At 65.2% G+C, this 57671-nt stretch carries 49 protein-coding genes (1 of these 49 running past the window's edge); 32 read left to right on the top strand and 17 right to left on the bottom strand.

Features of this window, described 5'->3' with window-relative positions:
- Together IP65_RS17565 and IP65_RS17560 are read left to right on the top strand one after the other, a co-directional pair.
- Positions 1 to 1301, top strand: partial view of a transglycosylase domain-containing protein gene (locus tag IP65_RS17565; protein ID WP_231627769.1) — the 3' portion only. The gene continues 859 nt to the left of window position 1, outside the view; 1301 of the gene's 2160 nt are visible here — the last part of the coding sequence; its start codon lies off the left edge, out of view; it ends in the stop codon at positions 1299 to 1301.
- A 109-nt stretch (positions 1302 to 1410) separates the two neighbouring features.
- On the top strand, positions 1411 to 1656 hold the full coding sequence (locus tag IP65_RS17560) for a hypothetical protein (RefSeq protein WP_022677497.1): 246 nt from the start codon (positions 1411 to 1413) through the stop codon (positions 1654 to 1656).
- A gap of 116 nt (positions 1657 to 1772) precedes the next feature.
- Here IP65_RS17560 and IP65_RS17555 read toward each other — a convergent pair whose 3' ends face one another.
- The 3 genes from IP65_RS17555 to hflK form a co-directional block, all read right to left on the bottom strand.
- The gene (locus IP65_RS17555; RefSeq protein WP_054132473.1) at positions 1773 to 3329 is read right to left on the bottom strand and encodes a Do family serine endopeptidase; all 1557 of its coding nucleotides are present in this window, start codon (positions 3327 to 3329) and stop codon (positions 1773 to 1775) included.
- A 117-nt stretch (positions 3330 to 3446) separates the two neighbouring features.
- The gene (gene hflC / locus IP65_RS17550; RefSeq protein ID WP_054132472.1) at positions 3447 to 4289 is read right to left on the bottom strand and encodes a protease modulator HflC; all 843 of its coding nucleotides are present in this window, start codon (positions 4287 to 4289) and stop codon (positions 3447 to 3449) included.
- Positions 4289 to 5521 carry a protease modulator HflK gene (hflK, locus tag IP65_RS17545; protein WP_054132471.1) on the bottom strand — a complete coding sequence of 411 codons (1233 nt, stop codon included), beginning with the start codon at positions 5519 to 5521 and terminating at the stop codon, positions 4289 to 4291. The genes hflC and hflK overlap by 1 nt, the downstream gene beginning before the upstream one ends.
- A gap of 206 nt (positions 5522 to 5727) precedes the next feature.
- Between hflK and IP65_RS17540 the strand changes: the two genes are divergently transcribed.
- From IP65_RS17540 to dnaA, 6 genes are all read left to right on the top strand, one after another.
- The gene (locus IP65_RS17540) at positions 5728 to 6696 is read left to right on the top strand and encodes an Mrp/NBP35 family ATP-binding protein (protein WP_054132470.1); all 969 of its coding nucleotides are present in this window, start codon (positions 5728 to 5730) and stop codon (positions 6694 to 6696) included.
- A 58-nt stretch (positions 6697 to 6754) separates the two neighbouring features.
- Complete coding sequence (locus IP65_RS17535; RefSeq protein ID WP_369801310.1) at positions 6755 to 9043, top strand: molybdopterin cofactor-binding domain-containing protein; 2289 nt, start codon at positions 6755 to 6757, stop codon at positions 9041 to 9043.
- Positions 9043 to 10095 (top strand): ferrochelatase, encoded by a 1053-nt coding sequence (hemH, locus tag IP65_RS17530; RefSeq protein WP_054132468.1) that lies wholly within the window; start codon positions 9043 to 9045, stop codon positions 10093 to 10095. Before IP65_RS17535 ends, hemH begins: the two co-directional genes overlap by 1 nt.
- Positions 10096 to 10265: 170 nt before the next feature.
- Positions 10266 to 11393 (top strand): cytochrome P450, encoded by a 1128-nt coding sequence (locus tag IP65_RS17525; protein ID WP_156306693.1) that lies wholly within the window; start codon positions 10266 to 10268, stop codon positions 11391 to 11393.
- Between the two features lie 260 nt (positions 11394 to 11653).
- Positions 11654 to 11914: a 30S ribosomal protein S20 gene (gene rpsT / locus IP65_RS17520; protein ID WP_022675888.1), complete on the top strand. Its 261-nt coding sequence runs from the start codon at positions 11654 to 11656 to the stop codon at positions 11912 to 11914.
- A gap of 721 nt (positions 11915 to 12635) precedes the next feature.
- Positions 12636 to 14078, top strand: a complete 1443-nt coding sequence (gene dnaA, locus IP65_RS17515) for a chromosomal replication initiator protein DnaA (protein WP_062788037.1) — start codon at positions 12636 to 12638, stop codon at positions 14076 to 14078.
- Positions 14079 to 14343: 265 nt separating this feature from the next.
- On the opposite strand, the gene IP65_RS21765 is transcribed toward dnaA, so the two are convergent.
- On the bottom strand, positions 14344 to 14505 hold the full coding sequence (locus IP65_RS21765) for a hypothetical protein (RefSeq protein WP_197279276.1): 162 nt from the start codon (positions 14503 to 14505) through the stop codon (positions 14344 to 14346).
- A gap of 82 nt (positions 14506 to 14587) precedes the next feature.
- Here IP65_RS21765 and IP65_RS17510 point away from each other — a divergent pair, with 82 nt between their 5' ends.
- Positions 14588 to 15376: a HesA/MoeB/ThiF family protein gene (locus IP65_RS17510; protein WP_197279275.1), complete on the top strand. Its 789-nt coding sequence runs from the start codon at positions 14588 to 14590 to the stop codon at positions 15374 to 15376.
- Positions 15377 to 15561: 185 nt separating this feature from the next.
- Here the strand turns inward: IP65_RS17510 and IP65_RS17505 are convergent, their stop codons facing one another.
- Positions 15562 to 16293 (bottom strand): NAD-dependent deacylase, encoded by a 732-nt coding sequence (locus IP65_RS17505; protein WP_022676090.1) that lies wholly within the window; start codon positions 16291 to 16293, stop codon positions 15562 to 15564.
- Positions 16294 to 16365: 72 nt separating this feature from the next.
- Positions 16366 to 17415 (bottom strand): NAD(P)-dependent alcohol dehydrogenase, encoded by a 1050-nt coding sequence (locus IP65_RS17500; protein ID WP_054132466.1) that lies wholly within the window; start codon positions 17413 to 17415, stop codon positions 16366 to 16368.
- A gap of 109 nt (positions 17416 to 17524) precedes the next feature.
- Between IP65_RS17500 and IP65_RS17495 the strand changes: the two genes are divergently transcribed.
- The 4 genes from IP65_RS17495 to IP65_RS21455 all read left to right on the top strand — a co-directional run bounded on the left by IP65_RS17495 (position 17525) and on the right by IP65_RS21455 (position 20397).
- On the top strand, positions 17525 to 18454 hold the full coding sequence (locus IP65_RS17495) for a LysR family transcriptional regulator (RefSeq protein WP_054132465.1): 930 nt from the start codon (positions 17525 to 17527) through the stop codon (positions 18452 to 18454).
- A gap of 34 nt (positions 18455 to 18488) precedes the next feature.
- The gene (gene dapB, locus IP65_RS17490; protein WP_054132493.1) at positions 18489 to 19223 is read left to right on the top strand and encodes a 4-hydroxy-tetrahydrodipicolinate reductase; all 735 of its coding nucleotides are present in this window, start codon (positions 18489 to 18491) and stop codon (positions 19221 to 19223) included.
- Between the two features lie 5 nt (positions 19224 to 19228).
- Positions 19229 to 19951, top strand: a complete 723-nt coding sequence (gene nth / locus IP65_RS17485; protein ID WP_054132464.1) for an endonuclease III — start codon at positions 19229 to 19231, stop codon at positions 19949 to 19951.
- Between the two features lie 218 nt (positions 19952 to 20169).
- Positions 20170 to 20397, top strand: a complete 228-nt coding sequence (locus tag IP65_RS21455; RefSeq protein ID WP_156306689.1) for a hypothetical protein — start codon at positions 20170 to 20172, stop codon at positions 20395 to 20397.
- Between the two features lie 12 nt (positions 20398 to 20409).
- Here IP65_RS21455 and IP65_RS17475 read toward each other — a convergent pair whose 3' ends face one another.
- Entirely contained in the window at positions 20410 to 21720 is a 1311-nt protein-coding gene (locus IP65_RS17475) for a dicarboxylate/amino acid:cation symporter (RefSeq protein ID WP_054132463.1), read from the bottom strand.
- A gap of 261 nt (positions 21721 to 21981) precedes the next feature.
- On the opposite strand from IP65_RS17475, the gene IP65_RS17470 reads away from it, so the two are divergent.
- Genes IP65_RS17470 through IP65_RS17460 form a run of 3 tightly spaced genes read left to right on the top strand, consistent with a single transcriptional unit; the run spans position 21982 to position 27925 of the window.
- The gene (locus IP65_RS17470) at positions 21982 to 23220 is read left to right on the top strand and encodes an efflux RND transporter periplasmic adaptor subunit (RefSeq protein ID WP_022676083.1); all 1239 of its coding nucleotides are present in this window, start codon (positions 21982 to 21984) and stop codon (positions 23218 to 23220) included.
- On the top strand, positions 23220 to 26405 hold the full coding sequence (locus IP65_RS17465; RefSeq protein WP_054132462.1) for an efflux RND transporter permease subunit: 3186 nt from the start codon (positions 23220 to 23222) through the stop codon (positions 26403 to 26405). Before IP65_RS17470 ends, IP65_RS17465 begins: the two co-directional genes overlap by 1 nt.
- Positions 26402 to 27925 (top strand): efflux transporter outer membrane subunit, encoded by a 1524-nt coding sequence (locus tag IP65_RS17460; RefSeq protein ID WP_231627768.1) that lies wholly within the window; start codon positions 26402 to 26404, stop codon positions 27923 to 27925. The genes IP65_RS17465 and IP65_RS17460 overlap by 4 nt, the downstream gene beginning before the upstream one ends.
- 73 nt (positions 27926 to 27998) lie before the next feature.
- Here IP65_RS17460 and IP65_RS17455 read toward each other — a convergent pair whose 3' ends face one another.
- Positions 27999 to 28793 carry a TorF family putative porin gene (locus IP65_RS17455; protein WP_054132461.1) on the bottom strand — a complete coding sequence of 265 codons (795 nt, stop codon included), beginning with the start codon at positions 28791 to 28793 and terminating at the stop codon, positions 27999 to 28001.
- Positions 28794 to 29046: 253 nt separating this feature from the next.
- Here IP65_RS17455 and IP65_RS17450 point away from each other — a divergent pair, with 253 nt between their 5' ends.
- The gene (locus tag IP65_RS17450) at positions 29047 to 29847 is read left to right on the top strand and encodes a metallophosphoesterase family protein (RefSeq protein ID WP_054132460.1); all 801 of its coding nucleotides are present in this window, start codon (positions 29047 to 29049) and stop codon (positions 29845 to 29847) included.
- Positions 29848 to 30259: 412 nt separating this feature from the next.
- Entirely contained in the window at positions 30260 to 32848 is a 2589-nt protein-coding gene (locus tag IP65_RS17445) for a TonB-dependent receptor (RefSeq protein WP_054132459.1), read from the top strand.
- 349 nt (positions 32849 to 33197) lie between these two features.
- On the opposite strand, the gene mtgA is transcribed toward IP65_RS17445, so the two are convergent.
- On the bottom strand, positions 33198 to 33911 hold the full coding sequence (mtgA, locus tag IP65_RS17440) for a monofunctional biosynthetic peptidoglycan transglycosylase (RefSeq protein WP_054132458.1): 714 nt from the start codon (positions 33909 to 33911) through the stop codon (positions 33198 to 33200).
- A gap of 153 nt (positions 33912 to 34064) precedes the next feature.
- Between mtgA and IP65_RS17435 the strand changes: the two genes are divergently transcribed.
- Positions 34065 to 34808, top strand: a complete 744-nt coding sequence (locus IP65_RS17435) for an SDR family oxidoreductase (protein ID WP_054132457.1) — start codon at positions 34065 to 34067, stop codon at positions 34806 to 34808.
- Positions 34809 to 34860: 52 nt separating this feature from the next.
- The gene (locus IP65_RS17430; RefSeq protein ID WP_054132491.1) at positions 34861 to 35289 is read left to right on the top strand and encodes a VOC family protein; all 429 of its coding nucleotides are present in this window, start codon (positions 34861 to 34863) and stop codon (positions 35287 to 35289) included.
- Positions 35290 to 35804: 515 nt separating this feature from the next.
- Here the strand turns inward: IP65_RS17430 and IP65_RS17425 are convergent.
- Entirely contained in the window at positions 35805 to 36194 is a 390-nt protein-coding gene (locus IP65_RS17425) for a DUF4440 domain-containing protein (RefSeq protein WP_054132456.1), read from the bottom strand.
- A 123-nt stretch (positions 36195 to 36317) separates the two neighbouring features.
- Here IP65_RS17425 and IP65_RS17420 point away from each other — a divergent pair, with 123 nt between their 5' ends.
- From IP65_RS17420 to IP65_RS17405, 4 genes are all read left to right on the top strand, one after another.
- Positions 36318 to 37601, top strand: coding sequence for an HD-GYP domain-containing protein (locus IP65_RS17420; RefSeq protein ID WP_168353043.1), 1284 nt, complete (start codon positions 36318 to 36320; stop codon positions 37599 to 37601).
- A 183-nt stretch (positions 37602 to 37784) separates the two neighbouring features.
- Positions 37785 to 39197 carry a betaine-aldehyde dehydrogenase gene (gene betB, locus IP65_RS17415; RefSeq protein ID WP_054132454.1) on the top strand — a complete coding sequence of 471 codons (1413 nt, stop codon included), beginning with the start codon at positions 37785 to 37787 and terminating at the stop codon, positions 39195 to 39197.
- A complete protein-coding gene (gene betA, locus IP65_RS17410; RefSeq protein WP_054132453.1) occupies positions 39184 to 40863 on the top strand; it encodes a choline dehydrogenase in 1680 nt (559 codons plus the stop codon). The genes betB and betA overlap by 14 nt, the downstream gene beginning before the upstream one ends.
- The gene (locus IP65_RS17405) at positions 40860 to 42539 is read left to right on the top strand and encodes an APC family permease (protein WP_054132452.1); all 1680 of its coding nucleotides are present in this window, start codon (positions 40860 to 40862) and stop codon (positions 42537 to 42539) included. The genes betA and IP65_RS17405 overlap by 4 nt, the downstream gene beginning before the upstream one ends.
- Positions 42540 to 42580: 41 nt before the next feature.
- Here the strand turns inward: IP65_RS17405 and IP65_RS17400 are convergent, their stop codons facing one another.
- The 4 genes from IP65_RS17400 to IP65_RS17385 form a co-directional block, all read right to left on the bottom strand.
- A complete protein-coding gene (locus tag IP65_RS17400) occupies positions 42581 to 43372 on the bottom strand; it encodes an NTP transferase domain-containing protein (protein ID WP_054132451.1) in 792 nt (263 codons plus the stop codon).
- Between the two features lie 2 nt (positions 43373 to 43374).
- A complete protein-coding gene (locus IP65_RS17395; protein WP_054132450.1) occupies positions 43375 to 44475 on the bottom strand; it encodes an inositol-3-phosphate synthase in 1101 nt (366 codons plus the stop codon).
- Between the two features lie 297 nt (positions 44476 to 44772).
- Positions 44773 to 45651, bottom strand: a complete 879-nt coding sequence (locus tag IP65_RS17390) for a CDP-alcohol phosphatidyltransferase family protein (RefSeq protein WP_054132449.1) — start codon at positions 45649 to 45651, stop codon at positions 44773 to 44775.
- Between the two features lie 141 nt (positions 45652 to 45792).
- Positions 45793 to 46071 carry a metal/formaldehyde-sensitive transcriptional repressor gene (locus IP65_RS17385; protein ID WP_022676028.1) on the bottom strand — a complete coding sequence of 93 codons (279 nt, stop codon included), beginning with the start codon at positions 46069 to 46071 and terminating at the stop codon, positions 45793 to 45795.
- 438 nt (positions 46072 to 46509) lie between these two features.
- Here IP65_RS17385 and IP65_RS17380 point away from each other — a divergent pair, with 438 nt between their 5' ends.
- The 4 genes from IP65_RS17380 to IP65_RS21005 all read left to right on the top strand — a co-directional run bounded on the left by IP65_RS17380 (position 46510) and on the right by IP65_RS21005 (position 52107).
- Positions 46510 to 47853, top strand: coding sequence for a carbohydrate porin (locus tag IP65_RS17380; RefSeq protein ID WP_054132490.1), 1344 nt, complete (start codon positions 46510 to 46512; stop codon positions 47851 to 47853).
- Between the two features lie 13 nt (positions 47854 to 47866).
- On the top strand, positions 47867 to 49594 hold the full coding sequence (locus IP65_RS17375; RefSeq protein ID WP_054132448.1) for an ABC transporter permease subunit: 1728 nt from the start codon (positions 47867 to 47869) through the stop codon (positions 49592 to 49594).
- 49 nt (positions 49595 to 49643) lie between these two features.
- Entirely contained in the window at positions 49644 to 50951 is a 1308-nt protein-coding gene (locus tag IP65_RS17370; protein ID WP_054132447.1) for an AAA-associated domain-containing protein, read from the top strand.
- Positions 50952 to 51340: 389 nt separating this feature from the next.
- Positions 51341 to 52107, top strand: a protein-coding gene (locus IP65_RS21005; protein WP_156306687.1) for an IS5 family transposase whose coding sequence is annotated in 2 segments (ribosomal slippage) — positions 51341 to 51653 and positions 51653 to 52107 — 768 coding nt in all. Because the reading frame shifts where the segments join, the coding sequence is not laid out codon by codon here.
- A gap of 454 nt (positions 52108 to 52561) precedes the next feature.
- Here IP65_RS21005 and IP65_RS17355 read toward each other — a convergent pair.
- Positions 52562 to 53044, bottom strand: coding sequence for an Lrp/AsnC family transcriptional regulator (locus IP65_RS17355; RefSeq protein ID WP_054132444.1), 483 nt, complete (start codon positions 53042 to 53044; stop codon positions 52562 to 52564).
- Positions 53045 to 53127: 83 nt separating this feature from the next.
- Between IP65_RS17355 and IP65_RS17350 the strand changes: the two genes are divergently transcribed.
- A complete protein-coding gene (locus tag IP65_RS17350) occupies positions 53128 to 54015 on the top strand; it encodes a DMT family transporter (protein ID WP_054132443.1) in 888 nt (295 codons plus the stop codon).
- 67 nt (positions 54016 to 54082) lie between these two features.
- Here the strand turns inward: IP65_RS17350 and IP65_RS17345 are convergent, their stop codons facing one another.
- A complete protein-coding gene (locus tag IP65_RS17345; protein ID WP_054132442.1) occupies positions 54083 to 54802 on the bottom strand; it encodes a carbon-nitrogen hydrolase family protein in 720 nt (239 codons plus the stop codon).
- A gap of 153 nt (positions 54803 to 54955) precedes the next feature.
- Here IP65_RS17345 and IP65_RS17340 point away from each other — a divergent pair, with 153 nt between their 5' ends.
- Both IP65_RS17340 and IP65_RS21450 read left to right on the top strand, forming a co-directional pair.
- A complete protein-coding gene (locus IP65_RS17340; RefSeq protein WP_054132441.1) occupies positions 54956 to 55867 on the top strand; it encodes a hypothetical protein in 912 nt (303 codons plus the stop codon).
- A gap of 245 nt (positions 55868 to 56112) precedes the next feature.
- The gene (locus IP65_RS21450) at positions 56113 to 56472 is read left to right on the top strand and encodes a hypothetical protein (protein ID WP_156306686.1); all 360 of its coding nucleotides are present in this window, start codon (positions 56113 to 56115) and stop codon (positions 56470 to 56472) included.
- Between the two features lie 316 nt (positions 56473 to 56788).
- Here IP65_RS21450 and IP65_RS17335 read toward each other — a convergent pair whose 3' ends face one another.
- Complete coding sequence (locus tag IP65_RS17335; protein WP_156306684.1) at positions 56789 to 57262, bottom strand: hypothetical protein; 474 nt, start codon at positions 57260 to 57262, stop codon at positions 56789 to 56791.
- Between the two features lie 48 nt (positions 57263 to 57310).
- On the opposite strand from IP65_RS17335, the gene IP65_RS22025 reads away from it, so the two are divergent.
- The coding region (locus IP65_RS22025) for a hypothetical protein (RefSeq protein WP_231627766.1) at positions 57311 to 57671 on the top strand (361 nt) is incomplete at its 3' end.

The following is a 57671-nucleotide window of genomic DNA, read 5'->3' as shown; positions in this document are numbered from 1 at the left end:
CCACGCTCGATCCTGTGGCGCAGCGCGCCGCCACCGATGCCATCAGCTCGCAAGTGCCCAAGGGCGCGCAGGGCGCGATGGTCAGCGTCGACCGCGATGGCGCGGTCCTGGCGATGGTGGGCGGCACTGACTATGTTACCTCGAACTACAACCGTGCCACCAATGCCGTGCGCCAGCCCGGTTCGGCGTGGAAGCTGTTCGTTTATCTCGCGGCGCTGGAGCGGGGCTATCGCCCTGAAGACCGCGTGGTGGACGAGCCGGTGACGATCGACGGATGGAGCCCGCGCAATTCGGGCGGCAGCTATGCCGGCCAGATCGACGTGCGCACCGCCTTTGCCTATTCCAAGAACACCGTGGCGGCGCAGCTGGGCAACGAAGTGGGCTTCAGCGCCGTGGCCAACATGGCCCGCCGCTTTGGCATCACCACGCCGATCAACACGATGCCTTCGATGGTGCTGGGCACCAGCGACGTGCGCGTGATCGACATGGTGCGCGCCTTCGCCTCGGTCGAGGCGAAGGGCCGGCTGGTGACGCCCTATGGCATCCGCAAGGTGACCACCACCGACGGCGAAGTGCTCTACAGCCACCGTCCCGATGCGCAGCAGCAGCTGGTGCCCGATTACGTGGCGGCAGAGATCACCGATCTGTTGCAGACAGCGGTGAACATCGGCACGGGCCGCGCGGCGCAGATCGGCCGCCCCGTGGCCGGCAAGACCGGCACCACCAGTTCCAACAAGGATGGCTGGTTCCTGGGCTTTTCCAGTGGGATCACCACGGGCGTGTGGATGGGCCGCGACGATGCCCATCCCGTTCCCGGCCTGCAGGGTGGCACTGCCCCGGCGCGCGCCTTTGCTGCCTATATGCGCGTGGCCACGGCCAAGCGCCCGGTCGAGCAGTTCGACAACCAGCTCAAGCTGCCCGAATGGCAGCTGGAGCCCGATGACGAGGCGATGCTCAACAACCCCAACGACTATTACTATACCGACGAGAACGGCAACACCGTCAACGGCCAGCAGGGCGATGGGCTGGAAGGCGGCCAGAGCGGCGCTCCCAACGGCGGGCCGCAGGGCCGCACGCCCGACGATGCGATTCCGGTGGACCAGGATGGCCTGGGCACCGGTCCGGCAGCGCCGGCGCGCCAGGGCCCGCGCAATGCGCCAGCGGCGGCAAGTGACGATCTGCTCGATCGCGCCACTGGCCGCACCCGCCAGACGCCCAGGCCAGCCCAGCCGGCAGTGCCCCGGCCGCCGGCCACCAAGCCGCCGCCAGACCGTCGGGCGCAGGATTGGCAGGGCTATTGAAACCTGTGACAGCATGAAAATGCCACCGGGGCGCGAACCATTCGCGCCCCGGTTCGTTTGTGCCCCATGATCGGCGGCCTTGCTGGCTGCCGCAGATGGAGGTTGAGCGATGAGCATATTCCATTGGGCCGCCGCCGCAGTGGCGGGCTACGTCATCTATCGCAGCGTCCGCAACAAGGACGGCGAGAGCGCCGCGCCGGCCGCGTTTGCCCATGGCGAAACGCCGGGCGACAATTTTGCCAAGGTGCGCTCTGCCGGGGTGGAGGGCATGCGCTCTGATCCGCCTAAGTGGGACAAGCAGGACCAGGTGGTGGACGAAAGCTTCCCGGCCAGCGACCCGGCAGCCAACTATTGATGGCTTGCTGACGGCAGGGTGAGGGCGCTGCGTGCGCCCCACTCTTCACAAACAAAAAGGCCGGCATCCCGCGTGGGGATGCCGGCCTTTCTATGCTTGGCTAAGCGGTCTGGCGATCAGCGCAGGCGGATCGGCAGATAGATCGCCGGCTGGCCGGCGCGCTGCACGCGCAAGAGCACGGCCTCGCGGTTTTCGGCCTTGGCCTGGCGCACCACGGCTTCCAGATCGGCCACCGTGGCGAGCATGCGATAGTTGGCCGAGAGGATGATGTCGCGGCGCTGCAGGCCCTTGGCCCCAGCGTCAGACGAGCTGTCCACCCCGGTGACGACGACGCCGCGCGTATCCTCGCTCACGCCCAGCTGACGGGCGATCTGCGGGGTGAGCGGCACGGCACCGATACCCAGCGACTTTTGCAGCGCGCCCGTTGCCTGGGCCTGCTTCTGCTGCTGCTGGCCATCGCTGTTGTCGCCCAGGCCGTTGTCGTCCTGCTGGTCTTGGTCGAAGCTCTGGTTGGCGAGCTCTTCCTCGGTCGGGCGCTTGCCGACCACGGCATTGACGGTCATCGGCTTGCCGTTGCGCACCAGGTCGATGGCCACGGTCTTGCCCGGGGCGGTGTTGGCAACGATGAACGAGAGCGTCTGGTCGGGCTTGACGTCCTTGCCATCGACGCGGGTGACCACGTCGCCCGCCTGGATGCCGGCCTTGGCCGCGCCAGCGCCCGGTTCGACCGACTGGATGAATTCGCCACGGTTCTTGGGCAGGCCCAGCGAGGCGGCAAGATCATCGTTGATCGGCTGGATGCGCACGCCGAGATAGCCACGCTCGATCGCCTGGCCGTTCTTGAGCTTTTCCACGATCGGCGCGGCGATTTCGGCGGGAATGGCAAAGCCGATGCCGACGCTGCCGCCAGTGGGCGAATAGATCGCGTTGTTGATGCCGATCACGTTGCCGGCCATGTCGAACATCGGACCGCCCGAGTTGCCGCGGTTGATCGAGGCGTCGGTCTGGAGATAGCGGTCATAGGCGCTGCCCGAGCCGGTGGCGCGGTAGACGGCCGAGATGATCCCCTGCGTCACCGTGCCGCCCAAGCCAAAGGGGTTACCGATGGCGATGACCCAGTCGCCCACGCGGGCCTTGCGCGAATCCCCGAACTTGACGAACGGGAACGGCTTGTTGCCGGTGATCTTGAGCACGGCGAGATCGGATGCGGCATCCTTGCCAACCAGCTTGGCGGGATATTCGGTGCCATCGGGCGTGGTGACCGAGATCGATTCCACCTCACCCTGGCCATCGGCGGTGATCACGTGGTTGTTGGTGACCACATAGCCATCGGCCGAAATGATGAAGCCCGAGCCGAGCGACTGCGCCTCGCGCGTGCTGCCGCCACCCTGGCCGCCCTGGCCACCGCCGAACAGATCGCCAAACGGCGTGCCGGCAAAGGGGTTGTTGTTCTGGACCTTGACCCGCTGGCGCGTGGAGATGTTGACCACGGCGGGCTGGAGCTGGGCCGTCAGATCGGCGAAGCTGGACGGCGCACCCTGGCGGGGGGTGATCGCCTGAATCTGCGAACTGTCATTCTGCGCTACCTGGGCGCCGGCCGGAAAGCCCGTTGCCAGCGTGAGCGCGCTGCCGGCGAGAAGCAGTGCCGTAGTCACTCCATAAGCGTATCGCACGAGGGTTGATCCTTTATTCGCTTGTTGCTTGACGCGGCGTGAGGGAAAACCGCGCCCGATCCGGGAGCCGTTTCACGCTTCGTCGCATGAACGGACTTTGAATGGAACAGGTTCCGATCAGTCGCCCTTGAAACGCTTCAGATAGCGGTTGTCGGGCGAAAGGATGATGCTGGTATTGCTGCCTTTCTGGGTGAAGGTGTAGTCATAGCTCTGCATGGCACGGTAAAAGTCATAGAATTCAGGATCCTTGCCAAAGCTGGCCGCATAAATACGGGCTGCTTCCGCTTCGGCCTGGGCGCGAATGATCTGCGCATTCTTTTGCCCTTGGGCGGCAATCGTGGCCGCTTCCTGGGCGCGGGCGGTGGCCATGCGGGCAAAGGCGGATTCCAGCGGCGTGCCATCGGGCAGGTCGGCGCGCTTGATCCGCACGTCGATCACCTGGGCGCCGTATTCGCGCGCCTCGCGATCGAGCCCTTCGCGGATGCGGGCCATGGCCTGGCCGCGTTCGGGGGTGAGCAGCGAGGCAAAGGTGCGCTTGCCCAGTTCCTGGCGCAGCACCGAATTGAGGATCGGCTGCAGCTGCTGTGCCACGCGGTCGATCGTGCCGGCGGTCTCGTACATCTTGATCGGATCGATCACGCGAAAGCGGGCATAGGCATCCACTTCCAGGCGGCGCTGGTCGAGCGAGGTGACCTGCTGGCGTTCCATATCGACATCGAGCACGCGGCGATCGATGCGCACTGCCTGTTCAAGGAACGGAATGCGCCAGACCAGGCCCGCGCCGGTGCGGCCGAAATCGGCATTGGGGGCATAGCGGTTGATCACGCGCACCGGCTGGCCGAGCCGCACGATCACCACCTGTTCGGTTTCGGGCACGGCGATCACGCACATCATGACCAGCACCGCCAGCGCGACCAGCCCGGCGATGATGCGCTGGTTGAGCGAGATGAACGGCTGCATCAGCGTTGCCCCCCCTGGCGGTTGTCATCCGGCGCGGGCGGCGGCGATTGGCGCAAGGCGGGCAGCGGCAGATAGGGCACCGTACCTGGTGCTTCCACGATCACCTTGTCGGTCTGGCCCAGAACGCGCTCCATCGTTTCATAATACATGCGCCGCTTGGTCACTTCCGGGGCCAGCTTGTACTGTTCATAAACCTTGTCGAAAGCGGCGGCTTCACCCTGGGCGGCCGCCAGCTTCTTTTGCGCCCAGCCTTGCGCCTCGTTCACATCCCCCTGCGCCTTTTGCTGCGCGGCGAGCACTTCCTTGAACGCGTCGACGACCTTGGCCGGCGGATCGATCTTGGTGATTTCCACGCCCTGGATCTTGACCCCGGAACGATAGGCATCGAGCACGCGCTGCATCTTGTCGCGAACGCTCTGCTCGATCGTGGCGCGGCCGGTGCCCATGGCATCGTTGAAGTTCACTTCGGCGATGGCGGCGCGCATCGATGCTTCGGCCACTTCGCGCACGGTCTGGTCAGGGTCGGCCAGCTGGAAGGTGTAGAGCTTGAGATCCTTGATGTTCCAGCGCACCAGATAGTTGAGGTTGACCAGGTTCTGGTCCCCGGTGAGCATCAGGCGCTCGCCATCGCCTTCGGGAATGGTCTCGCGCTGGATCGAGGTGACATCGCGCGTATCGACCGACTGGATCGGCCAGGGCAGGGTGAACGAGACGCCAGGGCCAAGCGTGCGCGAATAGGAGCCGAACGTGGTGACCACGCCCTGTTCCTGCGGAGCAAGGCGGTGCATGCTCGATCCGCCCAGCCAGAGCAGGACGACGGCGGCAATGCCGATCGGCCACCACGATTTGCCATCGGGCCGCTGCGGCAGGCGCAGGTTGGGGCCACGGCCGCCGAGCAGCGGGCCAGTGGGGCCGCCATTGCCGCCACGGCCGCCCCCGTTTCTCCCGCCGTTGCCGCCACCTTTGCCGGCGCGGGCCCGAAAGATGTCTTCGATGCTGGGCGGACGGCGCGGGTCTCCGGCTGGTGGCAGCCAGGGATTGCGCGGGGCATCTCCGCCAGGGGCCTTGCTGCCTGTGCCCTTTGCCGGCTTGGCCTTGTCATCGTTGGGCGTGTCGCTGCTGGCGCCTGGCGAGCCGGGTTCTGCGTTGCTGTCCGCAGCGCCCGGTTCCTGGCCGGGCTCGCTGCCGCCGGGTTCGTTGCCCGCGCCCCATGGGCTTTTGCGGTCCGTCATGACCGGGATTCCGAAAAGGGCGCGAGGGGGCGCAAGGCCAGTCCACGAAAAGCAGTCATGACCAGTCTTATAGGAAGGGATCGCGTGAAAAACAGTGTCTCGTTCCCAAAATTCGTCTGCTAGGGGGCAATAACACGCCCCCGGGTTGCCGGGACAGATGTGCCAAGGGACGGCCCGGGAAACGGGCGAGCAACAGGAACCAAGCAGTGACGATCGATGAAGCGGCCGTGCGCCAGGCCATTGCCGATGCCGTGGGTGGCGAAAGGCTTCATGTGGTGCGGGTGACCGGCACGAGCGCGACGGCGGTGATCGATGCCGGCGGGCTGGACAGCTCTGCGCGGGCTGCGCTGGAACAGGCGGCCAAGGCTGCGGGCGTGGCGGCCGGGCTGGACGAGCTGCGCGTGGCGCTGACCGCTGAAAAGCGCAGCCGGCGCATTCTCGCGGTGGGTTCGGGCAAGGGTGGCGTGGGCAAGTCCACGCTGTCGGCCAACCTGGCCGTGGCGCTTGCGCGGCTGGGGCGCAAGGTCGGCCTGGTCGATGCCGATATCTATGGCCCCTCGCAGCCACGCCTGCTCGGCACCGAAGGGCGCAAGCCCGAGGCGCGCGACAAGACGATGATCCCGATCCCCAGCCCGTGGGGCGTGCCGATGCTGTCGATGGGGCATCTGGTGCAGCCAGGGCAGGCGATCGCCTGGCGCGGGCCGATGGCCGGCAGCGCGCTGGGCCAGCTGATCGAGGCCGATTGGGGCGATACCGAAATCCTGGTGGTCGACCTGCCGCCGGGCACGGGCGATATCCAGTTGACCATGCTGCAGAAATACAAGCCGGCGGGGGCGGTGATCGTGTCCACCCCGCAAGACCTGGCCTTGATCGACGCTACCCGCGCGATCGGGCTGTTCGACCAGGGCAAAGTGCCGGTGCTGGGCCTGGTCGAGAACATGGCCGGATACCTGTGCCCGCATTGCGGCCAGGTGAGCGATCCGTTTGGCCATGGCGGCGCGGAAGTGACCGCGCGCGAACTGGGCCTGCCGTTCCTGGGCCGGGTGCCGCTCGATATCGCGATCCGCCAGAAGAGCGACGCGGGCGAGCCGCCGGCCGCTGGCGAAGGGCCGCAGGCGCAGGCGTTCATGGGGCTGGCGCGCGCCGTCCTGGCGGCGCTGGACCAGACGGCCTGATCGGCCCGCAATGGCCCTGCCACCAGCCCTTAACAGGCTGAAACCGACGCGACGCGGCGTGTTGATCGGTGCCGGGGCAGGGGGCGCCTTGATTGCCGCCTTTGCCCTGGTGCCGCGCCACTATGCCGCGCCGCTGGTGGCCGGCAAGGGCGAGCGGGTGGCCAATGCGTTCCTCAAGCTGGCGCGCGATGGTACGCTGACCGTGGCCGTGCCAGCCTGCGAGATGGGCCAGGGCGTGACCACGCTGCTGGCACAGATCGTGGCGGTGGAACTGGGCGCCGATTGGGCGCAGGTGGCGGTAGAACCGGCGCCACTCAGCCCCGCCTATGCCGATGCCGTGCTGGCGGCGCACTGGGCGCCGCTGTGGCTGCCTACCTGGCTGCCGATCCTGCCCGATATGATGGCCGATCCCGCCAATGGCCTGACCCGCCTCAAGGCCGAGCGCGGGCCGATGATGCTGACTGTGGCGGGCACCGGCTTGGCCATGTTCGAACAACCCCTGCGCGAGGCGGCGGCGGCGCTGCGCGCGCAGCTGATCGCGGCGGCGGCGGCCCAGTGGGGCGTGGCTGCCGATAGCCTCGATACGCGCGGCCATGCCGTGATCGAGCGGCGTGCCGACCAGCAGGGCCGGCGCCTGCCCTTTGCCCGGCTGATCGATGCCGCGCTCGATCGCGACCCACCCCGCGATGCGCCGTTGCGTGCCAGCCCGGCACAAGAGGCGCCGGCGCGGTTTCCCGCTGGCAGCCGCCCGGCCTTTCCCCGGCTCGACCTGCCGGCCAAGGTGGATGGCAGCTTTGTCTTTGCCGCCGACGTGCGCCTGCCTGGCATGGTCCACGCCGCCATCGCGCACGGGCCGCAGGGCGATTGCGTGCTGTCTTCGTGGGATGCCCAGGCCGCCGCGCGGGTGCCGGGATGCCTGGGCGTGGTTCATGCCAAGGGCTGGCTGGCGGCGATCGGGGTGACCTGGCATGCCGCCGACCGCGCCGTGGCGGCGATGGAGCCGCGGTTTCGGCCGCGCGGACCGGTCGCCGACAGCAATGCCATCGATACAGCGCTCGATACCGCGCTCACCAAGGGCAAACCGGTGCGCCTGTGGGGGCAGGGCGATCCCACCGCTCTGCTGGAAAAGCCCAGCCTGTCGGCCCGCTATGACATCGAAGTGGCGCTCCATGCGCCGCTGGAGCCGGCCACCTGCACGGCGCGGCTGGAGCATGGCCGGCTGGAGCTGTGGCTGGCGACCCAGGCACCCGAGGCGGCGCGGCGCGAAGGGGCGCGGGCAGCGGGCCTGTCCGAGGCAGACGTGGTGGTCTATCCCATGGCGGCCGGTGGCAGCTTTGACACGCGGCTCGATGGCCGAATCGCCGGCGAGGCGGCCGCCCTGGCGCGGGCCACGGGCAAGCCGGTGCAACTGACCTGGTCACGCTGGCAAGAATCGCTCGCCGGGCTGCCCCGCGCGCCGGTTGCGGCGCTGATGGAAGCGGGGATGAGCCCCGACAAGCAACAGTTGCTGGGCTGGCGCAGCCGCATTGCCGCGCCAGCCTTCATGCGCGAGACGGCAGCGCGCGTGCTCGACGGCGAAGGTCCGCAAAGCGCGCGGCGTTGGCAGGGCAGCGCCGATCCGCTGGCCCTGGAAGGGGCTATGCCGCCTTATGCCATTCCCGAATGCGCGGTGCAGCATGTGCCGGTGGCGCTGCCGCTGGCCACAGCGCGGATGCGTGGCGGCGGCGCGGCCATTACCGCGTTCCTGACCGAAAGCTTCATCGACGAATGCGCCCATTTTGGCGGTAGCGAGCCGCTGGCTTTCCGCATGGCCATGCTGGGCGGGCAGCCGCGCCTGGCCGCCTGCCTGCAGGGCGTGGCGCATCTGGCGATGTGGGGTGGCGGGGCCGATGCCTCGGGCCAGGGCATTGCCTGCCATGCAATGTCGCTGGCCGGAGCGGATGGGCCGCGCCACGGCTATATCGCCGTGGTCGCCACCGCGCGGCAGGTGGATGGCGCCATCCGCGTCGAGGCCTTGAGCGCGTGCGTCGATATCGGCCGGGTGATCAATACCGACCTGGCCCGCCAGCAGATCGAGGGCGGGCTGTTCTTTGGCCTGGGGCTGGCGGTGGGTGGCAGCACCGGCTATGCCGCCGGACGGCCGCTGGCAGGGCATTTCAGCCAGCTGGGCTTGCCGCTGCTGGCCGATTGCCCCAAGGTCGAGATTGTCTTTGTCGAGAGCAGCGCCCAGCCGTTCGATCCCGGCGAACTGGGGGTGGTGGCGGTGGCGCCGGCCATCGCCAATGCGCTGTTTTCCGCAACCGGGCTGCGGTTGCGCCGCCTCCCCCTCCTGTCTGAAGGCGTTTGATGACCTCTGCTGCCCCAATCCATGCCTGCCCCGCCCATCTGCCGGCCGATCATCCGCCGGTGGCAACCGGGCGTATCGGGGTTCTGCTGGTGAACCTGGGCACGCCCGATGCGCCCGATATCGCCTCGGTGCGGCGCTATCTCAAGGAATTCCTGTCGGACAAGCGCGTGGTGGAAATCCCCGCGCTGCTGTGGCAGCCGATCCTGCGCGGCATCATCCTGCGCACCCGGCCCAAGAAATCGGCCCATGCCTATGCCCAGGTATGGGGCCCGGAAGGATCGCCTCTGGCCGCGATCACCGCTGGCCAGGCGCGCGCGCTGCAGGCGCGGCTGGGCGATGGTGTGATCGTGCGCCATGCCATGCGCTATCAAAGCCCGGCGATGGCGGTGGAACTCGATGCGCTGCTCGCCGCTGGATGCGAACGCATCCTGGTGGCGCCGCTCTATCCGCACTATTCCGGCGCCACCACGGCCAGCGCGCTCGACGCCCTGGCCGACTGGATCAAGCAGCGCCGCCGCCTGCCGGCGCTGCGCACGCTGCCGCCCTACCATGACGATGATGTAGCGATTGCCGCGCTGCATGCCGACATGGCACGCCAGATCGCCACGTTGGCGTTCGTGCCCGATGTGCTGCTGCTGAGCTATCACGGCATGCCCGAGCGCACGCTGCACCTGGGCGATCCCTATCACTGTCATTGCCGCAAGACCTCGCGCCTGCTGGCGGCCGCGTTTGCCCAGAGCCATCCGGGGATGGCGCTGATGACCAGCTTCCAGTCGCGCTTTGGCCGGGCCAAGTGGCTGGAGCCGGCCACCGATACCACGCTGGTGGAACTGGCCCAGGGCGGCACCCGCAAGGTGGCCATCGCCGCGCCAGGTTTTTCCGCCGACTGCCTGGAAACACTGGAAGAACTGGCGCTGCGCGGGAAAGAGGATTTTCTGGCTGCCGGCGGCACCGACTTTGCCGCGCTGGACTGCCTCAACACCTCGCAACACGGCATGGACCTGCTCGAAGCCCTGGTGCGGCGCGAACTGGCCGGCTGGATCGCCGCCTGAGCGCCACGCCCTGGGCGCCACAGGAGCGCCGCCTGCGCGGGCGATTTGACTCGCCCGCCAGACATGGCATGTTGCCATCCAGCCGTGCTGCAGCGCCGAAACGGGGGTTTCGGGGGCAGCGCGGATGAACGGGCCAGAACCGGCAACAGGTTCGGCCCGATGGAGAGAGCATGCTGACATCGGCGATTCCTGCACAAGCCCATGATTCCCCTGCCGTGCCGCTACCCGTGGCCGGCGCTGATCCGACACTGGCCGCGCCACCGCTTGAGCCTGACATTCCGGTAAGCCGCGTGACGGCCTGGCAAGATGACGCGGCCCTGCTGCTGCGCGAACGTGCCAACCTGGGGCCGGTGTTTCGCCGGGGCGAGCGGGTGATCCTGCTCGATGCGGCGCATAATCACCTGGTGCTTGCCGATGATGGCACGCGGTTCGTGCCGCTGGCGCGCCAAGCCGATCTGCCAGTTGACTTGGCAGTGCTGGAGCGCGCGCTGGGGGCGGAGCTGGGCCGCTGGCGCGCTGGCACGGTGCGGTTTCAGTCGGCCATGGCGATGACCCTGGCGCGCGCACTGGTGCCGGCGGTCACGGGCCTGGCCTATGGTTCCGGCCCGGCCGAGCGGCTGGCCAACGCGCTGAGCACGCTCGACGATGGGCGCAGCCTGCTGCGCCGGGCCATGCCGCGCGGCCTGCCGTCCTCGCCCATGGGCGCGCGCAAGGCACTGGCCCAGGGCTTGCACCAGGCCGGCTGCACCGCGCCCGGGCTGCTCGATGCCGTGCAGGCCAGCCATGCCACGGCGCTGCGCGTGCTGGGCACCCTGGTGCGCCATCTGGCCGACACGCCGGACTGGCAGGACACCCTGCGCGCCGAAGTGCGCAGCGCCTATCGCCCCGCAGCGGGCACCGGCGCAGCGCCCGAAACGCTGGAACTGGTGGACATGGCCACGAACGAGGCGCTGCGCCTGATGCCCGGATCACTGCTGGTGGAGCGCCGGGTGGCAGCAGATGTCATGGTAGGCGAGCACCGGCTGGAGGCCGGCACGCTGGTGGCGATCAGCCCGGCGCTGACCCACGCCGATCCGGCGCTGTGGCCCGAGCCGCAGCGATTCGATCCGCTGCGCTTTGCCGCACCCCGCGCGGTGGCGCGTGCCCCCGGTGCCTGGATTGCGCAAGATACGCTGCCTGGCGGCGCCGGGCCGGCGGTGCTGGCGGCGGCGCGGCTGGGCATTGCCCATCTGCTCGATCGCTTTGTTCTGGCTCCGGCGGGCGAAGGCGGCAAGGTCTTGCTGCGCCATGCGGATTGAGGTGGAGGGGCTTGCCCGCTATGGCGGGCGGGCGAATCGCAAGTACGCATGGCCGGGGCCGGGCGTTTGACTGCCACGGGGCGGCCGGACGCATGGCAAAGGCGCAACGCGCGCCTTGACGATTCGTCCACAGCCCGGTAAGGGCGCCGCTTTCCGGCGGGCTTGCCCGCCTTGTCGAACGACTACGTCGAGCAAGCTACCAGGACATTTCCCGGTCTGCCCCATCGGGGTGGCCCGCCAGAGGACGAAACAGGACAGACATGGCCAATACGCCGCAAGCCCGCAAGCGCATCCGTCGCAACGAACGCCGCGCCGAAATCAACGGCAACCGTCTTTCGCGCATCCGCACCTTCGTGAAGAAGGTGGAATCCGCGATCGCTGGCGGCGACAAGGCCGTGGCGGCAGAAGCCCTGCAGGCTGCCCAGCCGGAACTGGCCCGTGGCGTTGCCCGTGGCGTGGTCCACAAGAACACCGCAGCCCGCAAGCTGTCGCGTCTGAGCAAGCGAGTCGCTGCGCTCTGATTCGGCGCTGGGGTATTCCTTTTTCCTGAAGGAATACGCTGCGTACAAATACGGCTTTGGCCGGCGTGATGAACGCCGGCCATTTTCGTCTGCGGCTTATGCGACGGTTCGATGACACGGCCATTTCGGCAAGTGTCGGATTCGTGGCGATTCGCACGTTCTCTGATTTGCTAATAGCTATAAATTCAATGACTTGGCGATTTGTCGCGTAGTTGTTGAGTCAAGGCTAATTATTTCAGAAATTTTGCGCTCCATGGGCTTGCACAGCCCCCGCAGTGGCTCATAGACAGAGACCACGCCGCGCGCTGGCCGCTTTGCTGTGATGCAGAACGACCGGTGTGTGGTGTCACGGAACATCGCTCAAAACGGCATCCGCCGTGCCCATTGCGGCATCGGCGGACGGGTAAGCTGTGTCTGCGGGCGTGGTTGGTCGGTCTTTGTCCGAAAAGCCGCGTTGGGCGGACACGCTCGCCTTTGTCGGGCGTCCGCAATTCGGGGGTATCTGGCCGCAGGCCTGGAAATTTAGGTGGGACGGCGAAGCGTGAAGATGGATCATTTCGGCGGTGCGAGCGGCGGTGCAGGTGGCACGGCCGCGCTCGGTTCCCAAGGTGGCAATTCCCGAGGGTTGGCAGGTTCCCAGGCTGGAACCGCTGCCCTTGCAACAACCAATGGGCGCGGGGCCGGTCAGGCCGCGGCGCTTCGGAAAGGACGTGACGGGGGAATGGAGGACCAGGAAGCTCTCGACCTGGCGGCCGATTGGGCCGACATCAGCCAGGGGCTGAAGAAGGATCTGGGTCCGCAACTGCACACGCAATGGATCAAGCCGATCCAGCTGGGCAGCTTCTGCAAGGAAACCGGCACGCTGGACCTGTTTCTGCCCACCGAATTTTCGGCCAACTGGGTGGCGGATCGCTTTGCCGATCGCCTGTCGCTTGCCTGGAAGATCGCGCGGGCCGAAGTGCGCCAGGTGCGCATCACCGTGCACCCGCGCCGCCGGGCCATGCCCGAGCTGCGCGTGGGCGGCCGTGCTGCGCCCGAACTGCGCGTGCCGGCTGCCAACGAAAGCGCGCCGACGCTGGCCCCGGCCAGCCGTCCGGTTGCCGCCCCGGCGCCGCAGACCGTGGCTGGCTTCGATGTGTCGGCCTCGGGCATCGATCCGTCGCTGACGTTTGGCGATTTCGTGACCGGCAGTGCCAATGTGCTGGCGCTCAATGCCGCGCAGCGCATGGCGGCGGCCGAAAAGCCGCAGTTCTCGCCGCTCTATCTCAAGGGCTCCACCGGGCAGGGCAAGACGCATCTGCTCCACGCCATTGCCAACGGCTTTATGGCCGCGCGGCCGGGCGCACGGGTGTTCTACTGCTCGGCCGAGCGGTTCATGATCGAATTCGTTCAGGCCATGCGCCAGAACGAGATGATCGAGTTCAAGAGCCGCCTGCGCAGCTTCGACATGCTGCTGGTGGACGATATCCAGTTCATCATCGGCAAGGCCAGCACCCAGGAGGAATTCCTCCACACCATCGATGCCCTGCTGAGCGCCGGCAAGCGCCTGGTAGTCGCGGCCGATCGCGCGCCCCAGGCGCTCGACGGGGTCGAACAGCGCCTGCTCTCACGCCTCTCGATGGGGCTCGTCGCCGATATACAGGCTGCTGACATCGAGCTGCGGCGCCAGATCCTGGAGCACCGCCTGTCGCGCTTCACCAGCGCCCAGGTGCCGCAAGACGTGGTCGAATTCCTCGCCCGCACGATCAACCGCAACGTGCGCGAACTGGTCGGTGGCCTCAACAAGCTGATCGCCTTTGCCCAGCTGACCGGCCAGCAGGTGAGCCTGCAACTGGCCGAGGAGCAGTTGACCGATATCCTGTCGGCCAACCGCCGCCGCATCACCATCGACGAGATCCAGCGCACCGTGTGCCAGTTCTATCGCGTCGATCGCTCGGAAATGGCGTCAAAGCGCCGCGCCCGCGCCGTGGTGCGTCCGCGCCAGGTGGCGATGTACCTGGCCAAGGTGCTCACCCCGCGGTCCTATCCCGAAATCGGCCGCAAGTTTGGCGGTCGCGATCACTCGACGGTGATTCACGCCGTGCGCCTGATCGAGGATCTGCGTAGCCGCGATGCCGACATGGACGGTGACGTGCGTACCCTGCTGCGCCAGTTGGAAGACTGACCCACACCGTTGTGATGCCCGGCCCCGTGTGACGGGGCCGGGTTTCCACCACCGCTCCACCGCGCGTGCACAGGATTGTGCCCGGCTTGCGCACAGGTTTGCCACAGGGTTGTGCGCAATCCTGTCCCTAGGCCTGTCCCCAGCCCTGTCCCCATGGTTGTGCGCAGCTTTTCCGCAGGATCATACCCGGCTTTTGCCGGGGTTATCCTGCTGTCATGCACAGGGTTTTGCACCGGGTTATCGGCCGGTGATGCACAGTTTGTGATCAGGTTTTTGCGCTGACTTTTCCACAGGCGCTGGCGGTATCGTACCACGTGCCGCCGCTGGCCTGGCATGCGTGTTCGGCCCAGCGGCCCTTGCCCCACCAGCCGACTACCACGCCCAGCAGCAGGGCGAGGATCAGCACGATCCAGATCCGGTCTTTCATGGCCGGCAGTGTGGGCGCGCGGCAGCGGCTTTGCAAACGGCGCCTCTCGCCTTTTTGCGCGCGGGCGCCTACCTCCACGGCCATGACGCCCGCCATTATGCCAGACCGCCTGAACCGCTTTGCCCGCCATATCGTCCTGCCCGAGGTGGGCGGCGCGGGCCAGGCGCGGATCATGGGCGCGCATGTGGTCTTGGTGGGCGTGGGCGGGATCGGCGCGCCGGCCTTGCAATACCTGGCGGGCGCGGGCGTGGGGCGGCTGACCCTGATCGACGATGATGTGATCGAGCCATCCAATCTTCAGCGCCAGACGATCTTTGCCCTGGCCGATGTGGGCCATGCCAAGGCCGAGGCTGCGGCGCAGTGGGTGGCGCGCTTTGATCCCGACCTGGTGGTGCAGGCCCATCGTACCCGCATCGGGCATGACAACGCCGCCGCGCTGATCGCCGGGGCTGATGTGGTGCTGGACGGATCGGACAACTTTGCCACGCGCCTGGCGGTATCTGATGCCTGCGTGGCAGCCGGCGTGCCGCTGACCAGTGCGGCGCTTGGCCGGTTCCAGGGCCAGGTGGCCAACTTTGCCGGGCATCGGCCGGGCGAGGCCTGCTATCGCTGCTTTGTGGGCGACGCATTCGATGCCGACGATTGCGACACGTGCGCGGCGCAAGGCGTGCTGGGGGCGATGGTCGGCATGGTCGGCACATTCGGCGCCATGGCGGCGCTGCGCGTGTTGTTGGAAGGCGTGGCCAGCCTGGGCGATCCGCAGTGGGGCCAGTTGCACGTGATCGATGGATTGAAGCCCGGCCTGCGCACGATGCGGATTGCGCACGATCCAGCCTGCACCACCTGTGGCACCGACCGACCCGCCGCCTGAACGCCGACGTGGGGTGTGAAAAAAAGCGTAACCATACCGCGTTCAGGGGATGGCGGTAGCGCCACGCGCGCGTAGACAACAAGTGCGACCCGACAGGCGCGTGGTGCGAGCCACGATCCTGGGACTTGGCCCGGACCGAGGCTCCCTGGAGACCTTGTCCGGGCTCTTTCGCGCTCCTTTGAAAATCACGGTGTCTTGAGCAGTTCATCCACCCAATCGGGCACGATCTGCGTGGCGGGGCCCAGGCGGGTATCGTGGAACCAGGCCGAACCCTGGCTGCGGTCGAGATTGAGCTCGAGCGTTTCGGCGCCGATTTCCCGCGCCAGCCGCACGAAGCCGGCGGCCGGATAGACCGCCCCCGAGGTGCCGATCGACACGAACAGGTCTGCCCGGGCCATGGCATCGTGGATATCGTCCATGCGATAGGGCACTTCACCGAACCAGACGATATCCGGCCGTAGCGCTGCGGTGCCGCAGCTGGGGCAGGGTGGCCGGTCGATCAGCGGGCCGGTCCAGGCATGGCGGCTGTCGCACGCGGTGCACCAGGCCGAAAGGTGCTGGCCGTGCATGGGGATGAGATTGTCCGATCCGGCGCGGCGGTGCAGGTCATCGACGTTTTGCGTCACCAGCGTGACGCTGCCGCCCGGCACCTTGGCCGGCCAGGCGTGCTCAAGCCGGGCCAGCGCGCGGTGCGCCGCGTTGGGCAGCTTTTCCTGAATGGCGGCGCGGCGCATGTCGTAAAAGCGCAGCACGAGATCGGGATCGCGGACAAAGGCCTCGGGCGTGGCGACGTCTTCCACGCGGTGTTGCTCCCACAGGCTGGGGCCGCCATTGGCGCCGCTGCGGAAAGTGTCGATTCCGCTTTCGGCCGAAACGCCGGCGCCGGTGAGGATCACGATATGCTTGGGCAGGCTCATGCCGCGATCATGCCGGATCGGCACGGGTGTGCCAATCCGGCATGAGGGCCAGGGATGGCCAGCGCGGAAGGATCAGGCGAACGTGCTCGAATCGATCACGAAGCGATAGCGCACGTCACCCTTTTCCATGCGGTCCCAGGCCTGGTTGATATCCTGCATGGCGATGGTTTCGATTTCCGAGACGATACCATGCTCGGCACAGAAATCGAGCATTTCCTGGGTTTCGGCGATGCCGCCGATCAGCGAGCCGGCGATCGAGCGGCGGCCGAAGATCAGGTTGAACACGGTCGGGCTGGGATGCGGATGTTCGGGCGCACCGACCAGGCACAGCGTGCCGTCACGCTTGAGCAGGGTGACGAAGGCATCGAGGTTGTGGCTGGCGGCCACGGTATCGAGGATGAAATCGAGGCTGCCGGCATGGGCGGCCATCTCATCGTCGTTGCGCGAGACGACGACCTCGTGTGCGCCGAGCGCCAGGGCTTCTTCGCGCTTGGCCGGGCTGGTGGTGAAAGCCACGACGTGGGCACCAAGCGCGCGGGCAAGCTTGACGCCCATGTGGCCCAGGCCACCAATGCCGACGATGCCGACCTTCTTGCCCGGCCCCACGTTCCAGTGGCGCAGCGGCGACCACGTGGTGATCCCGGCGCAGAGCAGCGGCGCAACCGCAGCGAGCTGGTCGGGCGCATGGCGGACATGCAGGACAAAGCCCTGATCGACCACGATTGCCTGGCTATAGCCACCCAGCGTATGGCCGGGGGCATCGCTGCTGGGCGAGTTGTAGGTCTGCGTCATGCCTTCTTCGCAGAACTGTTCCAGCCCATCGTGGCACGATCCACAGTGGCCGCACGAATCGACCATGCAGCCAACGCCGACGGTGTCACCCACCTTGAACTTGGTGACATCGGCGCCAACGGCCGTGACGTGTCCGACGATCTCGTGCCCTGGCACCACCGGATAGACCGCGTTGTTCCATTCGTTGCGGGCGGTGTGCAGGTCAGAGTGGCACACGCCGCACCAGGCGATAGAAATGGCGACATCGTTGGGGCCGGGTTCGCGGCGGGTGATGGCAAGGGGGCCAAGCGGCTGATCGGCCGCAGGCGCGGCATAGGCCATGACGGTCATGCAGCAGGTCCTTTCAAACAGGGGGAGAGGGATGGCGGCCTCTCTAGGCTATCGCCATTAAGCTGATAATGGGGCAATTAGGGCATGGACTGATATCAGGAATGCATCAATGATCCGCCCCGACCATGATGACCTGCGCGCGCTTCTGGCCGTGGTGCGCGAGCGCAGCTTTACCCGCGCCGCCGCACAACTTGGCACTTCGCAATCGGCACTGAGCCGCACGATCGCCGGGCTGGAAGCGCAGATCGGGGTGCGCCTGCTCAACCGCACGACCCGCGCCGTGGCGCCCACGCCCGAGGGTGAGCGGCTGGCTCAAGGGGTGGCGCCGCATTTCGCCGCGATCGATGCGGCGGTCGATGCCCTGGGCGAAAGCCTGGCGCGGCCATCGGGCCTGGTGCGGCTGACGGTGGACGAGGGATCGGCCGAAACCGTGGTATGGCCGGGCCTGCGCCGCATCCTGCGCGCCTGGCCCGAAATTTCGGTCGAAGTGCTGGTCGACAATGGCCTGGTCGATATCGTGGCGGCCGGGCTGGATGCCGGTGTGCGATCGGGCGATATCCTGGCGCGCGACATGGTGGCGGTGCCGATCGGGCCGGATCTGCGCATGGTGGTGGTGGCAACGCCGGCATTCTGCGCCGGGCGCGATCTGCCGCGCCATCCGCGCGACCTGGCAGCGCATCCGTGCATCAACTTTCGCCTGCCCACGCGCGGCGGCATCTATGCCTGGGAATTTTCGCGCGGGCGGGAGGCGCTGCGCATGCGGGTGGAAGGGCCGCTTACCGTCAACACGCTGGCCCTGGCCGCGCAGGCGATGCGCGATGATCTGGGCTTTGCCTTCCTGCCCGAAAGCAGCGTGACGGCCGATATTGCCGCCGGGCGGCTGATCCAGGTGCTCGACGATTGGTGCGAGCCCTATCCCGGCTATCACCTCTATTATCCCAGTCGCGCGCATGTTTCGCCCGCGCTGCGCGTGGTGATCGATGGCTTGCGCTGGCGGCCGGCGCATTCTGTCTCGACCGCGGGTGGGCGAACGCCGTAAGGGGGGCGCGGCAGAGCAGAAGGACGCAACGGACATGGCACGCATCGGCATCATCGGCAGCGCGGGGCGCATGGGGCAGGCGTTGCAAGCCGCCGTGACGGCGGCCGGGCACGACCTGGCGGGCGGGATCGACCGCGATGGCGATGTCATGGCGCTGGCCCAGGCCAGCGATGTGCTGGTCGATTTTTCCGCCCCGGCCGCGCTGGAGTTCAACCTCGATGCCGCGATCGCCACCGGCACGCCGATCGTGGTGGGCACGACGGGCCTGGAAGAACGGCACCATTGGCTGATCGATGCGGCGGCGGTTTCGATTGCCGTGCTGCAGACCGGCAATACCTCGCTCGGCGTGACGCTGCTCGCGCACCTGGTGCAGGAGGCTGCGGCGCGGCTGGGCACGGATTGGGACATCGAGATCGTCGAGACGCACCACCGCATGAAGGTGGATGCGCCATCGGGCACGGCGCTGCTGCTGGGCGAAGCGGCGGCGCGCGGCCGCCAGGTGGGCCTCAAGGACGTGGCCGTGCGCGGGCGCGATGGCATGACCGGCAAGCGCGAGACCGGCACGATCGGCTTTGCCGCGTTGCGCGGTGGCAGCGTGGCAGGCGATCACACGGTGCATTTCCTGGCCGATAACGAGCGCCTGAGCCTGTCGCACCTGGCGGAAAACCGCGGCATCTTTGCCAAGGGTGCGATCCGCGCCGGCGAATGGTTGCTGGCCCAGGGGCCGGGCCGCTATACCATGCCACAGGTGCTGGGGCTGGGAGACTGACCGCCTTGAAGAAGGACCAGATCTTCGAATTCTTTCGCCGCCTGGCCGAGGCCAACCCCGCGCCCGAAACCGAGCTGGCCTATGGCAACACCTATCAGTTGCTGGTGGCGGTGACGATTTCGGCGCAGGCCACCGACGTGGGCGTCAACAAGGCGACGCGGCGCCTGTTCCAAGAGGTGAAGACGCCGGCGCAGATGGTTGCCCTGGGCGAGGAAGGCCTGAAGGAACGCATCAAGTCGATCGGCCTGTTCAACACCAAGGCCAAGAACGTGATCGCGCTGTCGGAAATCCTGGTGCGCGACCATGGCGGCGAGGTGCCGGCAGACCGCGATGCCTTGACCGCGCTGCCCGGCGTGGGGCGCAAGACGGCCAATGTCGTGCTCAATACCGCGTTCGGCATGGAAACCTTTGCGGTGGACACGCACATCTTCCGCGTTGGCAACCGCACCGGCCTTGCCAAGGGCAAGACCCCCGAAGCGGTGGAAGCCCAGTTGGACAAGAAGGTGCCGGGGCCGTTTCGCCTGGGCGCGCACCATTGGCTGATCCTGCATGGGCGCTATATCTGCAAGGCGCGCACGCCCGAATGCTGGCGCTGCCCGGTGGTGGACCTGTGCGGCTTCAAGCCCAAGGTGCTGGAACAGGGGGCCAAGCCGCCGGTTGCGAAGAAGAAAGTGGTTACGAAGAAAAAGGTCGCCAAGAAACAGGCGGTTGCCACAAAAACGGCGTGATCCACGCGCCATGCCAAGGAGAGAGTGCCATGGTTCGTTCGATCCCGGTTGCCGCCTTGCTGCCGGTTTTCGCCTTGCTTATGCCGCTGGCGGCCTGAACGCCCGGTGATGGGCCGCGCAGCGCTGGCGCCGATGGCCATTCGCCCAAGACCCCTGCCGCCACCCCGATCGGCCGGGCGGAAAGCTGCATTCCGCTCAGTCAGATCAGCGAAAGCCGGGTGCGCGACGACTGGACGATCGATTTCCGCGTCGGCAATCGCTGGTATCGCAACACGCTGCCCCAGCGCTGCTATGGCCTGGGGTTCCAGCAGACCTTCGGCTATGCCACCAGCCAGGCGCAACTGTGCAGCGTGGACGTGATCACCGTGTTGCAGACCGGGCCGGGCGGCGGCCCGCGCGGTTCCTGCGGGCTGGGCCAGTTTCAGCCGGTGACGCTGGCCAAATAACCTTTTTCGCCGTTACTGCCCCTGGTCGAGATGCAGGCCGCGCCGGCCGTGTTCCGGCGTATCGTGCGGTGGCACCGGGGCCGGGGCATCGGGATCGAGCGGCACCTGCAGCATGCCTTCCCAGCGGGTGATGACCGCGGTTGCCACGGCGTTGCCCACCACGTTGGTGGCGGTGCGGCCCATGTCGAGGAAAGTATCGACGCCCAGCAGCAGGGCTATGCCTTCGACCGGCAGGCCGAACTGGGTCAGCGTGGCGGCGATCACCACCAGGCTGGCGCGCGGCACGCCGGCGATGCCCTTGGACGTGACCATGAGGGTAAGGAGCATGGCGATCTGCTGCTGCCAGGATAGCGGGATGTTGTAGGCCTGCGCGATGAACATCGTGGCAAAGCTGGTGTACATCATCGAGCCATCGAGATTGAACGAATAGCCCAGCGGCAGCACGAAGCCCGAGATGCGGCGCGGCACGCCGAACCGATCGAGCTGTTCGAACAGGCGCGGCAGCGCGCTTTCCGAACTGGCCGTGGAAAAGGCCAGCAGCACCGGCTCGCGAATATAGCGCGCCAGCAGAAGCACGCGCTTGCCCAGGAAGATGCCGCCCAGGCCGAGCAGCAGGCCCCACAGCAGCAGCAGCGCGAAATAGAATTCCGACACGAACACGCCATAGGTGACGATGATGCCCAGGCCCTTGGTGGCGACCACCGCCGCCAGCGCGCCGAACACGGCCAGCGGCGCGGCCTTCATCACATAGTCGGTCATCGTCAGCATCAGGCTGGCCAGCGCCTCTGCCCCGCGCAGCAGCGGCGCGCCCTTTTCGCCGATGGCAGACAGCGCCAGGCCGGCAAACAGCGAGAACACCAGGATCTGCAGCACGTTGTTCTGCGCCATGGCATCGAGCAGGCTGGTCGGCACGATCTGCAGCACGAAATGGTGCACGGTGAAATCGGCGGTGGCGAGATCGCCGACCTTTGCCGAGGCGGCGAACTGCAGGCCGTGGCCGGGGCGGAACAGATTGACCAGCAAGAGGCCCAGGCTGATCGACACCAGGCTGGCAGTGATGAACCAGCCCAGCGCCCGCCCGCCGATGCGACCCAGCGCCGCACTGTCCCCCATGCCGGCGATGCCCGACACCAGCGTGGCCAGGATCAGCGGCGCAATGATCATCTTGATCAGGCGCAGGAACACATCAGGCAGCAGCTTGAGCGTTTCGGCGGCCGTCGCCAGCGTTGGGCTGTCGGCCGGCAGCGCGCGGTTGAGGGAATAGCCCGTGGCGATCCCCAGGATCATGGCGATGACGATGTAAAGCGTAAGGCGCCGGGCCAAGGGATGCTCCGCAAATTGTTTCAGGTGTGACGGTCTGGTGGCAGACCCTAGGCGGCGTGGACAGATTGCACAACGCCGCGGTGGGATGCGCGGGCGATCGGCGGGCCGGGCACGCCGGATGGCCTGCATTACGGTAATTTAACGAGACCGCTAGTGGCGCGGACAGGCGGCGTGGGCCAGAGGGCAGCATCGGCCTGTCTCTCGCCTGCAACGGTTGATAGACAAGCTGCCATCTTTGGACCGAAGAGAAGACCGCGCGCCATGAATTTCGAACACGCCGTGCCGCAGATGTCCCGTGCCAAGCAGATCAGGGTTCTGGCCCTGTCGGTTGCCGCCGTGGCCCTGGTGGCGACAGGAGCCACTGCCCTGCGTTCCTGGATGCACCAGCCCGAGCCGGTGGCGGCCCCGCTGCCGGCCGGCGAAGTGCAACTGACCGACAGCCAGGTGGCCAGCCTCAAGATCGAAACGGCCGGCGCGGACGATGGCTATGCCCGCACGGGCGCCAGCGGCCAGATCACGGTGGACGAAACGCGCTCGACCCCGGTGTTCCTGCCTTATTCGGGCCAGGTGCAGCAGGTCTTCGTGCAGAACGGCGATCGCGTGCAGGCTGGCAGCCCGCTGCTGTCGGTGCACACCACCGACATCGCCGATGCGCGCAACGCCCTGGCTGCCGCCCTGGCGCAGCGCACCAGCGCATCGGCGCAAGTGCGCGTGGCGACCGAAAACGCCCAGCGTGCCGAGGAAATCTATCGCACCGCCGGTGGCGCGCTGAAGGATCTGCAGCAGGCGCGCAGCGACCTGGTGGCCGCGCAATCGCAACTGGGCATTGCCAATGCCGCGGTGACCGCCGCCCAGGCCAAGCTGGGCGTGTTCGGCGCCGGCACGGGTGCTGGCAGCAATGCGGTGCTGCGCGCGCCGATCGGTGGCGTGGTGGTAACCCGCTCAATCGCGCAGGGGCAGTACGTGGCCGGTGGTGCCAATGCCGCCGGCAGCCAGCCGGCGTTCCTGATCGCCGATCTGTCGCGCGTGTGGCTGGTGGCGCAGGTGGCCGAAAGCGACGCATCGCGCGTGCACCTGGGTGACAAGGTGGTGGTGACCGCCACGGCATTCCCCGGCCGCACGTTTGACGCAACAATCGACAACGTCGGCGCACAGATCGATCCGGTGTCGCATCGCCTGCAAGTGCGCGCCACGATTCCCAATGCCGATGGCGCGTTGAAGCCGCAGATGTTTGCCAACTTCACTATTGAAACGCCCGAGAAGGAAGTTTCGACGGCCCCGGTGACCCCGCACCTGCTCAGCCTGCCGGCCGAGGCGGTGATCCACGAGGGCGACAGCGCCCGCGTGTGGGTGTGGCTGGGCCACGGCCGCGTCAAGGCGCGCGACGTGGTGACCGGCGAAAGCCACGATGGCCGCGTAACGATCATTTCCGGCCTCAACCCGGGTGAAAAGGTCGTGACCCAGGGCGCCATCTTCGTGAACGAAGCGGGGCTCGACTGATGGTCAAGCTGGTACGCTATGCGCTGGGCCAGCGCCTGACGATTGTCGCCTTCTTCGTGCTGATGCTCGTGGCGGGCGGCATCGCGTTCTACAATCTCAACATCGAAGCCTATCCCGACCCCGTGCCACCGATGGTGGAAATCGTGACCCAGTCTTCGGGCCTTTCGGCCGAGGAAATGGAACGCAACGTCACGATTCCGATCGAAGTGCAGATGTCAGGCCTGCCGCACATGACGGCGATCCGCGCGATCTCGCTGTTCGGCCTGTCGGACGTGAAGATCCAGTTCACCTATGATTTCAATTACGAACAAGCCCAGCAGCAGGTGATCAACCGCCTGGCGCAGCTGCCCCAGCTGCCGGGCGGCGCGGTGCCGACGATTTCGCCGACGAGCCCCGTGGGCGAAATCTATCGCTATCGCATCGCCGCGCCCAAGGGTTATTCGGTTGAAGACTTGAAGACGCTGCAGGACTGGGTGCTGCAACGCCGCTTCCGCGCCATTCCCGGCGTGGTCGACGTGACTGGCTGGGGCGGCAAGCTGCGCAGCTATGACGTGGTGGTCGACAACAACCGCCTCCAAGCCCACCACCTGACCGTGGCGCAGGTGATCGCCGCGCTGGGCAAGGCCAATGCCAACGTCGGCGGCCAGACCATCAACTTTGGCGCGCAGAGCGCGATCGTGCGCGGCATCGGCCTGATCCAGTCGGTCGATGCGCTGGAAACCACCCCGGTGGGCCGCGATGGCACCGCCCCGGTGCTGGTGCGCGACGTGGCGACGGTGAAGATCGGCAACATGCCGCGCAACGGCATCGCCGGCCTCAACGGCGATGACGACATCGTCCAGGGCATCGTGCTGATGCGCCGCGGCGCGCAGTCGATGCCGACGATCCAGGCGGTGGAAGCCGAAGTCCAGAAGATCAACAGCACGGGCGTGCTGCCGCCGGGCGTCCATCTCGAACGCATCTATGACCGGTCTGAACTGATCGGCGTGACGACGCGCACCGTGATGGAAAACCTGGTCGCGGGCGTCCTGCTGATCTTCTTCCTGCAGTGGGCGTTCCTCGGCAATCTGCGCAGCGCGCTGATCGTGGCGGCCACGATTCCCTTTGCCCTGGCCTTTGCCGTGCTGATCCTGACGGTGCAGGGGGAAAGCGCCAACCTGCTTTCGGTGGGGGCGCTGGACTTTGGCCTGGTGGTGGATGCCACCGTCATCATGGTGGAGAACATATTCCGCCACATGGCCGAGCGATCGCACCATGTGGAAACGCATGAGGGCGGGCGCTATACCTTTGCCAGCCGCATCGGCTCGGTCCTGGCGGCCAGCAACGAAGTAAGCCGCGGCATCTTCTTTGCCGCAGCGATCATCATCACCAGCTTCCTGCCGCTGTTCACGCTGACCGGCGTGGAAGGGCACATCTTTGGCCCGATGGCCAAGACTTATGCCTATGCCATCATCGGCGGGTTGATCGCCACGTTCACCGTGGCGCCGGTGCTTTCGGCGATGATGCTGCCCGACAAGCTGGACGAGGCCGAGACCTGGCTGGTGTCGCGCATTCGCCGGGTTTACGAACCGGCGGCGGCGTTCTGCTTCCGCAACCAGCTGCTGGCGATCGGTGCGGCCGCGATCATGGTGATCGGCGCCTTTGTCGGCGTGCGCTCGCTGGGGGTGGAGTTCCTGCCCCACCTCGAAGAAGGCAACATGTATATCCGCGCCACGCTGCCGGCGGCGATCTCGCTCGATGCGGGTGAGCCGGTGGCCCGCGCGATCCGCCGTGACATCATGCAATACCCCGAAGTGACCGCGGTGCTTTCCGCCCACGGCCGCCCGGACGACGGCACCGATGCCACCGGCTTCTTCAACGTGGAATACTTCGTGCCGCTCAAGCCGTTCGATGAATGGCCCAAGGGCATGGACAAGGAAAAGCTGGTCGCCGATCTCTCGGCCAAGCTGCAATCGCGCTATCCCGGCGTCGACTTCTCGTTCTCGCAGATCATCGAGGACAACGTGGAAGAGGCCGCATCGGGGGTGAAGGGCGCCAACTCGGTCAAGCTGTTCGGCCCCGACCTGGTGACGCTGGAGAAGATTGCCGGCCAGCTGCGTGACCAGATGGCCAAGGTGCGCGGTATTACCGACCTGGGGATCTTCCAGTCGCTGGGCCAGCCGACCGTGCGCATCGACGTGGATCGCGAAAAGGCCGCGCGCTATGGCCTGAGTGTGGACGACGTGAACCAGACGGTTCAGGCGGCCATCGGCGGCACGTCGCCGGGCGACCTCTACGAGCCGCATACCGATCGCCACTTCCCGATCATGGTGCGGCTGGAAGCGGACCAGCGCGACAGCTTGGAAGCGGTCAAGCGCATCACCGTGGGGGCGACCGCGCCCGATGGCACGGCAATCTCTGTGCCGCTGTCGGAACTGGCGGATATCCGCCTCACCACCGGCGCCAGCTTCATCTATCGCGAACACCAGGAACGCTACATCCCGATCAAGTTCTCGGTGCGTGATCGCGACCTGGGCAGCGCGGTGGAGGAAGCGCAGGCCCGCATTGCCAAGAATGTGGTGCTGCCTGCAGGCTATAGCCTGGAATGGGCGGGCGAGATGAGCAACCTCAAGAACGCGGTGGCGCGTCTGGAAATCGTCGTGCCGCTGAGCCTGCTGCTCATGCTCGGCCTGCTCTATGCCAACTTCCGCTCGCTGCGCGATACGCTGCTGGCCTTCTCGGTCATTCCGATGGCCGTGGTGGGCGGCGTGCTGGGGCTGATGCTCACCGGCACGGCGTTCTCGATCTCGGCAGCGATCGGTTTCGTGGCGCTGTTCGGGATCGCGGTGATGGATGGCATCCTGCTGGTGACCAGCTTCAACCAGGCGATGGACGAAGGCATGGCACGGCTTGATGCGTTGCGCCACGCCACCACCAATTCGCTGCGGCCCGTGCTGATGACCTGCCTGGTGGCGGCGATCGGCCTCGCGCCGGCGGCAGTGGCCACTGGCATCGGCAGCCAGGTGCAAAAGCCCTTGGCCCTGGTGGTCGTGGGCGGCATGACGCTGGCCCCGGTGCTGATCCTGCTGATCCTGCCCCTGCTCATCAACCGTTTCTCCAGCCGGGTCGCCGGGCCGCGCAAGCGCGCCGGGGCCGATACCGATGCTGGTGATACCGCAATGCCGCATGAAGGAGAGCCGGCATGATCCGTTTCCCGATGCGCCGTTCGCTGGGCACCCTGGCCAGTGGCATGCTGCTGGCCTCCACCATGCTGGCTACGGCCGGCGCCGCCAAGGCGCCGCCGGTGGTCAATACCGTAGCCGTGCCGATGCCGCCCACCCCGGCGGGCAGCGCGCCGCCCGATCTGCTCAACCAGCCGATCACCGGCGATGGGCAATCGCAGGTGGTTCACCCCGGCACGGCAGTGGCCAAGGATTGGTGGCAGGCGTTCCGCAGCCCGGCCGTCAACACCCTGGTCGATCGCGCGCTGACGGCCAATGCCGATCTGGCTGCTGCCCAAGCCCGCGTGGCCCAGGCGCAGTCGCTGATCGGCGTGGCGCGCGGCGCGCTGTTGCCGCAGCTTGATGCGGGGCTGACCAGCGAGCGGCAGCGCCTGTCGCGCAGCCTCTCCACCCCGATCGCCGATCCCAATCCGCAGGTCTTCTCGCTGCATACCGCGCAGGTCAGCGTCAGCTATTCCCCCGACCTGTTCGGCGGCGGCGCGGCGCGGGTGCGATCGGCCAAGGCGGCTGCCGCCGTGGCCCAGGCCCAGGCCGATGCCATGCGCTCGATGGTGGCGGCCAACGTGGTGCTGGCAGTGATCCAGAACGCCGCGCTCGATGCCGAGATCGCCGCCAACAGCGATGCGATCGCCAGCGGTCGCCAGGTCTTGGACCTGCTGCGCCAGCGCGAAAAGCTGGGCGCGGTGGGCCATGCCGACGTGGCGGCACAGGAAGCCGCGCTGGCCGCGGTGGAAGGCACGCTGCCGCCGCTGGTGCGCGCCAGTGCCGCCAACCAGGCCGCGTTGCTGATCCTGATCGGCAAGGCGCCGGGCATGCCGGTGTTCGACAACGGCGCGGCCATGCCGGCGCTGGAAGACCTGACGCTGCCGGCAGACCTGCCAATGGCCTTGCCGGCCGAGTTGCTCAAGACCCGGCCCGACGTGGCGGCGGCAGCGGCCACGCTGGAAGGCGCGGCGGCCGACGTGAAGGTGGCCATGGCTGCGCGCCTGCCGCAGCTCACGCTGTCGGCTACGGCGGGCGGCACGGCGGAAGACTTCGGCCGGATGTTTGCCGATGGCAATCCGTTCTGGCAGTTGCTGGGCGCCCTGGCCGCGCCGATCTTCCATGGTGGCTCGCTCAAGCGGCAGCAGCAGGCGGCCGAGCATGCCCTGGATGCGGCCAAGGCCGGTTATCGCGGCACGGCGCTGCAGGCCTTTGCGGATGTCAGCAATGCGCTGACCGCGCTGTCGGCCGACGCCACCGCGCTGTCGATCGCGCAGCGTGGCGATTCGGCGGCTTCGGCCAGCCTGGGCTTCGTCAAGCGGCAGTTGCAGCTGGGCGGGGTGGGCACGCTGCAGGTGCTCAACGCCAGCGCCGTGGCGCAGACCGCGCGGGCGCAATACGTGGCAGCCAAGGCAGCGCGCCTGTCAGACACCGTTGGCCTGTTCGTGGCGCTGGGTGGCGGCCTGCAGACGCCGCAAGGCGCAGCGGCAACCGGGCACTGAAACGGTAAAAGCCCGCGTCGGTGATCCGACGCGGGCTTTCCCCTGTTGCCCTTGGGCGAACGACGTTACGCGATCAGAACGAGGCCATCAGCGAGACCACGCCAACCGTCTTGCCGGCGCGATACATCTGCTCGCCCGAAACCCCGGCGAAGGGATTGTTGGCGGCATCCTGGCGGCTGACGTTGGTGCCGACGACCGAGAAATCGAGCGTCAGATTCTTCCACGCGGTGCTGACACCGGCGGTGTAGTCGATGTATTCCTTGGTATAGTTGAACGAACCGCCGGTGTGGCCCAGGTGGGTGTGGATCGTGAACGGCGTGTTCGGAATGGCGCCCGACAGTTCACCATAGACATAGGTGTCGGTGCGCGTGGCATAGACATCCAGGTTCTTCTGGTGCGGGGCGAAATTGATACCGGCCTTGGCGTTGATCGGGCCGAGCGCCTTGGACAGCGAGCCATAGACTTCATAGAAGTTGAGGCCCGGCGCACCCGGATAGATGTAGCCATAGAGGCCCACGTCGACGGTCACGCCGCTGTTGCTGAGGCCGTGGGTGAAACCACCATAGACGTCGATTTCGGTGCCGCCGATGTTGACCGCCGGGCTGGGCGAAGCGCTCGAACCCCAGGTCGACACGTAGAAGCCCGAGCTGTGCGACAGGGTCAGCGTGCCCTGGACGGCCGGCAGGTTGTTGGACTGCGAGATGCCGCGGAACCGGTACTGGCTGATGACGCCGGCGGCGCCAGTCACCTTGAAATCGCTCGGGGGCGCGGTCTCGTCGGCCATGGCAGGCACGGCATAGCCGGCAAGCACGGCAAGGCTGAACGCCGTGGCGACCTTGGCCACGCGCGACTTGATGGACGTACGCATGAAATACCTCTTTAATTTTGTCTTTGACGCGTCGCCCCGCCTGCACAAATCGCCCCGGCCTCTTTCTTGCGCGGGCTGGTTGACGACTTGCACTTATCTGGATGCCGCCGCCTGCTGCGTTGCACAAGACCATTCCGCCGACCGTGGCATTCTCGTTCTGGAATGTGTCTTTTGTGCATCATAGTGTTTCTGGCGCTTGTCTCGGCCGTGGCAGCGCCCATATAGTTTGGCGAATGATCGTTACGGCCGGTGCATGCTGAAGTTGCTAAAGTCACTCGTTTCCGGGGCGCGGGCAGAACCGCCTGCGCCGCCCACGCTGGTTCCTTCGGGCCAACGCGTCTATGCGGTGGGTGACATTCACGGCCGGCTCGACCTGTTCGAGCAGATGATCGGCCTCATTGAAGCCGACGATGCGGCACGCAGCGGGCAAGGCGTGGTGAAAACCACGGTTATCCTGCTGGGCGACCTGATCGATCGTGGGCCCGATAGCGCGGGCGTGATCGACCGGGCCAGAAGCTGGGCGCAGCGCCGCCGCGTGCGCATCCTGGCCGGCAATCACGAGGAAATGTTCCTGGGCGCGTTCGAGCGCGATGAAACCCTGCGCCATTTCCTGCGCCATGGTGGCCGGGAAACGCTGTTGAGCTATCCGATTGATCCCGAAGACTATGCGCGGATGACGCTGGAAGAACTGCGTGCCGCGATGCCCGATTTCGTGCCGCAGGCCGACATCGCATTCCTGCGCGGGTTGGAAGACCAGATTCGCATCGGAGACTATGTCTTCGTGCATGCCGGGATTCGCCCCGGCGTGGCGCTGGACGAACAAGTGCCCGGCGACATGCGCTGGATTCGCGGGGAGTTCATCGCCGACCGCACCCCGCGCGATTTCGCCGTGGTGCATGGCCATACCATCGTCGACGAGCCGGAGCTTTCGCCGCTGCGTGTCGGCATTGATACCGGCGCCTATGCCTCGGGTCGGTTGACTGCCGTCGGGCTGGAAGGCGCGGAGCGCTGGCTGCTGGTGGCGCAGGACGAATCGGCAGAGGCTGCGGCCTGACGGGCGCGGCCGCCGGACCGTAACGCCAGGCGGATTTCACCGCAAACTGCGGCTGGTCTTGGCACAAGCGTTTGCTTTGGTGCCAAATGTTTCGCACTTGCGCAAATTCTTTGCTGTTGTTGCGAAGCCGCCACAATCTGCACCATCATTGCGCCTGACTGCTTTCACTTGAAATGATTGGCAAGACTGCGCGCTTGATCCTGAAGCATTTTGTCGCGAACGCCAAAATCAAGTAAAAATTGCAGAAATTTTGTCATTTTCGTGTCACAAGAAACCGGTCAGGGAGGCCTGCCGGCGCGTGGAAGATTTGTGCCGGCGCCCTGCCATGCGTCGGGTCGTCTGATGGCAGCGGGGACGGATCATCTTTCTGTCGTTGCATCGCGGCGACTGATTACACGCAACGGGGACACCAATGCACCGCTCGCACTTTACTGCCGGCTCCATGCTGGCGCTGGGCATGGCTCTGGCCAGCACGCCCGCCTTTGCCCAGTCCACCGGCTCGGTCGATTTCGAACAGCAGGCCATCGTGGTCAGCGGCCATGCCGCCAAGTCGGTGAACGGCGTTCAGCTGCCCGACACGCCCAAGGCCAAGCAGGTTCTCGACCAGACGATCATCGCCCACCAGACGCCGGGCCAGACGATCAACGACATCATCAACCTGGTGCCGGGCGTCAGCTTCCAGAACAACGATCCGTTCGGTTCGGCCGGCGGCAAGCTGTTCATCCGCGGCTTTGACAACACCCGCATTTCGCAGACGTTCGACGGCATGCCGCTGAACGACACCGGCAACTATGCCCTCTATTCAAACCAGCAGCTTGACCCCGAAATCATCGAGCAGGTCAACGTCAACCTCGGCACCACCGACGTCGACTCGCCCACGGCCGCCGCTTCGGGTTCGACCGTCAACTATCGCTCGCGCATGCCGACCGAAGACTTCCACGCGCGCATGCTGGGTTCGGTGGGCGATTTCAACTTCATGCGCATCTATGGCGAAGTTGACACCGGCAACCTGACGGCCTCGGGCCTGCGTGGCTGGATCACGGCGTCGAGCGCGACCAACAACGCCGTGTTCGGCGGTATCGGCAAGATCGACAAGAAGCAGTTCAACGCCAAGCTCTATCAGCCGCTGGGCAGCAACGGCGACTTCATCTCGATCGCCGGCCACTACAACAAGAACCGCAACAACTTCTTCGGCTCGGTGCCGATGTGGACCGAAAACTACGGTTCGCGCGTTGTGGGTGGTTCGTCGGCCAACCGCTATCCGCTCAACGGTGACGAGCGCTTCTATCAGGAAGCCCGCTGCACCACCGCGGCGGCCAACGCCGGCGTTGCCGATGTGGCCAACTCGTGCGGTTCTGACTACGAATACCGCTACAACCCGTCGGACACGGCCAACGTGCGCATCAACACGCGCTTCACCCTGGCCGATGGCCTGGTGCTGACGGTCGATCCGTCGATCCAGTGGACCAGCGCCAACGGTGGCGGCACCGTCGTGGCGACCGAAGCGGCAGCACCCAACGGCACGCTCGGCTTCAATGGCAGCAACTACTACTTCGGCCGTGATCTCAACGGCGACGGCGATCTGCGCGACACCGTGCGCCTGCTGGCGCCGAGCCAGACCAAGACCGCGCGTCTCGGCCTGCTTGCCTCGCTGCGGTACGACATCAACCCGAACAACACGATCCGCGTGGCCTATTCGTATGACCGTGGCCGTCACAAGCAGACCGGTGAACTGGGCAACCTTTACACCAACGGCTTCGGGGTGGATTACTTCCCGTCGGAAAACGCGCTGACGGACGCCAAGGGCAACATCGTCCAGAAGCGCAACCGCCTGTCCTATGCGATCCTGCATCAGGTTTCGGCGGAATACCGCGGCACGTTCGATGCGCTGTCGGTCAACGTCGGCCTGCGCATGCCGTTCATGAAGCGCAACCTGAACAACAAGTGCTTCACCACTGGCGCCAGCGGCGGCGTGGCGTGCTATGCCACCTCGGGCGATCTGGCGACCAATGCTGCCGCCAATCCCTATGTCGTGACCGCGGCCGGCCTGCCGACCAGCGGCTGGGCGGCACCGCAGCAGCGCGTGTTCACCTACAGCAAGCCGCTGCCCACCGTGGGCTTCACGCTCAAGGTGGCGCCGTCGGCCAGCATCTTTGCCAACTATTCGAAGGGTCTGCAGGTGCCGGGTACGGACAACCTGTACAACTCGTTCTACTTCCCGCTGAGCAATGCTGCGGCCAAGCCCGATCCGGAAACGACCGACAACTTCGACGCCGGTGTGCGCTTCCGTTCCGGCCCGCTGCTGGCGCAGGTTTCGGCCTGGTACACCATCTACCAGAACCGTCTCGCCTCGGCGTTTGACCGCGATCTCCAGGTTTCGATCTATCGCAACCTCGGTCGCGTGGACAAGTATGGCTTCGACGGCTCGCTGGCCTATGCGCCGACCAAGGATCTCTCGTTCTACGTGTTCGGTTCGTACCTGCACTCGAAGATCCGCGACAACGTCGATGCCGGGACCTGCTCTGCGGCCAACGTGACGCTGGGCATGTATGGCTGCACCGCAGCCGGCACCCAGGCGTTCTACCAGACGGCTGGCAAGCGTGAATCCGGCGCCCCGGTCTACACCTTCGGTGGCCGTGTCGACGGTACGGTCGGCCCGCTCTCGCTGGGCGTGCAGGCCAAGCGTACCGGTCCGCGTTATGTGAACGACCAGAACCTGCCGTTCTATGTGAACAGCGGCGGCAAGCTGGAAATCTTCCCGGCCAAGACGCGCCCGTACACCGTCGTCGATCTCGACGCGAAGCTGGCCCTGTCGAAGGTTGCGGAAATGTTCAACGAACGCACGTTCCTGCAGCTCAACGTCACCAACGTGTTCGACGTGAACTATGTCGGCGGCTTTGACGGCACGCTGCTCAGCCAGGCCACCAACGGCAACCCGATCACCTATGCGCAGCTCAGCCCGCCGCGCACGCTGATCGCGACGCTCAGCTTCGGCTTCTGATCCCTTCGGACAGAGCTGGCTAAAAAGCCCGCCGTCATCCCTTCGGATGGCGGCGGGTTTTTCATTGCGGTCCGCCGCAGCGCCGGGATGCGCGCATGATGCGACCAGTCGTGCTGCACTGCACTATCCAGGACTGGGCCAACTGCGGCATTCTAGGCTCGGCTTAATGCGGCCGGGAACGAACGCCCGCTTTTCGGTGTTGTGCTTTGCAGCATTGTTGTTCCGGTTGAATGCGTGATCCTGCGGCAAGAAGGGGGCAAGCCCTGCCTGCCAAAGATGTGATATCCGGCGGCTCGGCTTACACGCTGGAGGGGCCGTCTCCCGCCACCGGGAGGCGGCCTTTCCGCTATTATTGGTAGACGCAGGTATCGTACTGGCCGCGCACCACCGAAGACCGCGCGGCGATGGCATTGCCATGGCGGCGCACAAAGCCACTCGCGCCGGTTACTTCACGCACCTTGGGCTGGGGAAAGGCCGCAGCGATTCGTGCGGCCTCGATCCGTGACAGGTGCAGCGCGCCCTTGTTGTAATAGCGCTGGGCGCCGGCCTCCACGCCATAGGTGCCGATGCCGGTTTCCGCGACGTTGAGATAGACCTCCATGATCCGCCGCTTGCCCCAGATCTGCTCGATCAGCACGGTGAACCAAGCTTCCAGGGCTTTGCGGAAATAGCCACCGCCCTGCCACAGGAACACGTTCTTGGCTGTCTGCTGGCTGATGGTGGAGCCGCCGCGAATCCGGCCGCCCTGCTGGTTGCGTTCGAATGCCTGGAGCATGGCAGCCTGATCGAATCCGTGATGAGTGCAGAACCGCGAATCCTCGCCTGCGATCGCTGCGTCCACCATCGTGCGGTCGATTCGCGTCAGTGGCGTCCAGTCCTTGGATATGCTGTTGCCGTCCATCAACATCGTGGCGGTGATCGGCACCGGCACCCACTTGTAGATCAGCACCCACAGCACGCTGCCTACCAGGAACACGACGATGGCGCGGCCCAGCCACCAGCCGAGCCGCCAGGCCATGGAGCGTTCCTGGGACGGGCGGGAGGGCATGAGGTGCTTGAACATGCCCGCCTTATGCCGCGCTGCGGAATGGCAATCAATCCGGCGACGCCACGGGATGCTTCCACCGCGCGCATGGCGGCGCAAACTTTCGGGCAGGGAGTTGCCATCAGTAGGGCCAGCCCCCACTTTGCACGCGACATAAAAAGGATAGTCTTCATGAAAACCGGCGGCAACACCATCCTCGTCACCGGCGGGGGCAGCGGCATCGGGCGCGCACTCGCCCAGGCCTGGCATGCGGCGGGCAACACCGTCATCGTCACCGGCCGCACGCTGGCCACCCTGGAAGAAACCGTGGCCGGGCGCGACGGGCTTCACGCCATGGCGCTCGACGTGACCGACGCCGCTGCGGTCGCCAGCTTTGCCGCCGAAGTGACGGCGCGCTTTCCCGCGCTCAATGTTCTGGTCAACAATGCCGGGATCATGCGGTTCGAGGATCTGCGCGGCACGCGCGATCTGGCCGATGCCGAGGCCACGGTGGTGACTAATCTGCTTGCCCCGATCCGCCTGACCGATGCCCTGGTCAACCACCTGGCGCAGCAGCCCGATGCGGTAATCGTCAACGTCACCTCGGGCCTGGCATTCGTGCCGCTGGCGGCAGCCCCGACCTACAGCGCGACCAAGGCGGCGATGCATTCCTATACCCAGTCGCTGCGCGCGCAACTGACCGGCCAGGTGGACGTCATCGAGCTGGCCCCGCCCGCCGTGCAGACCGGACTGACCCCGGGGCAGGAAACCCGCGAAGGCTATCTGCCGCTGGAAACCTATATCGCCCAGGTCATGGACCTGTTTTCGCAAGTGCCGACGCCGGCCGAAATCTGCGTGCCCAATACGCTGGCATTTCGCCATGCCGAGCGCGACGGCACGTTCGACACGATCTTTCACAACCTCAACGGGCATTGAGCCCGCGTGGCATATGCCACCCATTCATCGCATTGAACGGAGCAACCAGACGATGACCAAGTTTTTGCACACCATGATCCGGGTGGCCGATCCTGATGCGACGATTGCGTTCTTCAATTTGCTCGGCGTGCAGGAAACGCGCCGCTTTTCCAGCGAGCAGGGCCGTTTCACGCTGATCTACCTGGCAGCGCCCGGCCAGGATTATGAAGTGGAACTGACCTACAACTGGCCGGCCGAGGATGGCAGCGCCGAAACCTATGCGGGCGGGCGCAACTTTGGCCATCTCGCGTTTCAGGTGGAAGATATCTACGCCACGTGTCAGACGCTGGCCGATGCCGGGATCACCATCAACCGCCCGCCGCGCGATGGGCACATGGCCTTTGTGAAGACGCCCGATGGCATCTCGGTGGAATTGCTCCAGAACGGCCGCCTCGATCCGGCTGAACCGTGGGTCAGCATGCCCAATACCGGCACCTGGTAAATCCAGGACATGTCACCGCCCGCCCGCAGGTATGACCACGGTGGGCGCGCTGACATCCTATGATCAGTCGGGCAGCGACAGGGCATAGGATGTCAGCTCAGTGCAGGCCTGCACATCGTCGGGGGATACTACGACACCAGCGGCGGCCAGGCTTTGGCGAATGCCGGCAGGGCCGGCGGCGGTGCCGCTTGGACCTTAATCGGACGCTGGCCCCACGCGGTGATCGAGCGGGAGCGTGCGCCGCTTCAAATTCTAGATCATGGTGCGTCGCTTGGTTACTGGCGAGTTTGTGACAGTGTTCCGCATCGCGCGCCAAGTCGGCGTGCGCCTTTGCCGCGCGATAGCTGCCCAGCTCCCGCTGAACGCAAGCGGCGACTACCGCAAGGTTGTGGATGGCCAGTGCCGTTGTAAATCAATGAAAAAAGGGCATGGGAGATCTGGTCGCCGGCCCGCACCGGCCCGGATGGTCGCTTGCTGGCCGCAGGGCTGGCCGTCGCCTCTCACCGCGCCGGTCTTTAGGCCATGGTCACGAATATCTCGGCCACGATGACCCAGCCTGCATCGCTTTGCCGCCACTTGGCGCAATAGCGTCCGCTGGCGTAAACCGCGCCGCTATCGGCGTGGCGGCCCTGCCACTCTCCCTGTTCCAGGGCGATTGGCTCCACCGCCGATGCCTCGATCGTCGCCGGCGTGCGCAGATAGATGCTGCGCGGGCTGGCGGCGAACTCGCGCTTCCACGCCTGGAGTTGTGCTTTGCGCCCGGCCAGCACGGCGCTGTCGCTGCCTGTCACCAGCACGACGTCGGGCGCCAGCAAGGGTCCGATCGCGGCCAGGTCGGCGTCGGCCAGGGCCTGGTTGAATGCGGCGCGGCGCAGGCGGATGGCAAGATCGGCAGGGTGGCTCATGCCACGCTATCACCACGCCGGCGTCGCCGGGGCAACCACTCGTCGCGTTTAACCATGTTTCTGCGGGTTTTCCTGAAGGCCGCTTTAGGCCGGGGGGAAGGTCGCGCACGCAATCTGCGGCACATGATCCGCCATGTCCCTCCCGAACACGTCAAGCTTGGCATGTTCATTTGCGGATTCGGCGGATCATGGTTCGATCATCCGTTCTGGCGCACGCGTTTCGTCATCTCGACTGCTGACGACCTTGCCAAGGTCCATGGCTGTGCCGCCCCCTTCGTGATCATCGACGAGGCGCGCGGCGGCCGATACGAGGCAGAACCGGCGGCGCCTGCGCCGCCCGCATGCGCGGCTGGTCCAATGCCGGGCGAACCGCGTGGGCCGGTCCGCCGTTGCCGGCGTGCCGCGCCCCCACCGCCCGATCGCGCCGATGCGCTGATGCACAGCATCTCGCGCCAGCGCCGTCGCCAGGTCCAGAAAATGGTGGGTCAGGCCCGACAGACGATGCGCGGCCTGTTCGACGATGCCCGCATGGGCCGCGCGGTGCGTGTTGCTGATACCCATCAACTGGTAGAAGATATTGCCGAGGCCGTTGCCAGCAGCCCGCGCACGGTGATCGATGTCGTCCGTCTCAAGAGCAAGGACGAATACACCTTCGCCCATTCGGTGGCGGTGTGCACCCTGATGATCAACGCCGCCACGTTCCTTGGCCTAAGCGCCGAGGAAACCCGCGACTATGGCCAGGCTGGCCTGCTCCACGATCTGGGCAAGATCGGTATCCCGCAAGACGTGCTGAACAAGCCTGCCAGCCTCACGCAGGAAGAATTCGCCCTCGTCCGCGATCATCCCGAACATGGCTTTCGCCTGCTTGCGGCATCAGGCGATGTCTGCCCCACCGCGCTCGATGTCTGCCGGCACCACCACGAACGGCAGGATGGCAAGGGCTATCCCGCCGGCCTGCATGCGGGCGAGATCAGCCGCGCCGCGGCCCTTGGCGCGATCTGCGATTGCTACGACGCGCTCACGTCCGACCGTATCTACAAGCAGGCGTGGACGCCGGTAGAGGCGCTCGCGGCGATGTGGGGATGGGAAGGGCATTTCGATCGCGATCTGCTGTTTGCCTTCATGCAAAGCATCGGGGTGTTTCCGCCCGGCATGGTGGTGCGTTTGCGCAGCAACCGCCTGGCCTTGGTCCAGCCTGGGCGCCGCACGGACACGGGGCCCCATGTGACGGCGTTCTTCTGCACGCGCGAACGCGAACCGCTTACGCCGCAGGACATGCTGCTCGATGATGCCAATCCGCTCGACAGTATTGTGGGCCATGCCTGCGGTCATGAATGGGGCGTGCCCGATTGGAATCGGGTGCGGCGCCGGCTGTGGCGCGGCGCGGCCGATCCCCCGCAGCTGTGAGCATGACTGCCGGCATAAGAAAACTTTATGCACCATATCGGTCTCAGTGATGAAAGCCGGAAAATACCATTATGTTTTAAAAGGATATTTTTCAGCATTACAAAATTGCGATTTGCACGGTAAAATTGATTCCAAGCCGGCTTGCCGTATTCTGTGGGCACATAACGCCAGACAGAGGGCACGATGGCACCGGCTTCTTTCGATACGATCAACCCCGCCACGGGTGAGGTGCTCGCCACCATCCCCATCGCCGGCGCCGCCGAAATCGATGCCGCCGTGGCCCGCGCCCGCGCTGGGCAGCGGCAGTGGGCTCGCCTGACCGGTACCGAGCGGGGCCGCGTGCTGCGCCGGGCGGTCGATATCCTGCGCGCCCGCAACGATGAACTGGCGCTCTTGGAAACCCGCGACACCGGCAAGCCGATCCAGGAAACCATCGCGGTCGATGTGCTTTCGGGTGCCGATTGCATCGAATACTATGCCAACGTGGCAGCCACGATTGCTGGCGAGCACGTCGATCTTGGCCCCGGCGCGTTCGGCTATACCCGGCGCGAGCCGCTGGGCGTCACCGCCGGGATCGGCGCGTGGAACTATCCGCTGCAGATCGCCTGCTGGAAGAGCGCGCCCGCGCTGGCCTGCGGCAATGCGATGATCTTCAAGCCCGCCGAATTGACCCCGCTTACCGCGATCGAGCTGGAAAAGATCTATCTCGAGGCTGGCGTGCCTGAAGGCGTGTTCCAGGTCGTTCAGGGCTTTGCTGCCACTGGCCAGTTGCTGTCGCGCCACCCCGGCATTGCCAAGATATCTCTTACCGGAGAAGTCGGCACGGGCCGCAAGGTGATGGCCGACGCTGCCGCCACGCTCAAGCAGGTCACGCTCGAACTGGGTGGCAAGAGCCCGCTGATCGTGTTTCCCGATGCCGATCTCGACAATGCCGTCTCGGGCGCGCTCCTGGCCAATTTCTACTCGGCCGGTGAAGTCTGCTCCAACGGCACGCGCGTCTTCGTCCACGCCAGCGTCATGGATGATTTCCTCGCCCGGCTGAAAGTGCGGACCGAGGCGATGATCGTGGGCGATCCCGCCGATCCGGCCACCCATGTCGGCGCGCTGATCAGCCAGGCCCACATGGAAAAGGTGCTCGGTTACATCGCCAAAGGCCAGGCCGAAGGGGCCACGCTCGTCACTGGCGGCCATCGCGTGCTCGCCAACGGCTGCGACAAGGGGGCGTTCGTTGCCCCCACCATCTTTGCCGCCTGCAACGACGAGATGGTGATCGTCCAGGAGGAAATCTTCGGCCCGGTCATGGCCGTCCTGCCTTTCACCGATGAGGCCGAGGTGATCGAACGCGCCAATGCCACCGAATTCGGTCTGGCCGGCGCGGTGTTCACCCAGGATCTGACCCGCGCCCACCGCGTCGTCGCCGCGCTCGATGCCGGCACCTGCTGGATCAACACTTATAACATCACCCCGATCGAATTGCCGTTCGGCGGGGTCAAGCAATCGGGCCTGGGCCGCGAGAACAGCCGCGCCGCCATCGAGCACTATACGCGCCTCAAGAGCGTCTATGTCGCCATGGAGCCGATCGATGCCCCCTACTGATGCTTATGCGGGCGAGGCGTTCGATTATGTGATCGTTGGCGCCGGATCGGCCGGTTGCGTGCTGGCCAACCGGCTCACCGCCGATGGCCGCCATCGCGTGCTGCTGCTGGAATTCGGGGGATCGGATCGCTCGATCTTCATCCAGATGCCCGCCGCGCTCGCCTATCCGATGAACACCACGCGCTGGAACTGGCGCTATGAAAGCGAGCCCGAGCCGCATCTCAACAACCGCCGCTTGCATTGTCCGCGCGGCAAGGGGCTGGGCGGCTCATCCTCGATCAACGGCCTCGTCTATGTGCGCGGCAATCCGCTCGATTTTGAATGCTGGGAGGATCAGGGCGCGCGCGGCTGGGGCTATGCCCAGGTGCTGCCCTATTTCAAGCGCGCGGAAACCCGCGCAGAGGGCGGCAATGCCTATCGCGGCGGCGACGGGCCCCTGTCCACCACCTATGGCACGCTCGACAATCCGCTGCACCACGCGTGGATGGAAGCGGCGCAGCAGGCCGGTTACCAGCCGACCGAGGATTACAACGCCTTTCAGCAGGAAGGCTTTGGCCGCATGGACATGACCGTGCGCAAGGGCGAGCGCTGCTCTTCGGCCAAGGCGCATCTCTATGATGCGGTCAAGCGGCCCAATCTCAAGGTTGTGCAGCATGCGCTGGCCACCCGCATTTTGTTCGACGGCACCCGCGCGGTGGGCGTAGAGTACGAACGCGGCGGCACGCTGCACACGGCACGCGCCGGGCGTGAGGTGATCCTCTCGGGCGGGCCGATCAACTCGGTGCAACTGCTCAAGCTGTCGGGCATCGGCCCGGCCCAGGAACTGGCAAGCCATGGTATCCCGGTGTTGGCCGATCGCGCCGGGGTCGGCGCCAACTTGCAGGATCACCTGGAATTCTATTTCCAGATGGCTTGCACCCAGCCGATCACCCTGTTCGGCCACGCCAATCTGGTCGGCAAGGCCAAGGTGGGCCTGGAATGGCTGCTTCGGCGTACCGGCCTTGGCGCGTCCAACCACTTTGAATCCTGCGGTTTCATTCGCAGCCGCGCCGGCATCCGCTATCCCGATATCCAGTATCACTTCTTCCCGATGGCCATCAATTACGACGGCTCCTCGCTCGCCACGGAGCATGGTTTCCAGGCCCACGTCGGGCCGATGCGCTCGAAAAGCCGGGGCACGGTCACGCTGCGCAGCGCCGATCCCCGCGAAAAGCCGGTGATCCGCTTCAACTATATGAGCCACCCGGACGATTGGGCGGAAATGCGCGCCTGTGTGCGCCTCACCCGCGAAATCTTCCAGCAGCCCGCCTTCGCGCCGTTTCGTGGCCGGGAAATCCAGCCCGGCGCCGATTGCGTCAGCGATGAGCAGATCGATGCGTTCATCGCCGACAAGGTGGAAAGCGCGCTGCATCCCTCGTGTACCGCGCGCATGGGCCGCGTCGATGATCGCTTGGCGGTGGTTGACCCAGAACTGCGGGTGATCGGCGTCCAGGGCCTGCGCGTGGTCGACAGTTCGGTCATGCCCTCGATCACCACCGGCAATCTCAATGCGCCCACGATCATGATCGGGGAAAAGGCGGCCGATCACATCCTCGGCAACCCGCTCCTGCCGCCGGCCAACGAGCCTTACTACGTCCACCCCAACTGGGAAACGCAGCAGCGATGATCGGTGAAGACCCCGCGATAACCCCCGCGATGACCTTGGCCGCCCCTGCCGGGGAACTGCACCGCTCGCTCGATTGGAAGGGAGCGTTCTGGGCTTCGTCGGGGGTTCCGGCTGGTGTGCTGCTCACCATGGGTGGCATTGCCGCCACCATCGGCCAGCCAAGCTGGGTGGTCTGGATCGCTTCGATCCTCATGGGGTTTATCCAGAGCTTCGTCTATGCCGAGATTGCCGGGCTCTATCCGCACAAGTCGGGCGGCGCTTCGGTCTATGGCGCGGCGGCCTGGCTGCCCTACAGCCGCTTTGTCGCCCCGATCTCCATCTGGGCCAATTGGCTGGCCTGGTCGCCGGTGCTGACCCTCGCTACCAGCCTGGCCGCCGGCTACATCATGGCCAGCCTGTTCGCGCCCGATGCGGCGATCATGGCCTGGCAGATCAAGCTGGTCGATCTCGGCTTCGTGCGCCCCGGCCTGTCTTTGCGCATCAATGCGGTCTCGCTGATCGCCACTGCGTTCCTGCTGCTCACCTTCGCCTTGCAACATGGCGGTGCTGCGCGGGCGGCCCAAGCCCAAAAGATCCTTGGCCTCGTGTGCCTGGCCCCGCTCATCCTGGTCGGCCTGATCCCGGTGTTCACCGGCAATCTCCCGCGCGAGCATCTCTTCCCGCTGCTGCCCATGCTGCGCGACGCGGCGGGCCATGCCGGCTTTGGCAGCTGGAATGGCTATGGCCTGGTCCTGCTGATGGGCGCGATGTTCGGTGCCGGCTGGTCCACCTACGGCTTTGAAACTGCGGTGTGCTATACCCGCGAATTTCGCAATCCCGCCCGCGATACGCCGCGCGCGATCATCGCCTCGGGCGTGTTGTGCATCCTCGTCTTTGCGCTGGTGCCGCTGGCGTTCCAGGCCTCGCTCGGCCTTGACGCCATGCTCTCACCTTCGATCTACGATGGTTCCGGCGTGGCCCAGGCGCTGGCCTCGATCGTCGTCAAGGGGCTGGGTCTCGTCGCCTCCAGCCATGCCGGCGTGTTGATCGCCAACCTGTTCATCGCCATGCTGATCCTGTCGCTGCTGCTGATCGTGATGACCTCGATGATGGGATCGTCGCGCACGCTCTACCAGGCCTCGCTCGATGGCTGGCTGCCGCGCTATCTCTCGCGCGTGAACAGCCACGGGGCGCCCACCGCCGCGATGTGGACGGACCTGGGCTTCAACCTGATCCTGCTGCTGGCGTCAGACTATTTCGCCGTGCTGATGATCAGCAACGTCTGCTACCTCGCGTTCAATTTCCTCAATCTCCAGGCTGGCTGGATTCATCGCATCGATCGCGGTGACAAGGAGCGCCCGTTCCGCTGCCCCACCTGGCTCCTGGCTCTGGGCTGCACGTTCGGTTTCGTCAACATGGCCTTCATGGGCGCGGGGGCGGATGTGTGGGGCGCAGGCACGCTGCGCAACGGCCTGATCGCGCTGCTGCTGATCGTGCCGGTCTTCGCCTGGCGTCACTATCTGCAGGACAAGGGCGTATTTCCCCATGCCCTGGTCGAAGACTACGCCCGCAACAGCGATGGCACGATGACGCGCCGCGCCGGCTGGCTGCCTTGGCTTGCCCTGGCCGGCTGCGCCGCGCTCATTGCCGTCACGCACGCCTTCGCCTTGCACCACGGCGCGCCCACGGCGGGGTGATCCCCCGCCGCTGCGCTTGGTGTATTGCTCTGTGAAAGCGGTCAGATCGCCGGGCTGAACAGCGCGGGGATCGCCTGGGGCAGGTCGGCCTCGGCCTGGGCGTGGGCACGCGGGTCGTCCACGTCGATCCACCAGGCGCCATCGATTTCCATCGTGGCGGCGCGGCCAGCATCGGCCAGCACCTGCATGCCATCGGAAAGCGATCCAGGGCGGCCCATGGCCACAGCCTGGGCAATCGCGGCGGGCAGGGCTGCCGTCGCCAGGAACGCGCCGCAATCCACCGCGTCATAGGGAAAGATGGTCTTGCCGATCGCCGCGATCGTCCCATCTGGCCGCGTGCGCAACCAGGTGGCGTCGTCAGGATCGACCAGGGGATTGTCGAGCCGGCGATCGATCGCCAGCGTGACGTCACGCGTCGGCGCGCCCTCATGGGTCAGGCGCTGCAGAATCTCGGCGGAAAAGATGTGGTCGGCCATCATCAGCAGGAATGGCCCATCGACCAAGGCCGCGCCGGCGATGACGGAATGCCCATTGGGCAAGGTCCAGTCTGCCACGCGGGCGGCCTGGATGGCCACGCCGCAACGGGCGGCCAGATCGGGCAGGGCGGCTTCTACGCGGGCCGCTTCGTGCCCGGTCACCACCACGATATGGGTAATGCCGGCAGCAGCAGCCTGGCGCACGCCCAGTTCCAAAAGGGGGAAACCGCAAACCGGGGTCAGCGGCTTGGACTGGCTGAGATCGCGCAAGCGCGATCCCAGTCCAGCAGCCAGGATAACCGCATGCCGCGGCACGGCGGCGCCATGGGCGGGCCGCGACACGGCAGCAGTTTCCATGCTTATTCGGCTGCCTGCGGCACGGCAGCGATATATTCATCGACCATGCGCAGCGCGACATCGTCGATGAACTGTTCGGGCGGGTGCTTGCAGAAATAGGCCGACGGGCCGATCAGCGCGCCGCCTTCACCGCGTTCCAGCGCCACCTTGCAGCAACGGATCGCGTCCATCACGCAAGCGGCTGCATTGGGGCTGTCTTCCACCGACAGGCGCAGTTCCAGGTTCACCGGAACGTTGCCCCACTGCACGCCTTCCATGCGCAGGAAGCAGATCTTGTTGTCCTTCTGCCACGGAACGTATTCCGACGGGCCGATCAGGATGTTTTCTTCGGCCAAGCGCTGGGCCAGCATGGCCTGCACGGCTTCAGTCTTCGATTCCTTCTTGCTCGACAGGCGATGGCGGTCGAGCATGTTGAGGAAGTCGGTGTTGCCGCCGGTGTTGAGCTGATAGGTGCGCTCGGTGGTCACGCCGCGTGCCGAAAACAGCGTCGAGAGCGTGCGGTGCACGATCGTGGCGCCAACCTGGGCCTTGATGTCGTCACCCACGATCGGCAGGCCAGCGGCGCGGAAGCGTGCTTCCCATTCCGGGTTGCTGGCAATGAACACCGGGATGCAGTTCACCACGGCAACGCCCGCTTCCAGCGCGCATTCCATGTAGAATTCGCTGGCCTTCTGCGAGCCGACGGGCAGGAAGTTGAGCAGGATTTCGGCGCCCGATTCCTTGAGCGCTGCAACGATGTCGGCCTGGCTCGGGTCTTCACCCTCGGCCACGATGAAACCGCGCTCACCGGCGACGGTCATGTGGTCGGCAACGCCGTCGAGCACGCGGCCGCGCATCACCTTGGCGCCGGTGGTCGGCACGTCCTTGTAGAACACGGTGGTGTTGTTCGGGGCAGCGAAGATCGCCTCGCCCAGATCCTTGCCCACCTTGCGAGCATCGACATCGACCCCGAGAACGAATTCAACGTCGCCCGGCACATAGTCGCCGATGACATCATGGATCAGGCCTTGGGAAGAGTTGTTGTTCTTGTAATAGAAAACACCCTGAACCAGTGAACTGGCGCAGTTGCCGACGCCAATAACCGCGACTTTGATCGATGGCATTTTAGGTAATTCTCCTGCGGTCATGGCGGTGGCCCATGCTGATAACAGCCAGGTACCTGCCTGACACTCAAACGAAACTGTCTTTTCGCGGTGCTGCCCACCCCGCCTTCAAACAAGGAAGAATGAGTGGAACCCGGACGGTCCGGACCGGAAGGCGCCAAAATAGAGCAATCCTCGGGCCATGGCAATGGAGCCCGGTGTGGTTGTTACATTATGACTGCCATACTGCAGCTGCATTGCAACTTTGCGCTCGACTTGTCGCACACTGAAAACGCTTGGGCGCGCGCCCTCGGCGGTTCAGCGCGCGGCAACGCTGTCGGTTGTCGCACTGGCAAAATCATGCTCCAGCCGCCGCGCGGCGCCGCCGGCATGGGCAATCGATGCCAGCAGCACGATATTTAGCACCACCGCTTCGAACAGGAAATAATAGAGCGGCGAACCGGCCAGCATGGCCAAGCCCAGCAGGATCGTGCGGCTGTTGGCGCCCAGGATGCGCCACGCCGGCAGCAGATCGCGGGCATGGCCCCGGGCGATCGCGCGCGCGTTTGCCGTACCGGCCGGATCGGTGGCCAGCCGGTCGTAAGCGGCATCGACCGCAACCCCGCCTGGCGCCAGGGCGCGGCCCAGCAAGAGATAAAGGCGGGCTAGCGCGGTGCCCGGCCCGGTGATCGGCACGTCATCCTGGCGCAGCCACGGGTTGCCATAGGCCCACCACTGATATTGCCGCCGCTGCACTTCATAATGATTGGCCTGCACGATGCGGCTCAGGCCCGCGCCCACCACCGCGATCCAGCACCATGGGCTGACATGCTCCTGCAACCACCAGCCGAGCAGGAGATAGACCACGGTGTGGCTGCCATAATCGCACAGCCCGTCCACCATTTCGCCGTTCGGCCCGCTGCGCCCGGTCAGGCGCGCCAGATCGCCATCGGCGCCATCCACCACGTGCCAGCTCAGATGCAGGGCCAGCCCCAGCAAGACCATCCAGGGCCAGCCCGGCTGGCAATAGACCACGCCGGCGGCCACCACCATGGCTGCCCCGAACACGGAAACCATGTTCGGCGTGATCGGCGTGGGTGCCAGTGCCCAGGCCAGGCGCCACGACAGAGGATGATAGATCCGGCTGTTGAGCCAGTCCTGCAACTCGGCCGGGCGCAGCGGCCGCGGCGGGCGCACCCGTTGATGCGTTTTGACAGGGCCAGAGGTTGCGGTGGTGTTGGGTACGGGACGTGACGGGTTCATCGCCCGCACCCTATACCGCGTCATCGGTCTCGCCAATTGCAAACCATGTCCGTGCCCGTGGCGCGGCGGTGGGTGTCAGCGGATATAGGCCTTGATGATCGCCACCAGTTCCTCGGCGGCCTGGGTCTTGGGATCGCTGCCTGGTTGGCCAGGATCGATCATGTGCTCGCGGATATGGTCTTCGATCACTTCGGCAATGAAGCCTTCCAGGGCGCCGCGGCAGGCCGTTGCCTGTTGCAGCACGCGCGCGCATTCCACTTCGGCGTCCACTGCCCGTTCCAGCGCGTCGATCTGCCCCCTGATGCGTTTCAGCCGGTTGAGCAGTTTCTGCTTTTCGGCTGCCACATGGCTCATGATCCTGGTCCCTTTTTCACTTGATACCGTACTCCCCTAGGGTATAGGGGCGCGCAAGTCGAGTCGTTCCCGGGCCGCGTGTGCATGGCCCAATGACGCGACGAAATTCCAAGGAATCATACCGATGCCGCGAAGTTGCAACCCTTCCGCCGACGAAGGCGACAGTAGGCGCTCAAGCCTGACTGCCGCTTGTGTTGCGGCTGGCAGCTTGCCCGCAGGATCGGTGCGGCACGTCATGTGATGTGTCCTCGGTCCGGCCGGGCGGTTGCCGCCTGACCAAGGACCGAATTGATGATCACGCTTTCCTTCCCGCTGCTGCGGCGCGCATTGCGCGCAGCGACCATCGACAGCCTCCCGGCCCACAACACGCGCCTGTCATATTCCCACGCTAGCGCTGCGGCGGTGAACGGGCTGACGGCTGCATCGATCGAATGGCGCATGGCCGGCCGGCTGGCCACCGCTCTTGCCTGGGGCGCGCTGCTGGCCCAGGCACCGGTTCGCGCCGATGCCCCGCCTGCGGCCCAAGTGGCCGATCAAGCCCCGGATCAAACCATTGCGATCCATGGCCAATATACCCTGGTGGCGCAGGGCGTGGGCGGTTTCGCTTCCCCGTATTCGGCCGACAACAGCCTCGCCCCGCACCAGGTCAAGGCCACCAACGATGCCACGCTCTATCTCGGGGTGCGGCCCTGGCGCGGGGCGGAAGTCTGGGTCAATCCCGAAATCGACCAGGGGTTTGGCCTGTCCAACACGCTGGGCGCAGGCGGATTTCCCAGCGCAGAGGCCTACAAGGTTGGCCAGTTCAGCCCCTACTTCAAGTTGCAGCGCGCGTTCCTGCGGCAGACGATCGCCCTGGGCGGTGATCCCCTGGCCGTGGCCGCGGCACAGAACCAGCTGCGCCTGGCCACCACCGTCAACCGCCTGGTGATCACCGTAGGCAAGATGGGCGTGGGCGATGTCTTCGACACCAACCGCTATGCCCACGATCCGCGCGGCGATTTCCTCAACTGGTCGCTCGTCGATACCGGCAGTTTTGATTACGCCGCCAACGCCTGGGGCTATACCTATGGCGTCGCGGCCGAATGGTACCAGGGTCCGTGGACCTTGCGTGCCGGGCTCTACAACCTGTCCCAGGTGCCCAACGGCGTCGCGCTGGAAAGCAATTTCTCGCAGAACGCGCTGATTGCCGAGGTTGAGCGCCGCTTCACCCTTGCTGGCCATCCCGGCGCCGTGCGCGTCACCGGCTTCCGCAACCGTGGTCGCTTTGCCCGGTTCGATGATGCCCTGGCGCTCGCAGCCGCTAGCGGGCAGACTGTGCCAGACCTGGCCCCGGCGCGCCGTGTGCAGGATCGCCTCGGCATCGCGTTCAATGCCGAACAGGAAGTGACCGGCAGCCTTGGCCTGTTCATGCGCGGCGGGTGGAGCGATGGGCGGATCGAAACCTACGATTTCACCGATATCGACCGCACCCTGGCATTCGGTGGCTCGCTGACCGGCAAGGGCTGGGGGCGCCCGCAGGATACCTTCGCCGTTGCTGGTGTCGCCAACGGCATTTCGGCGGCGCACAAGCGGTGGCTCGCGGCCGGTGGTCTGGGTGTGCTGGTGGGCGATGGCGCGCTGCCCCATCCTGGGACGGAGCAGATCGTGGAAGCCTATTATGCCTTCCGTCCGGTCGGCTGGGGTTCAATGACGTTTGATTATCAGCACATCGCCAATCCCGGCTACAACCGCGATCGCGGACCGGCCAATATCTTTGCCTTGCGTGTCCACGCCGGCTTCTGAAAGAGCCTGGATCATGACCACCACCCGCCTGCCCAGCTTTTCGCGCATGCTGCGGCTCACCCGCCCGAACCGCGAGGATGCGATTGCCTTCGCCATCCTCTCGGGCCTGGCCGTGCTGGTCTTCCGCGCGGCCGAAGGCGCCGTGGCCCCGCTCAGCAGTCTCAATCTCGAACCGGTCACGCTCGCGCCGGTGCATCTGCCCTACTATGCGCTGCGCACCGTGCTGCGGATGTTCGCCGCCTTGCTGGCCTCCACCGTGTTCACGCTGGTCGTGGCCACGTTGGCGGCGCGCAGCCGCCACGCCGGGCGGCTCATCGTGCCGGCGCTCGATATCCTGCAATCCGTGCCGATCCTGGGCTTCCTCACGTTCACCGTCACGTTCTTCATGAACCTCTTCCCCGGCAACGTGCTGGGGGTGGAACTCGCCAGCGTCTTTGCCATCTTCACCTCGCAGGCGTGGAACATGGCGTTCAGCTTCTACCAGTCGCTGCGCAGCGTGCCCGGCGATCTGGAGGAAGTGTGCCAGGGCTTTGCACTGTCGCCGGTGCGCCGTTTCCTCCGGCTCGATCTGCCGTTTGCCACGCCGGCGCTGGTGTGGAACGCGATGATGTCGATGTCTGGGGGCTGGTTCTTCGTGGTGGCATCCGAAGCGATCACCGTGGGCAACACCACCGCCACGCTGCCGGGTATCGGTTCCTATCTCGCCATGGCGATCCAGCAGCAGAATTTCCACGCCGTGGGCTGGGCGGTGGGCACGATGGCGCTGGTCATCCTGGCCTATGACCAGTTGTTCTTCCGCCCGATCGTGGCTTGGGCCGATCGCTTCCGCTTTGAACAGACCGCCAGCGCTGATGCCCCGCAAAGCTGGTTTCATGATCTCTTGCGCCGCACCCGCCTGCTGCCGGTGGTGCTGGCGCCGCTGGCCACGCTGGGCCGGCTGCTCCTTGCGCTCGAACCGCGCGCGCGGCGCCAGCGTGTCGTGGTCGATGGCGCATCCAACCCCTGGCTGGAACGGCTGTGGCAGGCAGGGGTGTGGCTCGGCGTGATCGCGGCGCTCGGCTGGACCGGGCACTACGTGCTCACCTCGCTTACCTTGCAAGACATGGCCCAGGCCCTGGGCGACGCCATGATCACCATGGTGCGCGTGATCGTGCTGATCGTGCTGGCCAGCGTGATCTGGGTGCCGCTGGGCGTGATGATCGGCCTGCGCCCGCGCCTTGCCGAACGGGTTCAGCCGATCGCCCAGTTTCTCGCGGCCTTTCCCGCCAACGTCCTGTTTCCCTTTGCCGTCATCGCCATTGTCCGCTTCGGCCTGGCGCCCGATGTGTGGCTGTCGCCGCTGATGATCCTCGGCACGCAGTGGTACATCCTGTTCAACGTCATCGCCGGGGCCAGCGCCATTCCCAACGACCTGCGTGAGGCGGCCGGCATGTTTGGCGTGCGCGGGTGGCAGTGGTGGCGCCAGGTCGCGCTGCCCGGCATCTTCCCGTACTATATCACCGGCGCCCTTACCGCGTCGGGCGGCTCGTGGAATGCCTCGATCGTGGCCGAAGTGGTCACCTGGGGTGATCACCACCTGCGCGCCCATGGCCTTGGCGCCTATATTGCCGATGCCACCACCGCCGGAAACTATCCGCAGGTGGCATTGGGCATCGCGGTGATGAGCCTGTTCGTGCTCGGCTTCAACCGCCTGGTGTGGCGCCCGCTCTATGCCTTTGGCGAACGCCGCCTGCGCCTCTGACTGCCCTGCCTTTTCCCCGTCCCTGGCTTATCGTTTTCGGAGTATCCCCATGGCAACTCTCCTGCCGCCCCAGCCGCTGATCGAGGTCAAGGGCCTGAACCATTTCTATGGTCCGCCGCCCGGTGGCCATCTCGTGCTCGAAAACGTCGATCTCACGCTCTACCAGAACGAGGTCGTCGGGCTGCTCGGTCGCTCCGGCTCGGGCAAGTCCACGCTGCTGCGCTCGATCGCCGGCCTGATCCATCCGCGCCAGGGCACCGTTGCGCGCATCGCGAGCGAGGATTGCCCCGATCCCAGCGTCGCCATGGTGTTCCAGACCTTCGCCCTGTTTCCCTGGCTCACCGTGCTGCAAAACGTGGAACTGGGGCTCGAGGCGCAGAAAGTGCCCGCCGCCGAACGCCGCAGCCGCGCGCTGGCCGCGATCGACCTGATCGGCCTCGATGGCTTTGAAAACGCCTATCCCAAGGAACTGTCGGGCGGCATGCGCCAGCGCGTCGGCCTGGCCCGCGCGCTGGTCGTCAATCCCTCGCTCCTGCTGATGGACGAACCCTTTTCCGCGCTCGATGTGCTTACCGCTGAAACGCTGCGCACCGATCTGCTCGATCTCTGGTCGGAAGGGCGGATGCCGATCAAGTCGATCCTGATCGTCACCCACAATATCGAGGAAGCGGTGCAGATGTGCGACCGCATCCTGGTCTTCTCGTCCAATCCCGGCCGCGTCGTGGCCGAGATCAAGGTGGATATCCCGCGCCCGCGCGATCGCCTCGATCCGCCGTTCCGCGCGCTGGTCGATGACATCTATGCGCGGATGACCGCCCGCCCGGCCGATGCCGCCCGCCCGCGTGAAGGGGTGTTCCCCGGCACTGGCATCGCCATGGTCCTGCCGCATGTGTCTACCAACACGCTGGCGGGCCTGATCGAAGAGGTCGACGGTACCCCGTTCAACGGCCGCGCCAGCATGGCGGAACTGGCTGATTCCCTCAATTTCGAGATCGACGATCTCTTCCCCATGGCCGAAACCCTGCAACTGCTGCGCTTTGCCGAACTGCGCGGGGCCGAACTGCTGCTCACGCCCGCGGCGCGCCGCTATGCCCAGGCCGATGTCGATCACCGCAAGGCGATGTTCGGAGAGGCGCTGCTCGCCCACGTTCCGCTCGCCGGCCACATCCGCCGCATCCTTGATGAACGCGCCAGCCACAAGGCCCCCGCGCGCCGCTTCCGCGACGAGCTGGAGGACCACATGAGCCCGGATTTCGCCAGCGAAACGCTCAAGACCGTGACCAACTGGGGCCGCTACGCCGAAGTCTTCACCTACCACGAGGATGACGACCAGTTCAGCCTGGATGATCCGCAATAATCCGGCGTGGGGCGGCGCGCACCTACCGGATTTGCGGGTATGAAGAAGGAATGGGAGCGGAAAAGACTTGGGGGAATGCCGCCGGTGAAGGGAATCGAATTAGGCCGTGAACCCATAAATGAAACTATCGCTTTGTCGGCTTCCGCGCGCGGAATAGGATGGGTCCGACAAAGCAAATGTAAGCGACTGACGCAGCGACTGCGGCTCGCCGTGGCCAGCCTGGCTCTAGCGTTATTCCCCTGACGAGGAAGCCGAACGTCAGCATGGCCGCGACGACCAAGGTCGGCACCAATGCTGTGAGTAGCGCAGCTTTCAGTCTGGCAAAGGGTTCCTCCATGCCGTCATTCAAGCGCCTTTCTTTCCGAGAAGAAAGGTGATTCAGCATTGGCATGAGCCGATATGATCTGACTGACTTCGAGTGGCGCGTGATTGAACCGCTGCTGCCCAACAAGCCCCGAGGCGTGCCGCGTGCAGATGACCGACGCGTGCTGAACGGCATCTTTTGGGTGCTGCGATCCGGTGCGCCGTGGCGCGATTTGCCGGAACGCTATGGCCCGCGCACAACCTGCTACAACCGCTTCGCCCGATGGCGAAAGGTAGGCGTGTGGGATCGGATGATGGACGCCATCACCGCTGCCCGCGATGGCGACATCCAAATGATCGACAGCACTTCTGTTCGCGCCCACCAGCAGGCCGCGACGGCAAAAAGGGGGATCGAGATCATTGTCTCGGTCGCTCCCGAGGCGGCCTCACGACCAAAATCCACGCGGTCGTCGACGGGCAAGGCCTCCCGATCCGGCTAAGCCTAACCGCTGGGCAAAGCCACGACGGGCAAGCGGCTGACGGTTTGCTTGATCATGTTGGCGCTGGAACGATCGTGCTGGCCGACAAAGCCTATGACGCCGATCGCATCCGCACGTCTCTCCGCGAGAAGGGGGCGTTCGCCAATATCCCGCCGAAGTCGAACCGGCGATCCAAACCTTACTTCAGCACATGGCTCTACCGCGAGCGGAACCTGATCGAGCGCTTCTTCTCCAAGTTGAAGCACTTCCGCCGGGTCGCAACTCGCTACGACAAGCTGGCCAAAAACTTCCTCGCCATGGTCCAACTGGCCTCAATGCGGCTGTGGCTCCGTGTTTATGAGTCTACAGCCTAGCATTCTATCCAATTGATAAGGCGACAGGTTATTCGATGATTCGCAAATCGGTCCATCGGGGGTGCCACTGTCAAGCGAAAAGTAAATGGGTTCGGTTCGCAGGAGCGGAATCCAATGTCCGATTCGGCCGAGTCGTGGGCCACTTGCGCCTCGGATTTATGCACCCGGGTTGTGACCCAGATCGCCCTCATACCGGTCATTCAGAGCCGCGGGCATTACCTTCGAAACCGGTCATAGGTTCATCGGGTGAAACTCAGCAGCGGATGGCCGGTCTCATGGCCCGGCGCGGCCATGTGGGCCGGCGGCAACTGGGGGAAGCAGTCTGGTTCGATAGGCAGATGGCGTTAGCTCCCGTCCCAAAGAGATCATCACCACAAGAAGCCGCTGCTCAAACCCATGTTGCTCATGTTGCCGTGCGAAACGTATTGTAGGGATTGCCGTCACTCGCCCGAGATCACGTCAATCGCTGCGCACGCAGGGGGTCGAATCGGACGATCTCACGAAGGCTGACCAGCGTCTCGAACATCCGTACATCCTCGTCCGCTGCCAGGATTTCATCCGAGAACCGTTGATACTCCTCGATAGAGGGGACCGCGACGATCAGCAGAAAGTCTGTCTGGCCAGTAACGTGCCATGCCGCCACCACCTCGGGTTGACGCTGAATCTTCATCGCGAATGCCTGTTCGGCGCGAAGATTGCTGTGCTGGAGTTGAACCAGGACATGCATGGTAATGGCCGGCTTCAGCCGCGCCGGATCGATGACTGAAACGTCGGCAACGATGACGCCGATTGCGCGCAGCCGGCGCAACCGGCGTAGCACAGCACTTTCGGAAAGACCCACCCGCTGGGCAATGATCCGAGCCGGTTCAAGATTGTTGAGCCGCACCACCGCAATGATGCGGTGATCGAAGTCGTCCAGGTCGGCGTTTTCCGTCATATGGGCAGTCTTATTGATGAATCCCGCTGTCAAACAACAGGAATAACCGCCTTCCACTACGATCTCGGCGCTATCGTCGCGCCATGACCGTGCAATCCGATACATTGGGCTCTGTTGCCCCGACCGGCCGCTTTCGGCCCTACGCCGCGCTGTTTGCTTCAATCGTCACATTCTCCTTGGGCACGTCCTTCGCAAAGTCGCTGTTTCCGCTCGTCGGCGCTGCGGGAACGACTGCCTACCGTGTCGGCTTCTCTGCGGTCATTCTGCTTGCTGTGATGCGCCCGTGGCGAACACCTCTCTGTCGCCACGACATCATTAGAATCGTTCCTTACGGCGTAGCGCTGGGCACGATGAACCTGTGCTTCTACCTGTCACTACGGACGACCCCGCTTGGCCTCGCGATCGCGATCGAGTTCCTGGGGCCGCTCACGGTGTCGCTGATCTGCTCGCATCGGCCGATGCAGTTCGCGATGACCGGACTGGCAGTGACGGGACTGCTACTCCTGCTACCGTTGCGTCCGACCGATCACGCCCTTGATGCTGCTGGCATCTTGTTCGCGCTCGCTGCGGCAATCTGCTGGGCACTCTATATCGTGTTTGGCAAGCGGACCACTCACCTGCCGTCCGGGCAGACCGTCGCATTCGGCATGGTCGCGGCCGCGATCGTCGTCGTCCCGATCGGTATCTACCAGACCGGCGTCGCCCTCCTCACGCCGGAATGGATCGTCATGGGACTGGCGGCGGCCCTGCTGTCGAGCGCCATTCCATATTCGCTGGAAATGGTCGCAATGAAATCCATACCGGCGAACAGCCTGGGCGTGTTGCTAAGCATAGAGCCCGCAGTCGGGGCGATCGTCGGCGCGGTGGTGCTGGGCGAACTGCTGACCAGCCTCCAGTGGCTCGCCGTCGCTCTTGTCGTCAGCGCGTCGATTGGTATGGTTCTGACGAGCAAGATCGCGGGAACGTCATAAGAAGCATCGACACGCGATTGAGCAACGCTCTGCCAAAAGGGTCGAGAAACGGGAAACCGCAAGCGGTTTAGCCTGCCGGTATCTCATAAACTGCAACGCCCTCATGTAACTCTGGGACGCGAGCCACGATGTCACCCGCCGGTGTTACGATGGCTGTGCATCCCCAGCTTGTGAGATGACCTGCGGTGCCGACGACATCGGAGGACGCCACCCAGCACTTCGTCTGGCGGGCGCGATTGATCAGGTTCGCCACGCTCTTCTCCCGCCAATGATCGGCCGTCTCGGAGGCCAGCATATTGTTCAGGGGATAGACGATCAGTCCCGCATTTTGGTCGGCTATGGGCTGGGCCGCAACAGGAAAGTTGGCGTCGTTGCAGATATTCACGCCGTACCGAACGCCCAACCGCCGAAAGATTGGGAAGTCGGTGCCAGCAGTAACTCCCGGTTCATTTGGATGCGCCTTCGCGTATCGCCCAACAACCTGACCGGCTTCGATGACGAATGCGCTATTGAATATCTGTCCATTGACGAGGTTGAACGCGCCTACCACGAGCGTTGAACGAAAAGTCGCCACGCGTTCGCACAACGCGGCGATGGCGGGGCCCCCTCTGCGCGCGCGGGATCGGATCGTCTCCTGGTCATAGGAATGCCCGAGCAGGAACGCCTCTGGGAATATAATAAGATCAATACCTTCGATGTCTGCCCAGCGAAGCCTATGCACGATCGCGTCACTGGCGCGGTGCAAGTCATCGACGATGGCGAAGGATTGAACGGCAGCAATACGCATCGGCGGCAGATGCCCCAGATTGCCGTTTCGTGGAAGGGAACGATCAGCGAGATGGTAGAGGTCTCCCATGCTGTCCGATTGCCCGGCCTTGACTTCGGCTCCTGCGTGCTACCACCTTGACGGAAACAGCAGCACCGCTAGCGATCGCAGCTGATGCCGAGCTATTTCTTCCCATGTCTGGCGCTAGTGCCCGGCGATTTGCCGCCGATCGTAAAGACGGCGCAGGCAGTGCTGCGCCGACGCGAATGGGAAACCACCACCTTCGACTTTGCGACGCTCGGTGCCTCGCACAAGCTGCAATTCTCCTGGCATCTGCTCGACGTGTTTCTCAACGATTGCCACCTCGAAATCGAAATCAGGGGGGCGCCGGACTTCGCGCAAGCGCAGGAGCGCGTCCGCATCTTGCAGGTGATGCTGTACCTGAAGTGGGTGTCGCCATTCATCATGCCGGTCGGCATGACGCATACGCTGCGCGACTATAGTGGACTCAACTATCGCGATTCCGCGACGATGCGCCCCGAGCTGCCGCCCGGACTCCAGAGCGGCTTCGTGTCGGCGGACGGCAAGATCGAGGGCTGGCTGCATGAGCCGACCTTTCAGTCGATCACGGTTGGGGCAACGCGGACCGTTTCGGCGCAGGCGTTCACCGACGCAGTCGCGGACGCCGAACGTTGGATGGCTCTTGAGATGGCGCATCAGCCGCTCAAGGCTGCACGTCTCGCCTTGCAGACGGCGCCTGCCATTCCCGATCTGTCCTCGTCGCTGCTGCATATCTGGCAGGGCATCGAAGCGCTGTTTCCCAATGTCTCAACCGAAGTGTCATTCCGACTCGGTCTGCTTGTGAGTCAGCTTTGCGCGCCGGTGCGGAGCGACCGCCTCAAAACCTACGAGGAAACGAAGCGCAGTTATGCGCGACGTTCACGGGCAGCGCATGGCAGCGGCGGCAAGCTCGACCATCGCGACTGGGTCGACGCATGGGATCTCCTGATATTGTGCCTGTTAGCCTGCCTCGCACGCGAAGCATTGCCAAGCGAGGACATTCTGACACGTGAACTGCTGGGCTGAAAATTCCCGGGTAATACCGCCTTCATTGCGGACGTTCCCGCAGCAGCGGTCGACAACGAAACCGTGCCTTCGTTCATCTCGGATTGGGAGCCTGGTGACAGCTACTTTTCATGAGGCTATTCAATCTTTTGGCCGGCCGGAAGTGGCGAGAGGCCGACACCAATTACGGCGCAGAAAGTATTCTCGCTAGCAGGGCTGGCCGAGCTAAAGTGGTCAGCGGTACTGGCTGCAGCTGGAGACACGCGATGAGGCTCGACATATCCGAACTGAAATGGGCTGCCTGGTTCTGTGGGCTGATATTGCTGAACGGGTTTAATTCCAGCGCCAAGGCCGACGAGCGGCCCGGAGCAACCGGTGTGTGCTTCAGCCATTTGTCGGCCTTACGCGATGGCCAAGTCATTTCTTATCATCAGGTCGTTCTGGTGCGTTCGTCTGGAGACTTGGCTCGAGACATCCAGCGAATCAACTCGGTTTCAAGCGATCGGTGGTTCTTCCAAAACCCACACACGCTTCCAAACGTGTGGCTTTCCGCGTGGCTGGAGGACCAATCCGCCACCAGCGTCACCGGACCAGACTGCTCGAGGCTGCCGATGGCGAGTCACTGAGGGGCATTGGACTTCCAAATCGAACGTTCGCAAGTGGGCACAAACCGTCATTTTGACCATCGCCTCGTCCTCCGCCACGATCGCCCTAATAGCGGCCGTTCAGGCGCCTGAGCCCACACGTCGAAAGCCGTCGTTTGTTCATCAACATCGCTGGCCCCATGAACAGCCTGGGTTGGTGGGAAGCGGACAGGCAGCTTTCAGGAGGCTGGTGGCGATAGCTGCCGTTCCCGAAAGTGATCGCATATTGAGAACGCAGATTCTTTGCCGGAACCTGTTGGTGCGAAGTTCCGGGAAAGTGCGTGCATCGCGTCAGCTTCTATTTCGCGCTAATATAGAACGAGTCCACTTCGCTGATATCTACAGCGTGGATCAAGCGATCGGGGCCAAAGCGGTAGAACGTTGATCGAGTTGTCGGCCTCGGATCGCCACTTTCCGGTGTGCTGACAGCGTTGTTCTGCGTGTCAAACTGGTCCAGAACCAACAGAGCGCCGTCGCCCTTCCAACCCATGCTGGTCCCCAGCGTCTTGCCGTAATAGTGAGACCGGTCATTTGACCACCATTTCAGCCAAGCAGCCTTTCCTGATGCGATACGCTGACCGTTAATGCTGGCGACTACATCACTGGCGAAAAGCTTGGCAATTTTTGCTTGATCCTTGTTCGCCGCATCTGTCAGCACGTCACCAGCAGAGAAAACATAAGCCGGTGGAGGAGGAGGCGCACTTGCTGCTGCGGAGGTGGAGAGCATCGTCATCGACAGGACGGAGGCGAGGCATATGCCGATCGAGCGCATCGTAGGTAGGGCCCTCAAGGGATGGTCCTTTGAGCCTATACGTCCAACGTGACAGTTTCCATTGCTGCCGGCCTTCCCGATTGGGAACAGCCGGCGAGACGGACGGGGCCGATGCACGCGGACGCCCGGATGCGGGCTTTGCTTTCCCAAAACCTGTTCCCGATTGTGTTTTCCCGAAATGGCATATCGGAGATGGAGAAACGGAACGGTCCAGCATTCCCGAAATGGCCGGTTTCGGGGAGCCATGTTGATCGATTGAACGGCGAGGGCTGGGCGCGAGCCGCCGATTTGGGCATTGTGCCGCGACCGCCGCAATTCCTGCCGTTCCCGAGGCCGGATGCCGACAACGAAACTGCGCCTTCGTTCATCTCGATGAGAAATGGGGCGCTTCAACCAACAGCAGGGGATC

Origin of the sequence: Novosphingobium sp. AAP1, assembly GCF_001295765.1 — a bacterium.
Taxonomy (GTDB): Bacteria; Pseudomonadota; Alphaproteobacteria; order Sphingomonadales; family Sphingomonadaceae; genus Novosphingobium; species Novosphingobium capsulatum.
Note: the sequence above shows the minus strand (reverse complement) of the source record. Positions and strands in the feature narration are given on the sequence as shown.

Excerpts from the sequence above, each read along its gene's own strand:
- IP65_RS17560 (WP_022677497.1), top strand. The coding sequence starts at position 1,411 with ATGAGCATATTCCATTGGGCCGCCGCCGCAGTGGCGGGCTACGTCATC.
- hflC (WP_054132472.1), bottom strand. The coding sequence starts at position 4,289 with ATGCAGCCGTTCATCTCGCTCAACCAGCGCATCATCGCCGGGCTGGTC.
- hflK (WP_054132471.1), bottom strand. The coding sequence starts at position 5,521 with ATGACGGACCGCAAAAGCCCATGGGGCGCGGGCAACGAACCCGGCGGC.
- hemH (WP_054132468.1), top strand. The coding sequence starts at position 9,043 with ATGACCTCTGCTGCCCCAATCCATGCCTGCCCCGCCCATCTGCCGGCC.
- IP65_RS17525 (WP_156306693.1), top strand. The coding sequence starts at position 10,266 with ATGCTGACATCGGCGATTCCTGCACAAGCCCATGATTCCCCTGCCGTG.
- rpsT (WP_022675888.1), top strand. The coding sequence starts at position 11,654 with ATGGCCAATACGCCGCAAGCCCGCAAGCGCATCCGTCGCAACGAACGC.
- dnaA (WP_062788037.1), top strand. The coding sequence starts at position 12,636 with ATGGAGGACCAGGAAGCTCTCGACCTGGCGGCCGATTGGGCCGACATC.
- IP65_RS21765 (WP_197279276.1), bottom strand. The coding sequence starts at position 14,505 with ATGAAAGACCGGATCTGGATCGTGCTGATCCTCGCCCTGCTGCTGGGC.
- IP65_RS17510 (WP_197279275.1), top strand. The coding sequence starts at position 14,588 with ATGACGCCCGCCATTATGCCAGACCGCCTGAACCGCTTTGCCCGCCAT.
- IP65_RS17505 (WP_022676090.1), bottom strand. The coding sequence starts at position 16,293 with ATGAGCCTGCCCAAGCATATCGTGATCCTCACCGGCGCCGGCGTTTCG.
- IP65_RS17500 (WP_054132466.1), bottom strand. The coding sequence starts at position 17,415 with ATGACCGTCATGGCCTATGCCGCGCCTGCGGCCGATCAGCCGCTTGGC.
- IP65_RS17495 (WP_054132465.1), top strand. The coding sequence starts at position 17,525 with ATGATCCGCCCCGACCATGATGACCTGCGCGCGCTTCTGGCCGTGGTG.
- dapB (WP_054132493.1), top strand. The coding sequence starts at position 18,489 with ATGGCACGCATCGGCATCATCGGCAGCGCGGGGCGCATGGGGCAGGCG.
- IP65_RS17470 (WP_022676083.1), top strand. The coding sequence starts at position 21,982 with ATGAATTTCGAACACGCCGTGCCGCAGATGTCCCGTGCCAAGCAGATC.
- IP65_RS17465 (WP_054132462.1), top strand. The coding sequence starts at position 23,220 with ATGGTCAAGCTGGTACGCTATGCGCTGGGCCAGCGCCTGACGATTGTC.
- IP65_RS17460 (WP_231627768.1), top strand. The coding sequence starts at position 26,402 with ATGATCCGTTTCCCGATGCGCCGTTCGCTGGGCACCCTGGCCAGTGGC.
- IP65_RS17455 (WP_054132461.1), bottom strand. The coding sequence starts at position 28,793 with ATGCGTACGTCCATCAAGTCGCGCGTGGCCAAGGTCGCCACGGCGTTC.
- IP65_RS17450 (WP_054132460.1), top strand. The coding sequence starts at position 29,047 with ATGCTGAAGTTGCTAAAGTCACTCGTTTCCGGGGCGCGGGCAGAACCG.
- IP65_RS17445 (WP_054132459.1), top strand. The coding sequence starts at position 30,260 with ATGCACCGCTCGCACTTTACTGCCGGCTCCATGCTGGCGCTGGGCATG.
- mtgA (WP_054132458.1), bottom strand. The coding sequence starts at position 33,911 with ATGTTCAAGCACCTCATGCCCTCCCGCCCGTCCCAGGAACGCTCCATG.
- IP65_RS17435 (WP_054132457.1), top strand. The coding sequence starts at position 34,065 with ATGAAAACCGGCGGCAACACCATCCTCGTCACCGGCGGGGGCAGCGGC.
- IP65_RS17430 (WP_054132491.1), top strand. The coding sequence starts at position 34,861 with ATGACCAAGTTTTTGCACACCATGATCCGGGTGGCCGATCCTGATGCG.
- IP65_RS17425 (WP_054132456.1), bottom strand. The coding sequence starts at position 36,194 with ATGAGCCACCCTGCCGATCTTGCCATCCGCCTGCGCCGCGCCGCATTC.
- IP65_RS17420 (WP_168353043.1), top strand. The coding sequence starts at position 36,318 with ATGATCCGCCATGTCCCTCCCGAACACGTCAAGCTTGGCATGTTCATT.
- betB (WP_054132454.1), top strand. The coding sequence starts at position 37,785 with ATGGCACCGGCTTCTTTCGATACGATCAACCCCGCCACGGGTGAGGTG.
- betA (WP_054132453.1), top strand. The coding sequence starts at position 39,184 with ATGCCCCCTACTGATGCTTATGCGGGCGAGGCGTTCGATTATGTGATC.
- IP65_RS17405 (WP_054132452.1), top strand. The coding sequence starts at position 40,860 with ATGATCGGTGAAGACCCCGCGATAACCCCCGCGATGACCTTGGCCGCC.
- IP65_RS17400 (WP_054132451.1), bottom strand. The coding sequence starts at position 43,372 with ATGGAAACTGCTGCCGTGTCGCGGCCCGCCCATGGCGCCGCCGTGCCG.
- IP65_RS17395 (WP_054132450.1), bottom strand. The coding sequence starts at position 44,475 with ATGCCATCGATCAAAGTCGCGGTTATTGGCGTCGGCAACTGCGCCAGT.
- IP65_RS17385 (WP_022676028.1), bottom strand. The coding sequence starts at position 46,071 with ATGAGCCATGTGGCAGCCGAAAAGCAGAAACTGCTCAACCGGCTGAAA.
- IP65_RS17380 (WP_054132490.1), top strand. The coding sequence starts at position 46,510 with ATGGCCGGCCGGCTGGCCACCGCTCTTGCCTGGGGCGCGCTGCTGGCC.
- IP65_RS17375 (WP_054132448.1), top strand. The coding sequence starts at position 47,867 with ATGACCACCACCCGCCTGCCCAGCTTTTCGCGCATGCTGCGGCTCACC.
- IP65_RS17370 (WP_054132447.1), top strand. The coding sequence starts at position 49,644 with ATGGCAACTCTCCTGCCGCCCCAGCCGCTGATCGAGGTCAAGGGCCTG.
- IP65_RS17355 (WP_054132444.1), bottom strand. The coding sequence starts at position 53,044 with ATGACGGAAAACGCCGACCTGGACGACTTCGATCACCGCATCATTGCG.
- IP65_RS17350 (WP_054132443.1), top strand. The coding sequence starts at position 53,128 with ATGACCGTGCAATCCGATACATTGGGCTCTGTTGCCCCGACCGGCCGC.
- IP65_RS17345 (WP_054132442.1), bottom strand. The coding sequence starts at position 54,802 with ATGCGTATTGCTGCCGTTCAATCCTTCGCCATCGTCGATGACTTGCAC.
- IP65_RS17340 (WP_054132441.1), top strand. The coding sequence starts at position 54,956 with ATGCCGAGCTATTTCTTCCCATGTCTGGCGCTAGTGCCCGGCGATTTG.
- IP65_RS21450 (WP_156306686.1), top strand. The coding sequence starts at position 56,113 with ATGAGGCTCGACATATCCGAACTGAAATGGGCTGCCTGGTTCTGTGGG.
- IP65_RS17335 (WP_156306684.1), bottom strand. The coding sequence starts at position 57,262 with ATGCGCTCGATCGGCATATGCCTCGCCTCCGTCCTGTCGATGACGATG.